Origin of the sequence: Serratia plymuthica, from assembly GCF_018336935.1 — a bacterium.
Taxonomy (GTDB): Bacteria; Pseudomonadota; Gammaproteobacteria; order Enterobacterales; family Enterobacteriaceae; genus Serratia; species Serratia plymuthica_B.
Genome location: NZ_CP068771.1, coordinates 115,343 through 173,013, shown reverse-complemented (window position 1 = coordinate 173,013; position 57,671 = coordinate 115,343). Strand labels below are relative to the sequence as shown.

At 51.4% G+C, this 57,671-nt stretch carries 54 protein-coding genes, 2 tRNA genes and 1 pseudogene (1 of these 57 cut by a window edge); 29 read left to right on the top strand and 28 right to left on the bottom strand.

The window, feature by feature from the left end; all coding sequences use genetic code 11:
* From JK621_RS00835 to orn, 3 genes are all read right to left on the bottom strand, one after another.
* A protein-coding gene (locus tag JK621_RS00835) for an autotransporter outer membrane beta-barrel domain-containing protein (RefSeq protein ID WP_212558262.1) crosses the window boundary here: on the bottom strand, positions 1-293 show its 5' end (the start). The gene continues 3,271 nt to the left of window position 1, outside the view; only the first 293 of its 3,564 coding nucleotides appear in the window; the start codon lies at positions 291-293; its stop codon lies off the left edge, out of view.
* Positions 294-966: 673 nt separating this feature from the next.
* Positions 967-1,042: transfer RNA gene (locus JK621_RS00830), tRNA-Gly, on the bottom strand.
* A 207-nt stretch (positions 1,043-1,249) separates the two neighbouring features.
* Complete coding sequence (gene orn / locus JK621_RS00825) at positions 1,250-1,795, bottom strand: oligoribonuclease (protein ID WP_212558261.1); 546 nt, start codon at positions 1,793-1,795, stop codon at positions 1,250-1,252.
* A 186-nt stretch (positions 1,796-1,981) separates the two neighbouring features.
* Between orn and rsgA the strand changes: the two genes are divergently transcribed.
* From rsgA to JK621_RS00780, 10 genes are all read left to right on the top strand, one after another.
* On the top strand, positions 1,982-3,031 hold the full coding sequence (rsgA, locus tag JK621_RS00820; protein ID WP_126479786.1) for a small ribosomal subunit biogenesis GTPase RsgA: 1,050 nt from the start codon (positions 1,982-1,984) through the stop codon (positions 3,029-3,031).
* Positions 3,032-3,107: 76 nt separating this feature from the next.
* On the top strand, positions 3,108-4,001 hold the full coding sequence (gene asd / locus JK621_RS00815) for an archaetidylserine decarboxylase (protein ID WP_212558260.1): 894 nt from the start codon (positions 3,108-3,110) through the stop codon (positions 3,999-4,001).
* Positions 4,002-4,014: 13 nt separating this feature from the next.
* The gene (gene mscM / locus JK621_RS00810; protein WP_212558259.1) at positions 4,015-7,362 is read left to right on the top strand and encodes a miniconductance mechanosensitive channel MscM; all 3,348 of its coding nucleotides are present in this window, start codon (positions 4,015-4,017) and stop codon (positions 7,360-7,362) included.
* Between the two features lie 690 nt (positions 7,363-8,052).
* Positions 8,053-8,184 carry a hypothetical protein gene (locus JK621_RS25450; protein WP_258534162.1) on the top strand — a complete coding sequence of 44 codons (132 nt, stop codon included), beginning with the start codon at positions 8,053-8,055 and terminating at the stop codon, positions 8,182-8,184.
* A 73-nt stretch (positions 8,185-8,257) separates the two neighbouring features.
* Positions 8,258-9,244 carry an iron-containing redox enzyme family protein gene (locus JK621_RS00805; protein WP_212558258.1) on the top strand — a complete coding sequence of 329 codons (987 nt, stop codon included), beginning with the start codon at positions 8,258-8,260 and terminating at the stop codon, positions 9,242-9,244.
* A 13-nt stretch (positions 9,245-9,257) separates the two neighbouring features.
* Positions 9,258-10,310, top strand: a complete 1,053-nt coding sequence (locus JK621_RS00800; protein WP_212558257.1) for a hypothetical protein — start codon at positions 9,258-9,260, stop codon at positions 10,308-10,310.
* A gap of 8 nt (positions 10,311-10,318) precedes the next feature.
* Positions 10,319-11,599, top strand: a complete 1,281-nt coding sequence (locus JK621_RS00795) for an aspartate aminotransferase family protein (protein WP_212558256.1) — start codon at positions 10,319-10,321, stop codon at positions 11,597-11,599.
* 15 nt (positions 11,600-11,614) lie between these two features.
* Positions 11,615-13,090 carry an aldehyde dehydrogenase family protein gene (locus tag JK621_RS00790; protein WP_212558255.1) on the top strand — a complete coding sequence of 492 codons (1,476 nt, stop codon included), beginning with the start codon at positions 11,615-11,617 and terminating at the stop codon, positions 13,088-13,090.
* Between the two features lie 58 nt (positions 13,091-13,148).
* Positions 13,149-14,072, top strand: a complete 924-nt coding sequence (locus tag JK621_RS00785; protein WP_212558254.1) for a phytanoyl-CoA dioxygenase family protein — start codon at positions 13,149-13,151, stop codon at positions 14,070-14,072.
* A 25-nt stretch (positions 14,073-14,097) separates the two neighbouring features.
* Complete coding sequence (locus JK621_RS00780; RefSeq protein ID WP_212558253.1) at positions 14,098-15,303, top strand: MFS transporter; 1,206 nt, start codon at positions 14,098-14,100, stop codon at positions 15,301-15,303.
* A 21-nt stretch (positions 15,304-15,324) separates the two neighbouring features.
* On the opposite strand, the gene JK621_RS00775 is transcribed toward JK621_RS00780, so the two are convergent.
* Together JK621_RS00775 and epmA are read right to left on the bottom strand one after the other, a co-directional pair.
* Positions 15,325-15,939: an FMN-binding negative transcriptional regulator gene (locus tag JK621_RS00775; protein ID WP_212558252.1), complete on the bottom strand. Its 615-nt coding sequence runs from the start codon at positions 15,937-15,939 to the stop codon at positions 15,325-15,327.
* 312 nt (positions 15,940-16,251) lie between these two features.
* Positions 16,252-17,229 carry an elongation factor P--(R)-beta-lysine ligase gene (gene epmA, locus JK621_RS00770; protein WP_006322023.1) on the bottom strand — a complete coding sequence of 326 codons (978 nt, stop codon included), beginning with the start codon at positions 17,227-17,229 and terminating at the stop codon, positions 16,252-16,254.
* Positions 17,230-17,614: 385 nt separating this feature from the next.
* Between epmA and frdA the strand changes: the two genes are divergently transcribed.
* From frdA to frdD, 4 genes are read left to right on the top strand one after another with little or no spacing between them, the layout of a single operon-like run.
* Positions 17,615-19,411 carry a fumarate reductase (quinol) flavoprotein subunit gene (frdA, locus tag JK621_RS00765; RefSeq protein ID WP_212558251.1) on the top strand — a complete coding sequence of 599 codons (1,797 nt, stop codon included), beginning with the start codon at positions 17,615-17,617 and terminating at the stop codon, positions 19,409-19,411.
* Positions 19,404-20,138 carry a succinate dehydrogenase/fumarate reductase iron-sulfur subunit gene (locus tag JK621_RS00760; RefSeq protein ID WP_006322025.1) on the top strand — a complete coding sequence of 245 codons (735 nt, stop codon included), beginning with the start codon at positions 19,404-19,406 and terminating at the stop codon, positions 20,136-20,138. Before frdA ends, JK621_RS00760 begins: the two co-directional genes overlap by 8 nt.
* A gap of 14 nt (positions 20,139-20,152) precedes the next feature.
* On the top strand, positions 20,153-20,545 hold the full coding sequence (gene frdC / locus JK621_RS00755; protein ID WP_212558250.1) for a fumarate reductase subunit FrdC: 393 nt from the start codon (positions 20,153-20,155) through the stop codon (positions 20,543-20,545).
* Between the two features lie 12 nt (positions 20,546-20,557).
* Positions 20,558-20,917 carry a fumarate reductase subunit FrdD gene (gene frdD, locus JK621_RS00750; RefSeq protein ID WP_212558249.1) on the top strand — a complete coding sequence of 120 codons (360 nt, stop codon included), beginning with the start codon at positions 20,558-20,560 and terminating at the stop codon, positions 20,915-20,917.
* A 182-nt stretch (positions 20,918-21,099) separates the two neighbouring features.
* On the opposite strand, the gene sugE is transcribed toward frdD, so the two are convergent.
* From sugE to efp, 4 genes are all read right to left on the bottom strand, one after another.
* The gene (gene sugE, locus JK621_RS00745) at positions 21,100-21,417 is read right to left on the bottom strand and encodes a quaternary ammonium compound efflux SMR transporter SugE (protein WP_212558248.1); all 318 of its coding nucleotides are present in this window, start codon (positions 21,415-21,417) and stop codon (positions 21,100-21,102) included.
* 205 nt (positions 21,418-21,622) lie between these two features.
* Positions 21,623-21,754, bottom strand: a complete 132-nt coding sequence (locus JK621_RS00740) for an entericidin A/B family lipoprotein (protein ID WP_006323187.1) — start codon at positions 21,752-21,754, stop codon at positions 21,623-21,625.
* Between the two features lie 121 nt (positions 21,755-21,875).
* A complete protein-coding gene (locus JK621_RS00735) occupies positions 21,876-22,007 on the bottom strand; it encodes an entericidin A/B family lipoprotein (RefSeq protein WP_006323186.1) in 132 nt (43 codons plus the stop codon).
* Positions 22,008-22,078: 71 nt separating this feature from the next.
* Entirely contained in the window at positions 22,079-22,645 is a 567-nt protein-coding gene (gene efp, locus JK621_RS00730; protein WP_004952647.1) for an elongation factor P, read from the bottom strand.
* A 43-nt stretch (positions 22,646-22,688) separates the two neighbouring features.
* Here efp and epmB point away from each other — a divergent pair, with 43 nt between their 5' ends.
* The gene (epmB, locus tag JK621_RS00725) at positions 22,689-23,717 is read left to right on the top strand and encodes an EF-P beta-lysylation protein EpmB (RefSeq protein WP_212558247.1); all 1,029 of its coding nucleotides are present in this window, start codon (positions 22,689-22,691) and stop codon (positions 23,715-23,717) included.
* Positions 23,718-23,796: 79 nt separating this feature from the next.
* Here epmB and JK621_RS00720 read toward each other — a convergent pair whose 3' ends face one another.
* The 4 genes from JK621_RS00720 to JK621_RS00705 form a co-directional block, all read right to left on the bottom strand.
* Complete coding sequence (locus JK621_RS00720) at positions 23,797-24,141, bottom strand: DUF4156 domain-containing protein (protein ID WP_013811225.1); 345 nt, start codon at positions 24,139-24,141, stop codon at positions 23,797-23,799.
* Between the two features lie 246 nt (positions 24,142-24,387).
* Complete coding sequence (gene groL, locus JK621_RS00715; protein ID WP_212558246.1) at positions 24,388-26,034, bottom strand: chaperonin GroEL; 1,647 nt, start codon at positions 26,032-26,034, stop codon at positions 24,388-24,390.
* Positions 26,035-26,083: 49 nt separating this feature from the next.
* Positions 26,084-26,377, bottom strand: coding sequence for a co-chaperone GroES (locus JK621_RS00710; RefSeq protein ID WP_004952634.1), 294 nt, complete (start codon positions 26,375-26,377; stop codon positions 26,084-26,086).
* A gap of 186 nt (positions 26,378-26,563) precedes the next feature.
* Positions 26,564-27,055 (bottom strand): FxsA family protein, encoded by a 492-nt coding sequence (locus JK621_RS00705; RefSeq protein WP_004952631.1) that lies wholly within the window; start codon positions 27,053-27,055, stop codon positions 26,564-26,566.
* Positions 27,056-27,401: 346 nt separating this feature from the next.
* Here JK621_RS00705 and aspA point away from each other — a divergent pair, with 346 nt between their 5' ends.
* The 6 genes from aspA to JK621_RS00675 all read left to right on the top strand — a co-directional run bounded on the left by aspA (position 27,402) and on the right by JK621_RS00675 (position 33,372).
* Positions 27,402-28,838, top strand: a complete 1,437-nt coding sequence (gene aspA / locus JK621_RS00700) for an aspartate ammonia-lyase (RefSeq protein ID WP_212558245.1) — start codon at positions 27,402-27,404, stop codon at positions 28,836-28,838.
* Between the two features lie 251 nt (positions 28,839-29,089).
* Complete coding sequence (locus JK621_RS00695; RefSeq protein WP_212558244.1) at positions 29,090-30,391, top strand: anaerobic C4-dicarboxylate transporter; 1,302 nt, start codon at positions 29,090-29,092, stop codon at positions 30,389-30,391.
* A 126-nt stretch (positions 30,392-30,517) separates the two neighbouring features.
* Positions 30,518-30,841: a divalent cation tolerance protein CutA gene (cutA, locus tag JK621_RS00690; protein WP_006322071.1), complete on the top strand. Its 324-nt coding sequence runs from the start codon at positions 30,518-30,520 to the stop codon at positions 30,839-30,841.
* A complete protein-coding gene (locus JK621_RS00685) occupies positions 30,817-32,520 on the top strand; it encodes a protein-disulfide reductase DsbD (protein ID WP_212558243.1) in 1,704 nt (567 codons plus the stop codon). Before cutA ends, JK621_RS00685 begins: the two co-directional genes overlap by 25 nt.
* Before the next feature lie 40 nt (positions 32,521-32,560).
* On the top strand, positions 32,561-33,136 hold the full coding sequence (gene dicD, locus JK621_RS00680) for a division control transcriptional repressor DicD (protein ID WP_212558242.1): 576 nt from the start codon (positions 32,561-32,563) through the stop codon (positions 33,134-33,136).
* Positions 33,137-33,296: 160 nt separating this feature from the next.
* Positions 33,297-33,372, top strand: a tRNA-Phe gene (locus JK621_RS00675).
* Positions 33,373-33,564: 192 nt separating this feature from the next.
* Here JK621_RS00675 and JK621_RS00670 read toward each other — a convergent pair.
* The 3 genes from JK621_RS00670 to JK621_RS00660 form a co-directional block, all read right to left on the bottom strand.
* Positions 33,565-34,596: a tyrosine-type recombinase/integrase gene (locus JK621_RS00670; RefSeq protein ID WP_080281299.1), complete on the bottom strand. Its 1,032-nt coding sequence runs from the start codon at positions 34,594-34,596 to the stop codon at positions 33,565-33,567.
* 86 nt (positions 34,597-34,682) lie between these two features.
* Positions 34,683-36,368: a TraI domain-containing protein gene (locus JK621_RS00665; RefSeq protein WP_212558241.1), complete on the bottom strand. Its 1,686-nt coding sequence runs from the start codon at positions 36,366-36,368 to the stop codon at positions 34,683-34,685.
* Positions 36,362-37,816: a UvrD-helicase domain-containing protein gene (locus JK621_RS00660; RefSeq protein ID WP_212558240.1), complete on the bottom strand. Its 1,455-nt coding sequence runs from the start codon at positions 37,814-37,816 to the stop codon at positions 36,362-36,364. The genes JK621_RS00665 and JK621_RS00660 overlap by 7 nt, the downstream gene beginning before the upstream one ends.
* Before the next feature lie 655 nt (positions 37,817-38,471).
* Here JK621_RS00660 and JK621_RS00655 point away from each other — a divergent pair.
* The 4 genes from JK621_RS00655 to JK621_RS00640 are packed head-to-tail and all read left to right on the top strand — an operon-like array spanning position 38,472 to position 42,518.
* On the top strand, positions 38,472-39,305 hold the full coding sequence (locus JK621_RS00655; RefSeq protein ID WP_212558239.1) for a helix-turn-helix domain-containing protein: 834 nt from the start codon (positions 38,472-38,474) through the stop codon (positions 39,303-39,305).
* Between the two features lie 6 nt (positions 39,306-39,311).
* Entirely contained in the window at positions 39,312-40,298 is a 987-nt protein-coding gene (locus JK621_RS00650) for a glycosyltransferase family 9 protein (protein WP_212558238.1), read from the top strand.
* The gene (locus tag JK621_RS00645; RefSeq protein ID WP_212558237.1) at positions 40,291-40,794 is read left to right on the top strand and encodes an oxidoreductase; all 504 of its coding nucleotides are present in this window, start codon (positions 40,291-40,293) and stop codon (positions 40,792-40,794) included. Before JK621_RS00650 ends, JK621_RS00645 begins: the two co-directional genes overlap by 8 nt.
* Positions 40,791-42,518: a hybrid sensor histidine kinase/response regulator gene (locus JK621_RS00640; RefSeq protein ID WP_212558236.1), complete on the top strand. Its 1,728-nt coding sequence runs from the start codon at positions 40,791-40,793 to the stop codon at positions 42,516-42,518. Before JK621_RS00645 ends, JK621_RS00640 begins: the two co-directional genes overlap by 4 nt.
* A gap of 64 nt (positions 42,519-42,582) precedes the next feature.
* On the opposite strand, the gene JK621_RS00635 is transcribed toward JK621_RS00640, so the two are convergent.
* From JK621_RS00635 to JK621_RS00585, 11 genes are all read right to left on the bottom strand, one after another.
* Complete coding sequence (locus JK621_RS00635) at positions 42,583-43,263, bottom strand: N-6 DNA methylase (protein WP_212558235.1); 681 nt, start codon at positions 43,261-43,263, stop codon at positions 42,583-42,585.
* A gap of 113 nt (positions 43,264-43,376) precedes the next feature.
* Entirely contained in the window at positions 43,377-44,300 is a 924-nt protein-coding gene (locus JK621_RS00630; RefSeq protein ID WP_212558234.1) for a DUF1281 domain-containing protein, read from the bottom strand.
* A 110-nt stretch (positions 44,301-44,410) separates the two neighbouring features.
* Entirely contained in the window at positions 44,411-44,683 is a 273-nt protein-coding gene (locus JK621_RS00625; protein ID WP_016260139.1) for a hypothetical protein, read from the bottom strand.
* The gene (locus tag JK621_RS00620) at positions 44,676-44,954 is read right to left on the bottom strand and encodes a TA system toxin CbtA family protein (RefSeq protein ID WP_033648727.1); all 279 of its coding nucleotides are present in this window, start codon (positions 44,952-44,954) and stop codon (positions 44,676-44,678) included. The genes JK621_RS00625 and JK621_RS00620 overlap by 8 nt, the downstream gene beginning before the upstream one ends.
* 11 nt (positions 44,955-44,965) lie before the next feature.
* The gene (locus tag JK621_RS00615) at positions 44,966-45,973 is read right to left on the bottom strand and encodes an ArdC family protein (protein WP_212558233.1); all 1,008 of its coding nucleotides are present in this window, start codon (positions 45,971-45,973) and stop codon (positions 44,966-44,968) included.
* A gap of 80 nt (positions 45,974-46,053) precedes the next feature.
* On the bottom strand, positions 46,054-46,656 hold the full coding sequence (locus tag JK621_RS00610) for a DUF3085 domain-containing protein (RefSeq protein WP_212558232.1): 603 nt from the start codon (positions 46,654-46,656) through the stop codon (positions 46,054-46,056).
* An 87-nt stretch (positions 46,657-46,743) separates the two neighbouring features.
* Positions 46,744-47,229, bottom strand: a complete 486-nt coding sequence (locus JK621_RS00605) for a hypothetical protein (RefSeq protein ID WP_212558231.1) — start codon at positions 47,227-47,229, stop codon at positions 46,744-46,746.
* Between the two features lie 121 nt (positions 47,230-47,350).
* The gene (locus JK621_RS00600) at positions 47,351-47,878 is read right to left on the bottom strand and encodes a hypothetical protein (protein ID WP_212558230.1); all 528 of its coding nucleotides are present in this window, start codon (positions 47,876-47,878) and stop codon (positions 47,351-47,353) included.
* Positions 47,879-47,974: 96 nt separating this feature from the next.
* Positions 47,975-48,349: a hypothetical protein gene (locus tag JK621_RS00595; protein WP_172906286.1), complete on the bottom strand. Its 375-nt coding sequence runs from the start codon at positions 48,347-48,349 to the stop codon at positions 47,975-47,977.
* 90 nt (positions 48,350-48,439) lie between these two features.
* Positions 48,440-48,778 (bottom strand): hypothetical protein, encoded by a 339-nt coding sequence (locus JK621_RS00590; RefSeq protein WP_212558229.1) that lies wholly within the window; start codon positions 48,776-48,778, stop codon positions 48,440-48,442.
* A gap of 560 nt (positions 48,779-49,338) precedes the next feature.
* Entirely contained in the window at positions 49,339-50,238 is a 900-nt protein-coding gene (locus tag JK621_RS00585) for an integrase domain-containing protein (RefSeq protein WP_212558228.1), read from the bottom strand.
* A 2,861-nt stretch (positions 50,239-53,099) separates the two neighbouring features.
* On the opposite strand from JK621_RS00585, the gene JK621_RS00580 reads away from it, so the two are divergent.
* Positions 53,100-53,864: a hypothetical protein gene (locus JK621_RS00580; RefSeq protein ID WP_212558227.1), complete on the top strand. Its 765-nt coding sequence runs from the start codon at positions 53,100-53,102 to the stop codon at positions 53,862-53,864.
* Between the two features lie 252 nt (positions 53,865-54,116).
* Here the strand turns inward: JK621_RS00580 and JK621_RS00575 are convergent, their stop codons facing one another.
* A complete protein-coding gene (locus tag JK621_RS00575) occupies positions 54,117-54,479 on the bottom strand; it encodes a hypothetical protein (RefSeq protein ID WP_212558226.1) in 363 nt (120 codons plus the stop codon).
* Between the two features lie 183 nt (positions 54,480-54,662).
* Here JK621_RS00575 and JK621_RS00570 point away from each other — a divergent pair.
* The 3 genes and pseudogenes from JK621_RS00570 (at position 54,663) to JK621_RS00560 (ending at position 57,520) form a co-directional block, all read left to right on the top strand.
* A protein-coding gene (locus JK621_RS00570) for an IS3 family transposase (protein WP_212558225.1) occupies positions 54,663-55,875 on the top strand; the annotation gives its coding sequence in 2 pieces (ribosomal slippage) (positions 54,663-54,979 and positions 54,978-55,875; 1,215 coding nt in all).
* 575 nt (positions 55,876-56,450) lie between these two features.
* Positions 56,451-56,613: pseudogene (locus JK621_RS25555) on the top strand (SDR family oxidoreductase); the annotation flags it as partial.
* 88 nt (positions 56,614-56,701) lie between these two features.
* Entirely contained in the window at positions 56,702-57,520 is an 819-nt protein-coding gene (locus tag JK621_RS00560) for an SDR family oxidoreductase (protein ID WP_212558224.1), read from the top strand.
* The last annotated feature ends 151 nt before the right edge of the window (positions 57,521-57,671 follow it).

The following is a 57,671-nucleotide window of genomic DNA, read 5'->3' as shown; positions in this document are numbered from 1 at the left end:
ACGGCGGCCCCGCGGCCAGTGTGATTCACCGTATCGCCGGGAGCGAGAATAAGTTGGACGTTGCCTTTGGGATCGTCCAAAACGATTTGCCCATGTTCCTCAGCAACGCTGAAACCCGAACTGAATAGCGCCAGCATAACGGCACTATAACGAAATAGAGGATAAACCTGGGGCTGAGGCAAAGAGGCGGATATCTCCTTGCCGCCATTATTACTGCGCCCTGAGGTCAATTCAGATACGGCTTGAAATACCTGTAAAGCCGAATTGAATACGCTGAGAAATATATGATTCATTATTATTTTCTCCAGCCTTCTGCACGCGCTGGCAGCGATTCAAAAGTCATTGAATCGCTTCGTAACGTGCCAAAAAGGTCATCTGACAAAAATCCATTTCATGACGCTCCGAGTGCCGAACACTATCGAAGCCCGGTCTTTAGCACGCAACCCGCCAGGCCACACCTGCCGGCAACGCACTCAAGCGGCCTGCAATGCAAAAACGAACAATGCCGTCGAGGGCAGTGAGCCTGGCTATAGGTTTCCTTATAGATATTCACTGCCATTATATTCCAGCGGCGTCATATTCCTTGCGTGGCCTCATTCAATGTAACATCCAAAATTAAAATTACAGAAACGATAGTTTCTCAAAAAACAAAAAATCAGACACTCCTTATTTTTTGAATTAAAAATATAAAAATGAAAAATGGAATAAACTAAGTCATATTAATTTTTTATTAAAAGACACACCCGTGGAAGTGAAAGCCAGACCTGGAGATGCCGGAAAAAGAACGGCACAGATACGGCATTACCCAGAAAGAAATGTCGCTGAAGGGAAACATGTAAAGGTGAGAGGCGGGCCAATCGTCATTGCTGTGGCGCTGCGATTGCACTCGACGCCAACGCAAAAACGAAGAAAGGGGCATAAGCCCCTTTCTTCGTCATCTGCAGAAGGCTCTGCAGCGTATAATTTTGGAGCGGGAAACGAGACTCGAACTCGCGACCCCGACCTTGGCAAGGTCGTGCTCTACCAACTGAGCTATTCCCGCCCGGCGTATTGATGTCGGAACTAAACGAAATTCTTCATCGGTACGGGGTGCGCATTATACGAGAAATCCTTTTTGTCGCAAGCCCCTGAAAGCAAAAAAACGCGTTTTTTGTTTGATTGCCTATTAAATCGCCAAACTGGCTAATAATTAATCGGCGGGATCGAAAGCTTTTCACGGTACGGGCCCCCAAAGGGGCCTGAGCGACCATCACAACTGGATGAAATGCTCGCGGTAATAGGCCAGTTCAGCCACAGACTCGCGGATATCATCCATCGCCTGATGGGTACCCTGCTTTTTAAAACCGCTGAGAATTTGCGGTTTCCAGCGGCGCGCCAGCTCCTTCAGCGTACTGACGTCCAGATAGCGGTAATGGAAATAGGCTTCAAGTTCGGGCATATAGCGAAACAGGAAACGGCGATCCTGACCGATGCTATTGCCGCAAATTGGCGATTTGCCCGCCGGCACCCATTGCTGGAGGAAAGCGAGGGTTTCCAGTTCGGCGGCGCGATCGTCGAAACGGCTGGCTTTTACCCGCTCCACCAGCCCGCTGCCGGTATGGGTGCGCACGTTCCAGTCGTCCATCAGACCAAGCTGTTCGTCGGATTGATGTACGGCGATTGTCGGCCCTTCAGCGAGAATGTTCAGATTGGCGTCGGTAACCAGCGTGGCGATCTCGATAATGCGATCGCGCTCCGGATCCAAGCCGGTCATCTCCAGATCGATCCAAATCAGGTTGTTTTCGTTTCCTGTCATGATATTTCCTGCGTAAAAGCCGAAAGATAAACAAAGCGTGGGCAAGGCGGCGACCGGCACCGGCTGTTTTTGCCGGCGGCGATACGCGGTGCGTAGCGGCTAACAACGGTTATTTAATATAAAATAGCGTGTATCATAGCCTTTTTGGTCGCCACGAGCGATAAAAGCCGATTCAAGTGAGGCGCAGTGACTAAGAACAAACTGTCCAAAGGTCAACAACGCCGCGTACAGGCGAACCATCAGCGTCGCCTGAAGCGCACTGATAACAAACCGGAACTGGATGATTCCCAACTGGGAGAGCCGCAAGACGGCATCGTCATCAGCCGTTTCGGCATGCACGCCGATGTTGAAGCCGCGGATGGCACCCAGCATCGCTGCAACATTCGCCGCACGTTGCGTTCGCTGGTAACCGGCGATCGCGTGGTGTGGCGTCCCGGCGTGGGTACTCATGAAGGGGTCAAGGGCATCGTCGAGGCGGTTCATGAGCGTACCTCGGTGCTGAACCGCCCCGATTTCTACGACGGCGTGAAGCCGATCGCCGCCAATATCAATCAGATCGTTATCGTTTCGGCGATCCTGCCGGAGCTTTCGCTGAATATGATCGATCGCTACCTGGTGGCGTGCGAAACGCTCGAGGTCGAACCGCTGATCGTTCTGAACAAAATCGATCTGCTGGATCCGCCGGCGCGCAAGGTAGTCGACGGCATGATGGCGATTTACCGCCATATCGGTTACCGGGTGCTGGAAGTCTCCAGCCAGACGCGCGAAGGCATGGAAGCCTTTGAACAGGCTCTGGCCGACCGTATCAGTATCTTCGCCGGCCAGTCCGGCGTGGGCAAGTCCAGCCTGCTGAACGCCCTGCTGCCGCCAAGCGATAAGCAAATTCTGGTAAATCAGGTTTCCGATGTCTCCGGCCTGGGGCAACATACCACCACCGCCGCGCGGCTGTACCATTTCCAGCACGGCGGCGATGTGATCGACTCCCCTGGAGTCCGTGAATTTGGTCTGTGGCATCTGGATCCGGAACAAATCACCCAAGCCTATGTCGAATTCCGTGACTATTTAGGCGGCTGTAAATTCCGCGACTGTCGCCACGACACCGACCCAGGTTGCGCCATCCGCGCGGCGGTGGAAAAAGGCGATATCGCAAAAGAGCGTTTCGACAACTACCACCGCATTCTGGAAAGCATGGCGCAGGTGAAGGTTCGCAAAAACCTCACGGACGCCGCAGACTGATCGTTGCGGGCGGGCGTTGACAGTGGCAGCGCCACCGTTACAATGCGCGCCCTTTACCCTGATTCAAGAGGTTAATGTGCTGGATAGCATCAAGATAAAATTGCAGTATTGGTTGCCGAAGCTGGCACTGACCCGTCTGGCCGGCTGGGGCGCAGACAAACAGGCCGGCTGGCTCACCCAGCTTGTACTGAAGGGTTTCGCACGCTATTACCGCGTGAATATGCAGGAAGCGCAACAGCCAGAGCTGACCTCCTACGCCACTTTTAACGAATTCTTCGTACGCCCGCTGCGTGATGGCGCGCGCCCCATCATCGGCGAAGCCAACTGGCTGGCGCTGCCTGCCGACGGCGCTATCAGCCAGCTCGGCCCGATCCGCGAAGATCAGATCTTCCAGGCCAAGGGCCATCACTACAGCCTGGAAGCGCTGCTGGCCGGCAACTACATGCTGGCGGAACCCTTCCGTAACGGCCTGTTCGCCACCACTTATTTGGCCCCACGTGATTATCACCGCGTCCACATGCCGTGCGCCGGCGTGCTGCGTGAAATGATTTACGTTCCGGGCGATCTGTTCTCGGTAAATCCGCTGACCGCCGCCAACGTGCCGAACCTGTTCGCGCGCAATGAGCGCGTGATCTGCGTATTTGATACCGCTATCGGGCCAATGGTGCAGATCCTGGTGGGGGCCACCATTGTCGGCAGCATTGAAACCGTTTGGGCCGGCACCGTAACGCCGCCGCGCGAAGGCGTCATCAAACGCTGGACCTATCCGGCAGAAGGCGCTGAAGGCGCAATCGTACTGGAAAAAGGCGCCGAGATGGGCCGCTTCAAGCTCGGTTCCACCGTCATCAACCTGTTTACCCCAGGCAGCGTGCAGTTCGCTCCGCAGTTGAATAACGGTACCGTCACCCGCATGGGTGAAGCCTTTGCCGAAATCCCGGCTGCGCCAGCCGCAGCAACGCCGCAGATCTAAAGGAATTGACGCCGTGCGCCTGATTATCACGCTACTGCTCGGTTGTTTACTGTCTCAACCGGTGCTGGCCGCCGCGGTGCCCACAGAGACTCAGCTCAAACAGGAGCTGAAGCAGGCAGAGAGCAGCAAAAACGCGCCTAATCAGGCGGAAACCACCGAGGCGCTGCAAAGCGCCCTCAACTGGCTGTCGGAGCGCAAGGAGTCGATGTCGCGCTCCGAACAGTATCAACGGGTGATCGACGATTTCCCGAAGATGACGCAGGAACTGCGCCGTCAGCTGACGCTGGAAGACAACAAAATCCTGCCGAATGGCGACAACCTGCCCGCCAGCGATCTGGAACAACAGATCCTGCAAACCAGCAGCCTGTTGCTGGAACAGGCGCGTCTGCTGCAGCAAGAACAGGAGCGCACGCGGGAGATCAGCGATTCGCTCGGCCAACTGCCGCAGCAGCAGACCGATGCACGCCGCTCGTTGACCGAAGTGCAGCGTCGCCTGCAAGCCCAGCCCGCCAACCCTACCACCCCGCACGCCCAGGCGACTCTGGCGCTGTTGCAGACGGAAGCCGCGGCGCGCAAAGCCAAGGTGGATGAGCTTGAGCTGGCGCAGCTGTCGGCCAACAACCGCCAGGAGTTGGCGCGGATGCGCGCCGAGGTGTACAAGAAACGCCACGAGAAGCTCGACGTCCAGTTGCAGGCCCTGCGCAACAATCTTAACGCCCAGCGCCAACGCGAAGCCGAACTGGCCTTGGAAAAAACCGAGCAGTTGGCGGAGCAAAACGGCGATCTGCCGAAAAGCATCAGCCAACAGCTGCAAATCAACCGTGAACTGTCCGCCGCCCTGAACAATCAGGCGCAGCGTATGGATCTGATCTCGTCTCAACAACGCCAGGCCGCCGCGCAAACGCTGCAGGTGCGCCAGGCGCTGAGCACCATTATCGAACAGGCTCAGTGGCTCGGCTCGTCGTCGGCGTTGGGGGAAACCCTGCGCGCCCAGGTGGCGACGCTGCCGGAAATGCCAAAACCGCAGCAGCTGGATGGCGATATGGCCCAGTTGCGTGTACAGCGCCTGCAGTTTGAAAGCCAATTGGAAAAGCTTTCCCAGCGCGAGTTCAAACGTGACGACGGCAGCGAACTGACCAGCGCGGAGCGGCGTATCGTTGAAGCCCAGTTGCGCACCCAGCGTGATTTGCTGAATTCGCTGCTTTCCGGCTGCGATACCCAGATCCTCGAACTGACCAAGCTGAAAGTGGCCAACACCCAATTGATTGAAGCGTTGAACGAGATCAAGGACGCCACCCACCGCTATCTGTTCTGGGTACCGGACGTCAACCCGATCACCCTGTCTTATCCGATTAACGTGGCGCACGACCTGACACGCCTGCTGTCGCTGGATACGCTGGCGCAGCTGGGGGGTGCCTTCATGATGATGGTGACCAGCAAAGAAACGTTGATCCCAATCTTCGGCGCCCTGCTGCTGGTGATTTTCAGCATCAGCTCACGCAAGCATTATCACGCCTTCCTGGCGCGCGCCAACAGCCGGGTCGGCAAGGTGACGCAGGACGAATTCTTCCTGACGATGCGCACCGTATTCTGGTCGATTCTGGTGGCAATGCCGCTGCCGGTACTGTGGGCGGCTCTCGGTTTTGGCCTGCAAAGCGCCTGGAACTATCCGGTAGCCGAGGCGATTGGCAAGGGCGTCACCGCGACGCTGCCGATCCTGTGGATCTGTATGATCTGCGCCGCCTTCGCCCATCCGCAGGGGCTGTTTATCGTGCACTTCCGCTGGCCGGTGAAGCAGGTTTCACGCGCCATGCGTTACTACAAGATGTCGATCTGGCTGATTGTGCCGTTGATCATGGCGTTGATCACTTTCGACAGCCTGAAAGAGCGCGAGTTTGCCAATACGCTGGGGCGGCTGTGCTTTATCCTGCTGTGCCTGGCGCTGGCCATCGTCACCAACAGCCTCAAGCGCGCCGGTATCCCGCTTTATCTCGACAAGAAAGGCTCCGGCGAGAACATGGTCAATACCGCGCTGTGGGGGTTACTGCTGTCGGCGCCGGTGCTGGCCGCGCTGGCCTCCGCCGTCGGTTACCTGACCACCTCGCAGGCGCTGCTGGCGCGGTTGGAAACCTCGGTTGCGATCTGGTTCTTCCTGTTGGTGATTTACCATATCATTCGCCGCTGGATGTTAATCCAACGGCGGCGCATCGCCTTTGACCGCGCGAAACAGCGCCGTGCCGATATCCTGGCCCAGCGCGCGCGCGGCGAAGAAGAAACGCCGCATACGCCGAACAGCACCGAAGGCTCGATGGATGTGGATGACTCGGAGATCGATCTGGACACCATCAGCGCCCAGTCTCTGCGGCTGGTGCGTTCGATCTTGACGATGATCGCGCTGGTATCGGTGATTGTGCTGTGGTCGGAGATCCATTCCGCCTTCGCCTTCCTGGAAAACATCTCCCTGTGGGACGTAACCTCGACGGTCAACGGGGTGGAAACGGCGCACCCGATCACTTTGGGCGCGGTATTGATCGCCATTTTGGTGCTGATCGTCACCATGCAGTTGGTCCGTAACCTGCCGGCGCTGCTGGAACTGGCGGTGTTGCAGCACCTTGATCTGACGCCGGGCACCGGCTACGCCATCACCACCATTACCAAGTATCTGCTGTTGCTGTTCGGCGCTATCCTCAGTTTTTCCTGGATCGGCATCGAGTGGTCGAAACTGCAGTGGGTAGTCACCGCGCTCAGCGTGGGGTTGGGCTTCGGCATGCAGGAGATTTTCTCCAACTTCATCTCCGGCTTGATCATTTTGTTCGAAAAGCCGATCCGTATCGGCGATACGGTGACGATCCGCAACCTGACCGGCACCGTCACCAAGATCAACACTCGCGCCACCACCATTTCTGACTGGGATCGCAAAGAGATCATCGTGCCGAACAAGGCGTTTATCACCGAGCAGTTCGTCAACTGGTCGCTGTCGGACAACCTGACCCGCGTGGTGCTAACCGTGCCTGCACCGGGCGATGCCAACAGCGAAGAGGTGACCAAGATCCTTCTCAACGCCGCCGAGCGCTGCTCGCTGGTGCTGGACAACCCGGCGCCGGAGGTCTATCTGGTCGATCTGCAACAGGGCATTCAGATCTTCGAGATGCGCATCTATGCGGCCGAGATGGGCCATCGCATGCCATTGCGCCACGAGATCCATCAGCTGATTCTGGCCGGCTACCGCGAACACGGCATTACCCTGCCGTACCCGCCGTTCCAGGTACGCAGCGAAACGCTGTCGCGCCTGACCAGCAATGGCCGCACCCCACCCTCCACCCCGCCACCGAACACCAAACGCGAATCGGGCGGCCTGTAAATAAAAGACCACCTCCCGAGGAGGTGGCTTTATCCTCCATGGCTCATATCAACCGGTTCGACATGCTGCAATACCCTTATTCGTTTGGAATGCTCAAGAGACACCTTCACTAACCCTTCCGCGGGCAGATGCTATTTCTGAACTATTAATGTCCTTTTAATTACCCATGATTACTTGTGTCATATTAAATAATAACTTAATGGAATTTTTTGTTATTAAATGGGGCTGGTTAATTTGTAATGAAAATAATGGCTAACCTATGGCCTCTGTATAGGCCGGATGCTGCATTCAGAAAGTAACTGAATGTTACCGCCTAATAACATTAAATTTACCGGTCATTTTTGAAAATGTAACAAAATGAATATCCCTGTAGCCCCCCCCCATTAGAGTTATATATCTTAATTGAACTTTAAGGTTTTTTTGGTTTTTTAGATGTGTCTGATTAGTTACAGATGAATAATTCCGCGTGTGCCACGCTGCGTTATTATCTTTTTATCAGAAAACAGCCTTCATTTTAACCTGTTGTTTTTAATAAAATATTTTTTATTTTAATTTAAAGTTGTAAAAACAATGCCATTTACTCCTCCTGTCGATTTATTGACAGGGCAGTTTTAACCGCCTAGATTTTATTCCCGTTACACTAAAGTAACGCTAATGTAATTTCGTTAATTAACATTAAAGGAAAATACTATGCAAAACATTCAGAACGACCAGAAAGCCGAAGCAGTTTCCTCCAAGAAACAAGAGACCAAGTTCTCACTTAATGTTAAAAAGAAAGCCAACCAAGAAGAGCGTCGTGCTCTGGGTGCCTTGGTTAAGTAACCTTTAAATAAGGTAAAGGCTGTGTGATATAGCAGCCTTTTTATTTTCTTTGTAGATTCTTGGGGCTATTTCTATGAGCTATCCCTACCTTAATTATTTCTCTGCACTTCATGAGCAGCCTACGGCAGTTAAAATTGTAGCGACTGATGCTGATATCACCATTGAAACTGAACGCCCGCGGGAACTGAAGAACTTATTACTGGATATGGACGGTGAAAGCACCATAAGTCTGCTATCGGAAAAACATTGCTACGATGAGCACGATATTCGCGAATTGTCGCGGCAATTGACCGATGTTGGCGTTGTGAAAATAGGAAAAACGCCTTCAGCAAATACGCTTGATCCGCAGGATTTCGCCAAAGCCTGCCGGGAAGTCTTCCCGAAATGGAAAAGGGACGTGTTCACGCTTGATTTCTGGCATGACTTAACCTCAGGGAAGTTATCTAAATCTGCCTTTGCCGGCTGGTTGCTGGAAAATTTCTACTTTATTGAAGGGGCGACCAAACGGCTTTCCTTAGTCACTGCATCCGCTAACGAAAATAAAAAGATTCGCGCGCTTTTTTCTCAGCATTTTATCGAAGAGTACAATCATCACCTGTTTTTCATGAAAGCGTTGAAGCGATTAGGCTTTACCAAAAAACAGGTTTTAAATCATCAGCCCTTGCCGAGTACCCTGGCGATTATCAACCACATGCGTGAATGTGGTCGTAGAGATGCGATTTCTTATGCCGCCTGCTCTGCATTTCTTGAGTCTACCGGTGGCGATCGCAAAGATGGCATGGTGTTTTATAACGCGCTTATTCAATATTACGACCCTGAAAATGTCGGTATCGTTCAACCGCTCATTGAGCATGCCTATCTGGATGAAGAATATGGTCACAATGATTGGTTGGAAAAAGTTTGCGCCTGCATATCAACGTTAGAGAAAGAGCGCGCCGATGAGGCGATTAACTCTGCGGCAACATTAGTCGAAACGCTAACGCTTTGGACGCACGATATGAAAAACCATTATAGCCATATCCCTTTCGAAGAGATTCTTAACCCTTCACGTTATCGCTGAGGCAGGAATTGCTATGAAATGTCATGTATCTTGTGAATTGACCTCCGATTCATTACCGAAATGCCTCCCTCATGCCACGCTGATGATCAATCGGCAAGATGCCACGCTTCATGTGCCGGGCAACGACTATGCCTTCAGCGGTGAAAGTGCCGAGCTGATTCAGGCTATTTTCAATGATATTAATGGAATGAATACGGTTGAAAGCCTGTCGCGCAAAAGCGGCTTCGCACAGGAAGATATCATCAGCCTGCTCGAGTATCTGCGCGGCGAGTCCATACTGATTGATATGAACAGAGACAATACGGGGCATCTCAGTGGTACTGAACTGGTAGAGTTAGTGAAAAGTGAAGTGGTTTTCTGGCGTAAGCATATTAATCAGCAACCCTTTTGGCAAAACGTTCATGACGGAAAATGCACGGAACGGCAAATATTCGGATGGGGCATTGAGTTCTACCATTACGTAGATGCTGCCAATGAATATATGGCTAACGGAGTGGCATATTGCCGTGAATCAATTGATATCAGGCAAAAGATTGCTGCACATTACGCAGAAGAAGCCGATCACGGAGAGATATTCCTCCAGGGGCTGACGGAAGATGGGCTTCCGGCAAAACAGGTTGAAAATGCAAACCCATTACCCAGTACGCGCGCTTTAATTAATTACCTCAATGAAGTGGGAATGGAAAGCTCGCTAGTCTACACCTCAATATTTTCATTGATGCAGTCAGATGGCGATAATTTCAACAAGGCAGGGTTAACCGAGTATTATTCCCGACTTATTTCACTCTATCCCTTTGCCAAGGGGATGTTTGGTGCCTTCCTAAAACATGCTTCTATCGATGCGCAACTGGGCCACCAGTCGTCAATTTTCGAAAATCTTTATTCTAATGACGAGGTTGTTTCATCGCACGATGTGAAACGCACGTTCGTAACCCTTCGCCAACTGGTTAACTATTTTATCCTCTACTATGAATATATTTTCGAATATTACGGTAATGAAAGTTCACAGCTGCCAAGGCGCGCGCCACGGATCACCGATTTTATGTCATCTGCGAACCAGAGGTAATGCCAATCATGGAAACCTGGGAACAACGTGCGAAAAGGTTTATTGCGGGTGGAGCGACTCATGACAGCTGGGCTACGGCCAATCCGTTGGTATTTGAACGCGCAGATGGAGCCTATAAGTGGGATGCCGAAGGTCAGCAATACACCGACTTTTGGATGGGACATGGCGCATTAATTGCTGGCTATAATCATCCCGCCGTGACCCGGGCAGTGGCGGCGCAACTTCATAAAGGCACGCACCTGTCAGGCAATCATACCCTCCTGGTTCAGTGGGCTGAAAAGATCACTCAATTGATACCCAGCGCTGAGCAGGTTCGATTCTGCGCCTCAGGCACCGAAGCGACGCTCTTAGCGATGAGACTGGCGCGCGCTTACACCCATCGCGCCAATATTGTGCGTGTCGATGGACATTTTCATGGTTGGCATGATGAGGCGCTTTCCGGCGTTTTTGAGGGATGGCCAACCGGATCTCATCCCGACGCGGCCAGCCATTTACATGTGGTGCCTCCGTACGATCTTGAGGCGATGGAAATGGCACTGGCCACAAGGGACGCTGCGGCGGTGATCGTGGAACCCGGGGGCGGGAGCAGCGGCACTTTGCCCTACGATCCTGATTATCTGCGAAGGTTACGCGATATTACTCGGCAATACGGCACCTTGCTGATCTTTGACGAGGTGATGAGCGGATTCCGCTATGCGCCAGGCGGCGTGCAGCAATTATCAGGAGTCCTGCCGGATATCACGACCTTGTCCAAAGTATTATGCGGCGGTTTATCGGGGGCTGCGGTTGTCGGCGGCCGGGCGATTATGGCCTGTTTTGAGGCCAGCCACACCGACAAGGTGCTGCACACCGGGACGTTTAACGGTAATCCGCTGTCCGCCGCTGCTGGGCTGGCCACGTTGGCATTGGTCTCTGACGGAGCAATTCAAAAAACGCTGGATCGCAATACTGCGCTCTTTGTTGATGCGGTTAACGACAAAGCCAGCCAGGTGGGTATTGACGTGCATTTATTTCATCAATCTTCGATCTTTCATATTTTGATTGGTGCGAAAAAGGCAGGTATTGATATCGCCCCCTCTGAGGACGCCGTCTGGTTAGCACAAAAAAACGGTGCCATATATAGCGAGCTAAAGGTATTCCTGGCTCAACAAGGCATTGATATGCACAAGTCCCATGGTTGGTTGAGCACCAGCCACACGCATGCGGTGCTGGAAGCCGCAGCGGAAAAATTCCAAAGTGCATTCAATCAGTTACTCAACCAAAACCGAACGACAGGCCTGGCGAGTTGAGCGGGGGGAGGCGTCATGATCGAGATCGTTAACTTTATCGACGGCAAACATGTCAGATCAACGGAGGACGGCAGCCTGTTTTCAGTCAATCCGGCCACGGAAAAACGTATTGCCCACATCAATATTTCCTCGCCAATGGATGTGGATGCTGCCGTGCGGGCGGCTCGGACTGCCTACGAACAAGGCCCATGGTCGCGCATGCCGGTAGAGGAACGCGCCTCTTATCTGCATATGATTGCCGATGCGCTGGAGGAAAACCTGGCCTTGTTTGCCCAATATGAGTGTGAAGATACTGGCTTTCTCTCGAAAATGTGCCTGCATGGCCATCTCCCACGCGCCGTTGAGCATTTCCGTTTTTTTGCTGAAGAAGGAAAGCGCTTTTTTGGCAATGCCATTCCCGTCGGAGATGCCTATTTCAACATTACTCATCCGGTACCGCTTGGTGTTGTCGCAATTATGACACCGTGGAACGGCCCGCTCGCCGTTTCATCGATCAATTTGGCGGCGGCCTTGATCTCGGGGAATACCGTCGTTTTGAAGCCTTCGGAACTGGCGCCGATTACGGTTTCCCTGTTAGGACAAATCTTTGAGGAAATTGACCTGCCGGCAGGCGTTGTCAATATCATCCAGGGCGCCGGGTTGCCGACAGGGCAGGCATTGATACAGCATTCTGATATTGATCTGGTTTGTTTTATCGGTGGAACGCAGGTTGGCAAAGAGGTTTTAAGGTATTCGGCCAATACGGTACGGCGATCGATACTGGAGCTGGGAGGAAAATCGCCGACGATAGTATTGGCCGATGCCGATATCGACGCGGCGCTGGACGGTGCCTTGGTTTCCGCATTCAGCAGCAACGGGCAAGTGTGTACTGCCGGTTCGCGCATTATCGTCGAGCGTCCCATCGCAGAGGCGTTTAGCCGTAAGTTTATTGAAAGAACCCGAAATATCCGCATCGGTGACCCTTTCGATGACGCGAGTGAAATCGGCCCGATGATCACTGCCGCTCACCGCGCACAAATGTTGGCCGCAATTGAACAAGCGCAGCGCCAAGGTGCCCATTTGCGCGCCGGCGGCGCGATCCCTGCGCAACATTCAAGGGGATTTTACCTTGAGCCTGCCGTTTTCACGGACGTTCATCCCCAGAGCGATCTGGCGAAAAATGAAATATTCGGTCCCGTCATCGGTATTTTTACGGCAGACGATGAAGCGGCTGCACTGGCTTTGGCAAATGGTACGCAGTTCGGTTTGGCCGGCTCGGTTTGGAGCCGGGATCACTCTCGTGCATTGTCGTTTGCCAAAAGAATGCAGGCGGGAAATGTCGGTATCAACACGCCTTTCATTCGGGATATTCGTTGCCCGTTCGGCGGTTTTAAACAAAGCGGAATCGGGGCTGTCGGGGGGCGATGGAGCCTTGAACAATATACTCAAACGCAAACCTTATGCGTGCCACTGAACGGTTACTCGCTGCCTAAATACGGAGTCCGGCAATAGTGTCGTCAGCTGCCGTGCTTGATCCTCATTCAACTTAATGACCATCGTGAGCGTGAATATGAACGAAACAATCAATAATAACTTCAGATTAACCGATTCTGACGTGGCGCAATTCAATAAGAATGGCTTCGTCGTTTTGCGATCATTTCTGTCAATTGCGCTGATTTCCCATATCAAGGATTCGATTACCGAGCATCTGCGGTTATTGGATGAAAATCAGACCGGCTTCAAGCGCGTTGGTTACGATATTTTTGAACAAGATCAGGCTATCAAATCGCTGCTCGCTGACGAGCGTTTTTCGGGAACGCTAACCCGGTTGGCCAACCGCAGTTTGTTCTACACCCAGGGGCTGGGTTTTCAGATCGAAAAAGAAAAGCACACTGGATTTCCCTGGCACATTGGCACGCAGAGCTTCGGCTATCAGCGTGGCGAAGATTTTGGCTGTTCAATGTGGGTACCGCTAGCGAAAATCGACACCGAGCGTCAGGGCGGCGGTATGAGCTATGTGCCGGAACATATTATTTCAGGCAAGTTTATGTATACGGATATTGATCCGGCTATCGATCAAATGATGCGTGAACTTGCAGAGGTGGACAGAGATTCGCTGGATTTAGAGGACTATATCGAATTGCGCCACAGCATCCTTAACTCACCCGCGCTGAGCGCATTGCTGGAGTATTACAAGCATACCGACTCATTTAACCTGGGGGATGTTTTACTTTTCAATAAAAATGTCATCCATGTGAGTGAACCGTTATTAGAAGGTGAGATTGCAACGCGTACTGCCTTCGTCATGCGTTTTGTCGACATTGATAGCCGCTATGATGAAACGCGAGCCCGCGGATTGGATTTCCCAATGACCTACTTCGGTCACCCTCCTTCTTCTGATTTTCATGCCAAAGTCAGTGAAAAAGACGGCGAATTGATCCGCGAAAGCAAGCTATTCGGGGACAATGGCGGCCGTATCTTGACGAAGCCATAAGTACAGATGTGCAAAGGAGGTTCATTTGGAAAAAGCGGCGGAGTATTCAATATGGAAAAACGGCCAATTTCGAATGCTGTTTTCCGGGGCACTGTTTTGTAATTTGGGCGGCAAGGTGTATGAGTTGGCTTTGCCGCTATTAATCTACGATATTACGCGTTCATCCGAAATGATGGGTTGGGTGAGAGCCGTCGAATTTTTGCCTTATATTGTGCTGGCGGCAGTTATCGGCGCGTGGATCGATCGGGTTGATCGAAGAGTGTGGTCGCAATGGATGATTATTGGGCAGGTGGCGTGTCTGTTATCGGGCTGGCTGGCCATCCAGTGGTTGCCTAACCCGCTGTGGGTGCTGTTTCCCTGCGCCTTTTTCATGATGGCGTTCAATTTCGGTTACCTGAATGCCAGAATGGGCATGTTGAAACATATCCTCCCCGCGCCATTGCAAAGCGCCGCCACGTCAAGCATGGGGTCCTTAAACAGTTTGTTCCAGGCTTTAGGGCCTTTACTGTCAGGCGTGGTCATTTTGTTTTCTTCCGTGCATATTATTTTCCTATGGATTGCCTTATTCCTTTTTATCGCCTGGTGTTACCTGATAAGAATGCCGTATGAAAAAGAGGTCTTCCCCGTTAACGGTTCGATAGGACAGGCGATAGTTGAAGGATGCCGGATCCTGAGAGCTAATACCCCCCTTTATCACATGGCGCTTGCTATTGCGATATTGAATACAAGCTCAGCCGTTTTCTCATTGCAGTCGATCTATTATGCCAAAAACGTGTTGACGATGAGCGCCGTTGATATTGGTTACATGGCTTCTGCGGGTGGAATTGGCGGGATACTGGGATCATTGCTGACGGTGCGTTTGCGTAACCGGCTTGGTTTAGGGAAAGTGATTATCGCCGCGATGATTATCCAGGCATTAGGCTATCTGTTTATCTTGTTTTCTCATCAGGCATTGGCATTGGTTTTTGCATTTTTCTGGGTCAGTTTTTTTGAGGTGATTACGGCAATTCTCGTTTATACCTATCGGCAGGAAAGCGTCAAAACGGAGAATCTGGGTAAAGTCATGGGGATCACGGGTACGCTGTTCAAAATTGGTCTGCCGTTTGGCCTCGCCGCATCAGGATATATTGTCTCCGGAGCAGGCATCGGCACATTATTCATCGCCTGTGCCGTCATTCAAATCGCGATGGGGGCATTATGTCTGTTGAGCCCTATGGCGAAGGTCGCCTAGCCGGGCGACAAATCGCGGCGTTTACTCGCCGGTGCCGACATGGCGAGCTTTCATATAATCGGCCAACTGCAGGTTATCGGCCCGTGGGCTGTTTTCGAGGGCCGCCAATACGCCGCGCTGGTCATCTTCGCTTCGGTGCTGACCAAGTTTCTCTTTAGCCTGAATGTCATCAAGTCTAATTTTGAAGGCAACAATCGCCTGGAGCTTTTTGCTGACAAATTCCGTCGGCATCAACCTCCGTTTCTCCATCAGGCCCGGCTCAAAGGTATTCACTAATACCTTCATAGCCTGTTCGGTCTCTTCGGCATTCAACATTTCCACCGTGCCATAACAATGTACCGCAGCATAATTCCAGGTGGGGACGGCTTCCTGTGCCTGATACCACGTCGGGGATATATAAGCGTGCGGACCCGTAAAGGCCACCAGGACATGCTGGCCATCGAGCTCTTTCCAGTGCGGGTTGGCTCGGGCAACGTGACCATACAGCATGCCCTTCGTGCCCTCATCAGAATGAAACACGAAGGGCAGATGAGTCGCCGTCAGCGAAGGGGAGACCATCAGACCAAAACCATTGCCAGCGATAAATGCCGCGATGCTTTCGCTATCAGCCATTATCATCTTTTTGGGTATATACATCGTGTGGTGGCTCCCTTCGCCGTCGGTGAGATCTTTTGCCTGACATTTCTATCAAAATAGCCGCCATCTGATTTCCGCGCAATACGGAGGGTCCCTTGTCCGATGAGGCCATTTGTCACGTTTAGCGGTTCTGACCTGCCTACAGGATGAACACGCCACGGTGTAAGCTGGAATATTCCGGTATGGGTTTCCTTTAGGCCAGAGCCTCACAGGTTCAATCGCCGCCTCCCCAGGAGGGGGTTTTAGGCTGACAATAAAAAAGGGTTCGGCAATGCCGAACCCTTTTGTTTTCACGCTAGCGCAAGTTAGCGATTACGCACGCCCAACCGGGAAGGCCAGCACTTCACTCAGGCTCTCGGCGCCCAGCGCCAGCATGACCAGCCGATCAACCCCTAACGCCACGCCGGAACACTCCGGCATGCCGTGCTGCAAAGCGTCCAGCAGGTTGTTATCGATCGGGTGCTGCGGCAAACCGCGTTCCGCACGTTTGCGGTTATCCTGATCAAAACGCTGACGCTGTTCGCGACTGTCGGTCAGTTCACGGAAGCCATTCGCCAGTTCGATCCCCTTGAAATACACCTCAAAACGCTCTGCCACGCGGTGATCTTCGGTACTGATCTCCGCCAATGCTGCCTGGCTGGCCGGGAAGTGATAAACGAACGCCGGTTTGTCACGGCCGATGTACGGCTCAACGCCGACGGTGAACAGCAGTTGCAGCAGCGTATCGCGGTCTTCTTCGGTATCGGCAATGTTGCTCAGATCGAGCTTGGCCGCCGCTTCACGCAGTTGCGCTTTCTCTGCCGACAGCGGATCGATATCCAGATGGCGCAGGAAAGCCTGCTGATAGGACAAGGTTTCCGCACTGCCGCAATCCAGCACCTGCTGGAGCAAATCATCCACCTCATTCATCAGCCGGTACATGTCGTAATGTGGGCGGTACCACTCCAGCATGGTGAATTCCGGGTTGTGATGGCGACCGGCCTCTTCATTACGGAAACTGCGCCCCATCTGATAGATCGGGCCGCTACCCGCCGCCAGCAACCGTTTCATGTGATATTCCGGGCTGGTCATCATGTACAGCGTCAGGCCATCCGCCGCCCCCGGACCGACAAAGCGCGTCTGAAACGGGAACAGGTGGATATCGGTAACCGTCGCCTGGCTCATGGTTGGCGTCTCAACTTCCAATACGCCACGATCGGCGAAGAAACGCCGGATCTCAGTCAGGATCGCTGCGCGCTTCAACAAATTGGCGATGGGTGCACTTGGCTGCCAGCTTGCCGTTTCGCTCATGGTAATTACTCCGAAATCAAACAGGGGATGCAGTCTACTCGTATCCAGGCATGCAAACAAATTCTTAACAGCCGGGCACCTTTGACGACGGTAATTCCTCACAAACGCGTAGCGAAAAGGTTAATAAAAGGTGAATTAACGTTAAATATGCCTTGAAGGCAATAATTCTTCCAGCCAATAGCTAAAAGACAAAACAATCGATCACATCAAATTTCTTCTACTTAACATTAGGTATAGTTAATCCCACATACTTGGTGGGAGATATCCACACTCAGTCTTTATGCAATATCAATCGGTTCAATGCGTTAGTGCCCAAAGCGTTTTTATAAATATTAAGCATAGATATTTAATTTGCCGTTCTTAACAAGAATATTGGAGGAATGCAGTGCAAACCTTTAACGCCGATCTTGCCATTATTGGGGCCGGGGGTGCTGGTTTACGCGCAGCAATAGCCGCAGCGGAAGCCAACCCTCAACTGAAAATCGCCCTGATTTCCAAAGTCTACCCGATGCGCAGCCATACGGTGGCCGCCGAAGGGGGCTCCGCCGCCGTCACTCAGGATCATGATAGCTTCGATTACCACTTCCACGACACCGTTGCCGGTGGCGACTGGTTGTGCGAGCAGGACGTGGTCGATCATTTCGTCCACAACTGCCCGCGTGAAATGGCGCAGCTTGAACAGTGGGGCTGCCCGTGGAGCCGTAAGCCGGACGGTTCGGTCAACGTGCGCCGCTTTGGCGGCATGAAGATTGAACGTACCTGGTTCGCCGCCGACAAGACCGGCTTCCATATGCTGCACACCCTGTTCCAGACCTCGCTCAAATACCCGCAAATCCAGCGTTTCGACGAACATTTCGTGCTGGACATTCTGGTGGATGACGGCCAGGTCCGCGGCCTGGTGGCGATGAACATGATGGAAGGCACCCGCGTGCAGATCCGCGCCAATGCGGTGGTCATGGCTACCGGCGGCGCCGGGCGCGTATACCGCTACAACACCAATGGCGGCATCGTCACCGGTGATGGCATGGGCATGGCGTTCCACCACGGCATTCCGCTGCGTGATATGGAGTTCGTTCAGTATCACCCTACCGGCCTGCCTGGCTCCGGCATCCTGATGACCGAAGGTTGCCGTGGCGAAGGCGGCATTCTGGTGAACAAGGACGGCTATCGTTACCTGCAAGATTACGGCATGGGGCCGGAAACGCCGCTGGGCGAACCGAAAAACAAATATATGGAGCTCGGTCCGCGCGACAAGGTTTCGCAGGCCTTCTGGCACGAATGGCGCGCCGGCCGCACCATCGCCACCCCGCGCGGCGACGTGGTCTATCTGGATCTGCGCCACCTGGGCGAAAAGAAACTGCTGGAACGTTTGCCGTTCATCTGTGAGCTGGCGAAGGCCTACGTCGGCGTCGATCCGGTGAAAGAGCCGATCCCGGTGCGCCCGACCGCGCACTACACCATGGGCGGCATTGAAACCGATCAGAACTGCGAAACCCGCATCAAAGGGCTGTTCGCCGTCGGCGAATGCTCTTCCGTCGGTCTGCACGGCGCCAACCGCCTCGGCTCTAACTCGTTGGCGGAACTGGTGGTGTTCGGCCGCGTAGCCGGAGAGAACGCCGCCCGCCGCGCGCTGGAAAGCAGCCCGGCCAACGGCAGCGCGCTGGATGCTCAGGGCCGTGATGTCGAAGCCCGGTTGAGCAACCTGATGAAGCAGGAAGGCAACGAAAACTGGTCAAAAATTCGCGATGAAATGGGCCTGTCGATGGAAGAAGGCTGCGGCATCTACCGCACGCCGGAGCTGATGCAAAAGACCATCGATAAGCTGGCCGAACTGAAAGAGCGCTTCAAGCGCGTCAAAATCACCGACAGATCCAGCGTGTTCAATACCGATCTGTTGTACACCATCGAATTGGGCTACGGGCTGGACGTGGCGGAATGCATGGCGCACTCCGCCTTCAACCGCAAAGAATCGCGCGGCGCGCACCAACGTCTCGACGAAGGCTGTACCGAGCGCGACGACGTAAACTTCCTGAAACATACGCTGGCGTTCCATAACCCGAATGGCGCACCGCGGCTGGAATACAGCGACGTGAAGATCACCAAACTGCCACCGGCCAAACGTGTGTACGGCGCTGAAGCCGAAGCGCAGGATAAAAAGGACAAGGAGCAGGCAAATGGCTGAGATGAACACCCTGAAAATCGAGGTCATGCGCTATAACCCGGAACGCGACGCCGAGCCGCATTTCGAGACCTTTGCGGTGCCTTATGACGAGCAAACCTCGTTGCTCGATGCGCTGGGCTACATCAAGGATAACCTGGCGCCCGACCTTTCCTACCGCTGGTCATGCCGCATGGCAATCTGCGGCTCGTGCGGCATGATGGTTAACCGGGTGCCGAAACTGGCCTGCAAAACCTTCCTGCGCGAATACACCGGCGGCATGAAAGTGGAAGCGCTGGGCAACTTCCCGATCGAGCGCGATTTGGTGGTCGATATGACCCACTTTATCGAAAGCCTGGAGGCGATTAAGCCCTATATCATCGGCAACAACCGCAAGCCGGAAGATGGCCCTAACGTGCAGACCCCGGCGCAAATGGCCAAATATCACCAGTTTTCCGGCTGCATCAACTGTGGTCTGTGCTATGCCGCCTGCCCGCAGTTCGGTCTGAACCCGGAATTTATCGGCCCGGCGGCGATCACCCTGGCGCACCGCTATAACCTGGATAACCGCGATCACGGCCAGAAGCAGCGCATGGCGCAACTCAACGGCCAGAACGGCGTCTGGAGCTGTACCTTTGTCGGTTACTGCTCTGAAGTGTGTCCGAAGCACGTCGACCCGGCCGCTGCCATCCAGCAGGGCAAGGTGGAAAGCGCCAAAGACTTCATGATCGCCATGCTGAAGCCGCAATAAGGGAGAGAACCGCAATGACAACACAACGTAAGCCTTATGTGCGCACCATGACGCCGACCTGGTGGCAAAAGCTCGGTTTCTACCGCTTCTATATGCTGCGTGAAAGCACTTCGGTGCCGGCGGTGTGGTTCAGTATCGTACTGATTTACGGCATTTTTGCGCTGAAAGGCGGTGTGGATAGCTGGGCCGGTTTCGTCGATTTTCTGCAAAACCCGCTGGTGCTGCTGATTAACGTTATCGCCCTGCTGGCGGCGCTGCTGCATACCAAAACCTGGTTCGATCTGGCGCCGAAAGCCGCCAATATCGTGGTCAACAACGAGAAAATGGGGCCAGGGCCGATAGTGAAAGCACTGTGGGCGGTGACGCTGATCGCCAGCGCAATCATTCTGGCCGTAGCCTTGGTGTAACCCGGAGGAAATATGATAAATCAAACACCTAAACGCTCCGACGAGCCGGTTTTCTGGGGGTTATTCGGCGCCGGCGGCATGTGGGGAGCCATTGTCGCGCCCGCCATCGTGCTGCTGGTCGGCATTTTGCTGCCGCTGGGCCTGTTCCCCGGCGACGCTTTGGGCTATGACCGCGTGCTGGCGTTTTGCCAAAGCCTGATCGGCCGCCTGTTCCTGCTGCTGATGATTATCCTGCCGCTGTGGTGCGGTCTGCACCGAATTCACCATGCGATGCACGATTTGAAAATTCACGTGCCGGCCAGTAAATGGGTGTTCTATGGCCTGGCGGCCATCCTCAGCGTGGTCACCGTTATCGGCGTCGTCACGCTGTAAACCGCTCAGGCGGCCGACGCCCGTTGGCCGCCTGTTATTTTTTTCAGGGCCCTGTCAGTTCATCAACATAGCCTATGGATTTCAAGTTGTCGCCAGGCACCCATCTCCAGGAGATTACTGAGGTAAGCGACTGAGGTTAGTGAGTGCAGGTCACAACGCGACAGCGTGAAAGACGACGGGTATCACTGACTGCTGAACTTCAGCCCGAGAATACCGACGACAATCAGGCACAGGCTGAGAATGCGCGCGATATTGGTCGACTCGCCGAGCAGCACCATCCCCATAATTGCCGCGCCTACCGCGCCGATACCGGTCCAGACCGCATAAGCCGTACCGGCAGGCAGCGTTTTCATGGCATGCGCCAACAGCAGCATGCTGACCACCATGGCGGCGACAGTGACAATGCTGGGCGTAAGACGGGTAAATCCCTGGGTGTATTTCAGGCCGATAGCCCACACCACCTCGAGCAAACCGGCAATAAGCAGAATAATCCAAGCCATGAACAGGCTCCGTTACGATGGGGTCGTCCCCGGAAGCTGATGCGTAAACAGGTCGTCCCGTTTAGCCTTGTGGAAATGCCCGGGAATTATACCCGCGCCAGAGAAGGATAGCAGCACAAAGGTGGCGTTTGCCAAGGGCGGAGGTGAAGCGGTATCCCACGGTGGGGCTGCTTACGTGGAATACCACAAGAGACAAAAAGGCAGGTTATTCTGCACTGCGCTGGATGGCTTCCCCGCCGGCCTGCACGTCTTTACCTACGCCTTTGGTAGTGTTGCATGCAGTCAATGAGGTCAGGATCATCAAAGAGAAAATCGCGATAATACTTTTCTTCAGCATATGAAAGTCCTTATTTGTCAGTGACGAAAAAGTACGGCTTTCTAAGTTTAGTAAATATTAACGGGAGTTGCTGTTTAAAACGCGTTTATTTTGCACAATTACATTACTGAAATTAATGCTTTTAGCTGGCCGTCCGCGAAATAGCGCCGCCGAGATGCTGAACATCCTCACCGAAACCGCGGAAAGTATTACAACCGCTAAGGGAAACAAGTAACAACAGGGAGATCACGGCCAACAGAGTTTTCTTCATCATGCTGAGTCTGCCAACGATATGCGGAAGGGGATAAAGCAAAGGAGCCACTCAGGGCTCCTTTGTTTGGAAACTTATTTTACGCGTGAAACGTATTCGCCAGAACGAGTATCAACACGGACAACTTCGCCAATCTGTACGAACAATGGCACTTTTACCACGGCGCCAGTGCTCAGGGTCGCAGGCTTGCCGCCGGTACCGGCAGTATCGCCTTTCAGACCAGGATCGGTATCAGTGATTTCTGCTTCGATAAAGTTCGGTGGCTGAACGGCGATTGGGCGGCCGTCCCACAGCGTGACGATACATTCCGCGTTATCTTGCAGCCATTTTGCCGCGTCAGAAACGGTTTTTTCTTCAACCCCGTGTTGCTCGAAAGTCTCAGGGTGCATGAAGTGGTAGAACTCACCGTCGTTGTACAGGTAGTTCATGTTGGTATCTACAACGTCCGCGCCTTCGCAAGAGTCAGTAGATTTAAAGGTTTTTTCTACGCGGCTGCCGGTCAGCAGACGGCGCATTTTAACGCGTGCAAACGCCTGGCCTTTGCCCGGCTTAACGAACTCGCTGGATTCGATGGCATAAGGCTCGCCTTCGAACATGATTTTAAGACCCGGACGGAAATCGTTGCTAGAATAAGTCGCCATGATGGCCCCTCTGAATATTTAAACTGGTAGCTTAGCCAAAAAAATGGCACACATTATAACCCAAAATACGGCATATAGAGAAGATTGGTTGCATCAACTCGCCGATGTTATTACCGATCCTGATGAATTACTGCAGCTTTTATCACTGAATACGCATCCGGACCTGCCGCAGGGCCGCGAGGCCCGTCGATTGTTCGCGCTGCGCGTCCCTCGCGCCTTCGCGGCACGCATGCGCCCCGGCGATGCCAACGACCCGCTGCTGCGCCAGGTGCTGACCGCCAGCGAAGAATTCATCAATGCGCCCGGCTTCACTACCGATCCGCTGGACGAACAGCGCAGCGTGGTACCCGGCCTGCTGCATAAATACCGCAACCGCGCTCTGCTGCTGGTCAAGGGTGGCTGTGCGGTCAACTGCCGCTACTGCTTCCGCCGCCATTTTCCGTATCAGGACAACCAGGGCAACAAGGCCAACTGGCGTCAGGCGCTGGATTATATCCGCCAACACCCGGAACTGGATGAGATTATTTTCTCCGGCGGCGATCCGCTGATGGCGAAAGATCATGAACTCGACTGGCTGATCGGCGAGTTGGAAGCCATTGCGCACCTGAAACGCCTGCGTATCCACACCCGCCTGCCGGTAGTGATCCCGGCGCGCATTACGCCGGAGCTGTGCCGGCGGCTGTCCGCTTCGCGCCTGCAGGTGCTGATGGTGACGCACATCAACCACGCCAACGAAATTGACCGCGAGCTACAGGCCAGCATGGCGCAACTGCGTCTGGCAGGCGTTACATTGCTGAATCAGAGCGTGCTGCTGCGCGGTATCAATGACAACGCAGACACGCTGGCGACGCTGAGCAACGCGCTGTTTGACGCCGGCATTCTGCCCTATTACATCCACGTACTGGATAAGGTTCAGGGCGCGGCGCACTTTATGGTCAGCGACGACGAAGCGCGCACGATCATGCAGGCGCTGCTGAGCAAGGTTTCAGGCTACATGGTGCCGCGTCTGACGCGTGAAGTCGGCGGCAAGCCAAGCAAGACCCCTCTCGATCTGCATCTGATGCAAAGCTGATCGACTGCCCGTTCCAGATACAAAAAGAGGCATGCACGGGCATGCCTCTTTTTTATGTTATACCCTGCTCGTTACTGCGTTAGGGGCACTTGTAAACCTGGCCAACCATTTTGCTGTCCAGCGGGGCAAAACTTGAAAGCAGGTTCTGCGTCGGGCTGGTTGCGCCATAGATGACATTGCCACCCATTGCCGCCGCCTTGTTACGCAGGTCGTTTGCCGCACCGCGCATAGAGCTGCCTTCGCCACCGTTACCGGACAACCAGTTGCTCTGGGTGCCCGTCACTTCGCCCACCAGCTGGCATTCAGCCGCCGGTTTGGTGTCGGTAAATTTGACCTGCTGGCCTGCGGCGGACAGTTCGTTGGTGCTGCTGCAACCTGCCAGCAGCATAGCTGCCGAAAGACCCAGTAAGGCTTTAATCCGCATCTTGTTCCCCATATGATATTGAGAATTCTGCACAAGCTTATCAGAAAGCGTTGCTATCTCTTAAGCATCCGTTGCCACGGGTACCGGGTCAACGCCTTGAGCGACAGCTGATGAAATATCAGTTTACCAGCTAAATCCCCCCGGGCTGCAAAAATATCATCAAATACAGTGCGGCAAAGAGCACAGAATAAAAAAACCCCGGCCAATTGGCCGGGGTTCTCAGCACACAGACAGTGTGGGGGATGATTACATCATGCCGCCCATGCCACCCATGCCGCCCATACCGCCAGCACCGCCTAAATCAGGCGCATCGCTTTTCGGCAGGTCAGTCACCATGCACTCGGTGGTGATCATCAGGCCAGCCACAGAAGCCGCGTACTGCAGAGCAGAACGGGTTACTTTGGTTGGATCCAGGATACCCATCGCGATCATGTCGCCGTATTCTTCAGTTGCTGCGTTGTAACCGTAGTTACCTTCGCCCGCTTTCACGGTGTTGGCAACAACAGATGGCTCTTCGCCGCAGTTCAGAACGATCTGACGCAGTGGCGATTCCATTGCGCGCAGCGCAACTTTGATACCCACGTTCTGATCTTCGTTCACGCCACGCAGTTCGCTCAGTTTGGACGCTGCGCGAATCAGCGCAACACCACCGCCGGCAACTACGCCTTCTTCTACCGCAGCACGGGTTGCGTGCAGAGCATCTTCAACGCGCGCTTTCTTCTCTTTCATTTCAACTTCGGTAGCGGCACCGACTTTGATAACCGCAACGCCGCCAGCCAGTTTAGCTACGCGCTCTTGCAGTTTTTCACGGTCGTAATCAGAAGTTGCTTCTTCGATCTGCTGACGAATCTGGGACACACGGCCCTGGATCGCAGGTTCTTCACCATTGCCATCGATGATGATAGTGGTGTCTTTGTTGATAACGATACGTTTGGCAGTACCCAGGTCTTCCAGAGTCGCTTTTTCCAGCTCCAGGCCGATCTCTTCAGAGATCACGGTACCGCCAGTCAGGGTAGCGATATCCTGCAGCATGGCTTTACGACGGTCGCCGAAACCAGGTGCTTTAACCGCAGCCACTTTCACGATGCCGCGCATGGTGTTGACCACCAGAGTCGCCAGGGCTTCGCCTTCAACGTCTTCAGCGATGATCAGCAGTGGTTTGCCGGCTTTCGCCACGGCTTCCAGTACTGGCAGCATTTCGCGGATGTTGGAGATTTTTTTGTCAGCCAGCAGGATGAACGGGCTTTCCAGTTCGATAGAGCCGGTTTCCGGTTTGTTGATGAAGTACGGAGACAGGTAACCGCGGTCGAACTGCATACCTTCAACAACGTCCAGCTCGTCTTGCAGGCCAGTGCCTTCTTCAACGGTGATAACGCCTTCTTTGCCCACTTTCTCCATGGCTTCTGCAATCAGTTTACCCACGGTTTCGTCGGAGTTTGCAGAGATGGTGCCTACCTGAGCGATAGCTTTGGAGTCAGAGCAAGGTACGGACAGTTTTTTCAGCTCTTCAACGGCTGCGACAACAGCCTTGTCGATACCGCGCTTCAGATCCATCGGGTTCATGCCGGCGGCGACTGCTTTCAGGCCTTCGGTGATGATAGATTGAGCCAGTACGGTTGCAGTGGTGGTGCCGTCGCCCGCAGCGTCGTTCGCTTTGGAGGCCACTTCTTTCACCATCTGCGCACCCATGTTTTCAAACTTGTCTTCCAGTTCGATTTCACGGGCAACGGATACGCCATCTTTAGTGATGGTAGGAGCGCCGAAGGATTTATCCAGCACTACGTTACGGCCTTTCGGGCCCAGGGTCACTTTTACTGCATCAGCGAGAACATTCACGCCGCGGAGCATTTTCACGCGAGCGTCATTGCCGAATTTTACGTCTTTAGCTGCCATTGGTATTTCCCTTCAACTCGTTTCGTTCAGTTCAGAAGATAAAGCGTAATTACGCTTCAACAATTGCCAGAATGTCGCTTTCGGACATGATCAACACTTCTTCATTGTCGATCTTCTCTGCTTTCACGCCGTAGCCGTCGTTGAAAATCACGATATCGCCAACTTTCACATCCAGCGGCTGGATGTTGCCGCTTTCCAGAACACGCCCTTTACCCACTGCCACAACTTCACCACGAGTAGATTTACCCGCTGCAGAGCCAGTCAGAACGATGCCGCCAGCAGATTTTGATTCAACTTCTTTGCGCTTGACGATAACGCGGTCATGCAATGGACGAATACTCATTGAACGCTCTCCTGTAAGAAGGTTTCTATCAGACTTAGGGTTGTCACCGGATTGTTATTACCGGCCTCGTGGGATTTGAGATGGGGGCATTCCATCCCCCTTCAAGGGCCCGGCCAAAAAAATTTTCGCTTTTGACGGCAATCCAGAGGGGACAAATGTGAAAAACGCGGCCGGGGCCGCGTTTTCTCAACGATCGTTACGCTTGTCATGATCGTCCGGCTGGTTTCCCAACGTATAACGATCGTCGTCCTTACGTTGAAATTCGCCATCGAAGGTGTTGCCGTTGGCGGCATCGCCGCCCTGGCTCCAACCGCCGGGACGATAAACCGAAAGGTGTGGCATCAGTTTCAGCGTCAGCGATTTCTGCACCGGCGGCAGCAGCAGCAACAGGCCGAGGAAGTCGGTGAAGAACCCCGGAACCAACAGCAGGAAGCCCGCCAGCACCAGCGATACGCTTTTCACCATTTCCGCCGCCGGGCTCTCACCTGCGGCCAATTTCTGTTGCATTTGCACGAAGGTTTTCATGCCCTGGTTGCGCACCAGCGAAATGCCGACGCAAGAGGTGAACACCACCAGCAGCAGAGTTATCGCCACGCCCAATACGGCGGCGACCTTGATAAAGAGAGATATTTCGATGTAAGCCAACAGAAATATCAGCAGTAACGGTAACCAGCGCACCTGGTTCTCCTATAGGTAGCGGCGCGTTCCCGCACGGTGGCGGCAACGCGAAAAGAGGGGCCGGTAAACGGCCGACATCATTACAATGGGGTCATCCCGCCGCCATTTCAACCAAAGGCCTTTTTTTATTGCTAAAGTTAACAAACGTGAATGAGATCACAGAACGGGAAAAGCGTGATTCCAGAAGGCTCAGAAGGTGATCTGGATTCAGTCATTTATTACTAACCAGCATATGATCTGGGCAGCTACAGGCGCCATGGTTAATCGTTTCGCGCCTGAAGCCTTCGGCAACATGATTTGGTTATCAGACAAATAATAACTTCGGCAGCAACTAAAGAAGGTTCTCATGTCAAACAACATTCGTATCGAAGAAGACCTGTTAGGAACACGTGAAGTCCCCGCAGAAGCCTATTACGGTGTTCATACCCTGCGTGCGATTGAAAACTTCTATATCAGCAACAGCAAAATCAGCGATGTGCCCGAGTTTGTCCGTGGCATGGTGATGGTAAAAAAAGCCGCAGCGCTGGCAAATAAAGAGCTGAAAACCATTCCGCGTAACATCGCCGATGTCATCATCCAGGCCTGTGACGAAGTGTTGGATAAAGGCAAATGCATGGACCAGTTCCCGGTCGACGTGTTCCAGGGCGGCGCGGGTACCTCGCTGAACATGAATACCAACGAAGTGCTGGCGAATATCGGTCTGGAACTGATGGGCCATCAGAAAGGCGAATATCAATACCTGAACCCTAACGATCACCTTAATAAATGCCAGTCGACCAACGACGCCTACCCTACCGGTTTCCGCATCGCGGTGTACGCCTCCAACCAGAAACTGATCGACGCCATCAACCAGCTGCGTGAAGGCTTTGATCGCAAAGCGAAAGAGTTCGAAACCATTCTGAAAATGGGCCGCACCCAGTTGCAGGATGCCGTACCTATGACCCTGGGGCAGGAATTCCATGCGTTCAGCGTGCTGCTGAAAGAAGAAACCCGTAACCTGCATCGCACGGCAGAACTGCTGCTGGAAGTGAACCTGGGCGCCACGGCGATTGGTACTGCGCTGAACACGCCGGAAGGCTACCAGCACCTGGCGGTACAAAAACTGGCGGAAGTCAGCAACCTGCCGGTATTGCCGGCCGAAGACCTGATCGAAGCCACCTCCGATTGCGGCGCCTACGTGATGGTGCACAGCGCATTGAAACGTCTGGCGGTGAAACTGTCCAAGATTTGTAACGACCTGCGCCTGCTATCTTCAGGCCCGCGCGCCGGCCTGAACGAAATCAACCTGCCGGAACTGCAGGCGGGCTCCTCCATCATGCCGGCCAAGGTGAACCCGGTGATACCGGAAGTGGTCAATCAAGTGTGTTTCAAGGTGATTGGCAACGACACTTGCGTTACCATGGCCGCCGAAGCGGGCCAGCTGCAGTTGAACGTGATGGAGCCGGTGATTGGCCAGGCGATGTTTGAGTCAATCCATATCCTGACCAACGCCTGCTATAACCTGCTGGAAAAATGCATCAACGGCATTACCGCGAACAAAGAAGTGTGCGAACACTACGTGTTCAACTCTATCGGTATCGTCACCTATCTGAACCCGTTCATTGGCCACCACAACGGTGACATCGTCGGGAAGATCTGCGCCGAAACCGGCAAGAGCGTGCGCGAAGTGGTGCTGGAACGCGGCCTGCTGACCGAAGCCGAGCTGGATGACATCTTCTCCGTGGAGAACCTGATGCACCCGGCCTATAAAGCCAAACGCTATACGGATGAAAATGAACAATAACAGATACACCCGGTAGCCCTAAAAAGGCACGCTAAATCCTCTGGATAGCGTGCCTTTTTACTTTCCGGCGCCCACAAAATTTTAACGTTTTTTTTTCAATTTATACCCCAAATCATTGGGGCTGCATCAAGGCGGCAAGAGCGCAAGTCCCCAGGAGCTTACTCAAGTAAGTGACTGGGGTGAGTGCTCGCAGCCAACACCGATGCAGTTTCAAGGATGACGGGGATATCTTATTTTAAGGAGTAGACACTATGTTAGCCGTAGAATTGGTTATCGTTCTGCTGGCCATTTTTTTAGGGGCCAGATTGGGCGGTATCGGCATCGGATTTGCAGGCGGATTGGGGGTTTTGGTCCTCGCGTTGATTGGCGTTAAGCCGGGCAGCATCCCCTTCGACGTTATTTCCATCATCATGGCGGTGATTGCCGCGATCTCGGCCATGCAGGTGGCCGGCGGTATGGATTATCTGGTTCAGCAAACGGAAAAACTGCTGCGCAAGAACCCTAAACACATCACGATTCTGGCGCCGATCGTCACCTATTTCCTGACTATCTTCGCCGGCACCGGCAATATCTCGCTCTCCGCACTGCCGGTCATCGCCGAAGTGGCGAAAGAACAGGGCATCAAGCCTTGCCGACCGCTGTCTACCGCCGTAGTGGCGGCGCAGATTGCCATCACCGCCTCGCCGATCTCCGCCGCCGTGGTGTACATGTCTTCAGTGATGGAAGGTCACGGCGTCAGTTATCTGCACATGCTGATGGTGGTGATGCCGTCCACCTTCTGCGCCGTGCTGTTGATGTCGCTGCTGGTGTCCTGGCTGTTTGACTCCAAACTGTCTGACGATCCGGTTTACCTGAAACGCCTGGAAGAAGGCCTGATCACCCTGCGCGGCAACAAGGCGATAGACATCAAACCGCGCGCCAAAGCCTCGGTGCTGCTGTTCCTGCTGGGCGTGGTCTGCGTGGTGGCCTACGCCATCATCAACAGCCCGGGCCTTGGGTTGGTGGCAAAACCCTTGATGAACACCACCAATGCCATTTTGATCATCATGCTGAGCGTCGCTACCCTGACCACCCTGCTGTGCCGGGTCGACACCGATATGGTGCTCAACTCCAGTACTTTCAAAGCCGGCATGAGCGCCTGTATCTGTATTCTGGGCGTGGCCTGGTTGGGCGATACCTTCGTGCAGGCCAACATCGACTGGATCAAAGAGACCGCAGGCGCAGTCATTCAATCCCATCCGTGGCTGCTGGCGGTGATTTTCTTCTTCTGTTCGGCGCTGCTGTACTCGCAGGCCGCCACCGCCAAGGCGCTGATGCCGATGGCGCTGGCGCTGAACGTCTCGCCGCTGACCGCCATCGCGTCCTTCGCCGCCGTTTCCGGCCTGTTCATTCTGCCGACCTACCCGACACTGGTCGCGGCGGTGCAGATGGACGATACCGGCACCACGCGCATCGGGCGTTTCGTGTTTAACCACCCGTTCTTTATCCCCGGCACCATCGGGGTGGTATTGTCGGTGCTGTTCGGCTTCCTGCTGGGCAGCGTGATGTTGTAATGTTTTTACCGGGGCTGCGGCCCCGGTTCTCTCCCGAACCTCGCCTCACTGGCGATAAACTCGCCTTCTAGCCAACTCGCCTTCAGGGTATAGTGCCTACTGATAATCTGGATGAGAGGGCTGAAAATGTCTGATTGCGAAGCTGTCGTCATACTCTGCACTGCACCCGATGAGGCTACCGCGCAAGACCTGGCGGCCCGGGTTTTGGGGGAAAAGCTGGCAGCCTGCGCCACGCTGCTGCCCGGCGCGACATCGCTCTATTACTGGGAAGGGAAACTGGAACAGGAATACGAAGTGCAGATGTTGTTCAAAAGCGACCGCCGCCATCAAGACGCCCTGCTCAATACCCTGAAACAACATCACCCGTATCAAACGCCCGAGCTGTTGGTGCTGCCGGTGATGGCTGGAGATAAAGACTACCTGTTATGGATCAACGCCTCATTAAAGTAATATTCCTGCTCTGCAGCCTGTTTTTTTTGCCGCAGGCGGCTCAGGCCTCCTTGTTCGGCCAAAGCGGCGGCAGCCAGTTCGTGCCTGTCGATCAGGCATTCGCCTTTGACTTTAAACAACAGAATCACCAGTTGGCCCTGAACTGGCAAATCCGCCCCGGTTACTACCTCTATCGTCAGCAGATCAAGCTGGTACCGCAGCAGGCAACGCTAGGCACCTTTACGTTGCCCGAAGGACTGAGCCACAAGGATGAATTCTTCGGTGACGTCGCTATTTTCAAGCAACAACTCGCGTTGAAAATTCCACTGCAACAGGCGGCCACCGGCGCCAGCCTGAGCGTAACCTATCAGGGCTGCGCGGAGGCCGGTTTCTGCTACCCGCCTGAAACGCGGGTGATCCCGCTGGATGCGGTGAGCGCCGCCGCACCGCCCGTTGACGCGCCAACGGAACCCGCGCCGGCCAGCCTGCCGTTTTCGCCGCTTTGGGCCCTGTTGATCGGTATCGGCATTGCCTTCACTCCCTGCGTGCTGCCGATGTACCCGCTGATTTCGGGCATCATTCTGGGCCGCGAAAAGCCGCACAGCAGCGGGCGCATCCTGGCGCTGGCGGTGGTTTACGTACAGGGCATGGCACTCACCTATACCCTGCTTGGCCTGGTCGTCGCGGCCGCCGGGCTGCAGTTCCAGGCGGCGTTGCAGCATCCGTACGTGTTGATCGGCCTGTCGGTGTTGTTTATCGCGCTGGCGCTGTCGATGTTTGGCCTGTATTCGCTGCAGCTCCCTTCTTCGCTGCAAACGCGGCTGGCGGGCTGGAGCAATACCCAAAAAGGCGGCTCGCTGCCCGGCGTGTTCCTGATGGGCGCGCTGGCCGGATTAATTTGTTCGCCCTGCACCACCGCGCCGCTCAGCGCCATCCTGCTTTACATCGCCCAGAGCGGCAATATGTGGGCCGGCGGCGGCACTTTGTATCTCTACGCGTTGGGGATGGGCATCCCGCTGGTGCTGGCAACCCTGTTCGGCAACCGCCTGCTGCCCCGCAGCGGGCCGTGGATGCAGTATGTAAAAGAAGCCTTCGGCTTCGTGATCCTGGCGCTGCCGGTATTCCTGTTGGAGCGGGTGCTCGGCGACCTGTGGGGGCTGCGGATGTGGAGCCTGCTGGGTCTGGCGTTCTTCGGCTGGGCCTTCGCCCTGAGTCTGAAAACCTCACGCGGCTGGGCGCGCGCATTACAGCTGCTGCTGCTGGCGGCAGCGGTGATAGCCGCAAAGCCGCTGCAAGACTGGGCCTTCGGCGCCACCAGCGCGCAGCAGGCCAACCTGCCGCACCTGAACTTCACGCGGATTGATAGCGTGGAACAACTCAATCTGGCGCTGCAGCAGGCACAGGGGAAACCGGTGATGCTGGATCTGTACGCCGACTGGTGCGTCGCCTGCAAGGAGTTCGAGAAATATACTTTCAGCAACGCGGCGGTTCAGGCTAAGCTGGCTAACGTGGTATTACTACAGGCGGACGTCACCGCCAACGACGCCGAACAGGCGGCGTTGCTCAATCACCTGAAGGTCCTTGGGCTGCCGACCATTCTGTTCTTTAACGGTGCAGGCCAAGAGCTGACGGCCCAGCGGGTAACCGGATTTATGGATGCGCCGGCGTTTAACGCGCATTTGCAGAAAGCGGTGCAATAAATAACACTGAAGTTCGGAATCGAATTTGGAGGAAGCACAAGTGCAACGTGAACACGTTCTTGATACCGCACTGGGGCTGTTGGAACAACAGGGCCTGGCGACCACCACGTTGGAAATGCTGGCGGAAAAACTTGAGGTGCAGCCCGGCGATCTCAAACGCTTTTGGCCGGACCGCGAGGCGCTGCTGTACGACAGCCTGCGCTACCACGGCCAGCAAATCGATACCTGGCGCCGCCAACTGCTGCTGGACGAAAACCTGAGCCCGCAGCAAAAGCTGCTGGCGCGCTATGACGTGCTGGCGGAATACGTGCAGCACGATCGCTATCCCGGTTGCCTGTTTATCGCCGCCTGCAGCTTCTTCCCGGAAACGGATCACCCGATACACCAATTGGCGGAGCAGCAGAAGCTGACATCGCTGGAGCTGACCCGCGACCTGTTGCGCCAAATGGACGCCGACGACGCCGATATGGTGGCGCAGCAAATGGAGCTGATTCAGGAAGGTTGTCTGAGCAAACTGCTGGTAAAACGCCAGCTCCAGGATGTATCCGTCGCCAAACGGCTGGCGGAAGATATCTTGCAGGTAGCGCAGTGCCGCAGGAACGGCGCATTAGGCTGATTGAACGGCGGAAAGCCGGGCTGCCGAGGCACTTTCGCCACCAAAACGGGCGTACTTTTGCGCTCCCTGCCTGAAAAGTCAGCAACCGAATGCTTTTTCAGGTATTTCACGCATAAAGCCGTTGACGGCCCCCGCCCAATACGGTTTAATGCTGCGCGTTGCCCGGATAGCTCAGTCGGTAGAGCAGGGGATTGAAAATCCCCGTGTCCTTGGTTCGATTCCGAGTCCGGGCACCACTAATTCTGCATCAATGCACATTGGTTAAAGGATGAGAACTTTAACGGGTGGTTAATACGGAATCGACTTGTCAAATAGGTGGTTAAGCAACCCTTTACCACTACGACGTTGTAAGTTGAATTCCTCAAGAAGGATGCCTGTGTTACAGCACAGGCGTCCTTTTCTCGATAACTGGTGATAATCACAGCAAATCATGCCTGTGTCAAGCTTTGTAAGCTTCTCGTCGCAGTGATATCCGTATGTAAAACAAGCTCCTGTTCAAGTGCTTTCCCTGCCACTTCCATATCCAATTCGATGTATTCCATTGTTGTGCTGACGTTACGGTGACCCAGCAGATCTTTCACCAGTTTTAGATTTCTGTCCGGGGATTTCATCAGTTCCGTAGCAAGCGTGTGACGGAAACGGTGTGAGGAAATATCGAAGCCACTTTCCCTGGACAACCGACGATAAAAACTACGGAACGACTGCAGAACATTTTTCTCGTCATAGATGTAATGAGCATGACGTGGGCTGGTGAATCGTTTGACATCAAAGAGCAGGTCATGCTGGCCAGCGCCTCGCTCTGTTGCACGCATAATGAGTAGCTTTATTCGCTCTCTTAGTTGACGAACTACCGGCACTTTCCACTCCCGATGGGTTTTGCTACCTTCAAGGCGGAGCTCGATCCAGCCTTGCTCAAGGTTCACATCTCTCAGTCTGATGTGGATCATCTGATTGTTACGCATACCGGTATATCGAAATGTGTCTAATACCGTCATCCAGAACCAGGTTGGATAAAGTGCGCACCTTCCACCCTTGACTGGTTTTCTCTCTTTCTCCCTTTGTTCATACTGTTGCATCACGAGATAAAGACGGGTCAATTGAGACTTCGTCAATATTCGTTTTTTCTTAGTGTCAGACCGTACAACCGTTCCATTAAAAGGATTCTCAGTGTGCTGAATCAAAGTTTTTTTAATACCCAGATTAAATATTGCCCGCAAGTGGGCCACCTTATTGTTCCAGGTATGCACCGAAAGGTTTTTCTCCTTTAACAGATGCCGGCGCCAAAGCAACACATCCCTTTGCGTCACCATGGCGGGTGTTATAGTTCCGCCAATAAAACGCGTAAACGTTAGGACTACTTTCCTATAACTCCATTCCGTTGCTGAACGAAGTTGCTTGGTAAAAAAATACTCCTCGAGCAGAAACTCCCACTCATCGTGCATCTTTTCTTCGCTTTTCATTTCATAACCTCGAATTAGTTTATTTATCCACTCAGAATTCGTCAGTTTTACCCAACATTTTATGAGATTATCCTTGCATCAAACGACTACGGGATCACGAGTAACTGGCTGTCCTCGGGTACTCTTGTTCCGCCATATAAACTATTTGCCTTAATCAGGTAACCATTGATGCGACGGTATGAACCCATCCCCTCTGGCTTTTCATAAAGATGGCCAATAAAGAATCGCTGCCCCTTACGGATCCGATGTCTTCCCAGTTTTTCAAACGCCTTTTGGATAGAGTTTCGGTCAGTACGCTCCAAATCATTTTCTTTGATATACAGATGAAAAATATCTGGCACACAGAGAAATACGAAGCCACTGACAATATGTGCTCTGGAATCTATAGTATTAATTGATATACCCCCTTTCTTTACTCCGAGGCTCAACCACTGCAGGAAAGAATCCCCAATATTATTTCCTGCAATCAAATTACCTTCCGCGTTATTCTCTTCTAACTGTGGCTTCTTTGATGAATACTGAGGCTCTGAAATAGCCCTTGTATCGATACTCTCCGATAAAAAAGGTTCGATTACGTCTGGCGAATCACAGTTATCTTCAATTACAGTAGGTATGTCATGTACCGGCTCCTGGTTATTTTCAGGGATAGGGCTCTCTTTCTGAGGGGCGTCTCCCTCTTCCTGGCTAACCTGGCAAGTCGGTGCTGACACCTCAACCGCCATTAATGACAACAGAGCCTGCATATCCTCCTCAACGCCAACCACCGCTTCAGACGCTAGGACCATCTCAGCTAAAGGCTTATCGTTAACCGGTGCATCCAGAGCAGAGCTCAGTAATTCCGCCGCCTCTGTCTCTTCGGGCTGATTTAATGTCTCCGCCTGCAACGGCTCCTCAACGAGCGGTGTATTGGTGCTGCTGACTGCACTTTGCAAATCAACAGCGGGTACTGAAGAGGTGATATTTTCAGTAGGCGGTGCCACCGACGGTAAGGCTACGGTCAATGTGTCGGAGATAGATACCGGCGAAGACGATACGAACAAACCATCACCGCGCGCCAGCTTGGCCGCGTCCAGGATAATGTCGTCTATCACAGATAATGCGCTGGGTTGTCGGGAAGCGATCGCCATCAACGAATGTGTAGCCGCCGGCAATGTTGATAGCCAATCGATGACCTCTGCAGGCAACAGCCGTGCAGCAATCATTGCACTTTGACTTGATGCCAATGTCGGGGCTGACGGAGTTGCCCTGAGGCGAAAACGGTAGGGTTCGCTCGGCACCGTCAGACCAGGTAACCAGGCACGGCCACTTTGGAACTCGCCATGAAGCTGGCTCAACAGTGGCAGGTAATGCCAAAGCGCAGCGTAAAACACCACGACATTCCACTGCACATTCTGGGCTGATTGCTCTTCGGGCGGTGCGCCTGGTGGCAGCATGTGCCCTTTGGCCAGACGCACCGCATAGGTCGTCGTCTGCAGGGTAACATCAACTAACCCCCCTTCCCTGACATACTCACCCTGCGGCGCTGCCGGCAACACCTGCATCAGCGTGACCAGCTTGTGAAGTGGTTGCAGGTAGAACTGCTCGTACAAATCCTTTGGCAGTGCACTGTTCTCCCACAGCTGCTGAAGGCACTGTTTACGGGCCGGCATGTTCAGCAGCTGCGTGGCGGACTGCGGCATAAAATACCCCGCCGGCCCCGCAGGTGATGAGGCGTTGCTCCTGGCCGGCACTTCTGGGGTGCCGACCAGCAGCGCCTTGATGGCCTTCAGCATGCTGCCGTGCCCCCTTCTCTGCCATCCACAGCTTCGTCGTCGAGAAGCGCCTGCAGCAACGCGTTCGTGACCAGGGTTTTCCGCGCGCGGGTGACAGCCACGTACAGCAAATTGGTCTCATCGGTACGTTCATCCTCAGGCAACAGCGGATCGGTGATATCAATAAAGTCTTCATTCAGGACGACTACCGGCCACTCCAGACCTTTACTGCGGTGTGCTGTAGAGACAGTAACCTGAGCCTTGGCCTCGTCGGTGACCGCATACTCACGCATCACCTGCAGCTTCTGCGGCAACGGGAAATACTGATCAAGAAGCCGTAGTTCCTGGTTCATCTCCGGGTCTTTGCTGGCTTTTGCTACCGACTCGTATTCATCAAAATCACGGTAGGCTCGCGACAAAGTCGGCGAGCGCATACGTTCAGGCATATCGGCAGAAAACCAGTATAGGTCCTCCAGCTCCTCGGTCTTGTAGCCGGTAATGTCACCGATCCAGAACACCTTTTTGCCGGCCAGACTGGCGTCAAGTGCTGTGCCAATCACGCCGGCAACGGTACGGCTTAACACCGTGACATGCTGGGCTTGCGTTTCCTCAGTAAGACATGACACCACACAGTCCTCCCCACCATCACCGATAACAGGCAGAGTTTCGCCCTGGCGGGCCAGCAGCATGTTGGCCACTCTGGCCACCGCAGGTCCAAACCGGAAGCTGTGGGTCAGGTTCAACTGTTCCGCATCAACCAGGGCCGGTGCATCAAGTGCATTCTCGGCGCCACGGAACCGATAAATTTGCTGATGACGGTCACCGACCAACACCACGCTACAGCGCTGCGACAGCACCAGGCTCTGTGTGACCGGATTTGCATCCTGAGCCTCATCAAACAGCAGCGTCTGCCAGCGCTTCGAGAGGTCTGGTTGAGAGAGTTGGTACAGCTTGAGATAGACATCGTGCGTGACAGGAAACGTGCCGTCCTGGCGCACAGATTCGCGCCAGAGCTGTTTCGCTGCGGTCAGGATTTTCTCTGCAGAGAGTCCGCTGCGAGCCTCTTCATCAGGCAGATGTTGCACCCCAAATTCGTTGTCGGCACTACACAGAAAGGCACTGAAGGTGGTGATCGCCGTTCTGGCCAGCGGCCAGTGACGGGTATTGAGTTGACGGGCGACGTCAGTGATCCGCAGATTCCCCGTTAACCGCTTCTCGTAATGCCGGCCGAAATTTGGCCAGGCCAACTGATGTGAGGTCATGCACACAACATTAAACGGGAATTTCTGAACCGCTTCATCCCTGACGGCTCGGCTATAGGCGAGATAAAGCATCTTGATGTCAGGATTGGCCAGAGCAAAGCGCACCAGGGTTGATGTTTTGCCCGTACCGGAAAAAGCCCTGACCACCAGTTTGGTTCCAGACCAACCGATGATGGCGGCCTGTTCAGGTGTATCACAATAAGACATCAGCAGAACTCCGTAAATCTTGACCGACGCTTATGCTGCGCAGGTCAGTACGGCAATCACCACAGAAAAACCTTTTCCGAGTTGAAAAGGTTTCCTGTGATTAGCCGCTTTCAGGTTGATCGTAAGTCATCAACCCCGCATTGCTGGAGTCTGTCAAAGAAATATAATAGGCAATATCAATATGTTAAGAGTTGATGCCAAAGCTAAATATTTTGATTTTTATCAGGTTTCCCTGGTGCCAAATACTACAAAGTTCAGGTGATTTTATTACGGGGTGTTTTGGCAATTCACAAAATTCGTTCACGTGTGAAAACCCACCCTCACTGTTATTGCGCATCCATCCTCAATGTATGGAGTAACCCCCCAACATTGAGTTGGCTCTTTCTCTGGTGTTGTGCGCTATAGCATCACCTGAGCGTTATGCTCATTCCGAAAGGAGATAAGCATAACGCTTAGAAGCTTCAGTTCGGCATCGCAGGCCTCCACACTCAGGGGCATATTTAGCAACTTCAGCGAGACAAAGTCAACACAAATGATACTTTTACGATAACACAAATCATAATGCGACATCTTAAAACGCTCTTTTCATTGAAAAACACAACTTTGAGTGTAAAATAATGACTGTTTTTTAAACTGAATTTGGCAAAGGTGGGAGATGGAAGACAACAATAAGACTGCCCTGGGGGAAGTCATAGCCAAAGCAATGGCGATAAAGGGTATTCCAAAGCAGAAGCATATCAGCCATACAAGCCGTGTACTGGATATCACAACAGCCGCAGCACAGAAGAAGATGACAGGGGCCTCTAACTGGGAGGTATCTCAACTGATCAGAGTGATTGACTCTATCGATATGAAGATGAGTGAATTCTTCGACATATATAGTTATTCAGTAAATGAAGTACATAACGCGATCTGGAACAATGGAAAGACAAATGTTAAATGCAAAATCTATTTAACAGAAATTAATTCAAATTTCCCAACGGAGTACTCCGCTTTAAAAATAAACGACGAGTGGGTTGTGTTCCACACTGACGACATCAAAGATGACGTATTATTTGATTCCAAGCGTAATATTGAAATGATTCAGTTCTATCCACAAAAGCAAAATATAAAAAAACATCGCATTGCAATTCTTGATGACGAAAAGAATATTGTGGATAGTCTTCTGGAAATTATAGGTAATGATGAATACATTGTCGATCCTTACTATGACATTGAATCCCTGGAAGATAGCCTGAAGCGTAGTCCTTATGACGCTTATATTCTGGACTGGGTTGTTGGCACGAAAACTGTTTTTAACACAATCAAAGAAATCAGAAAGTCAGAAAATAAAAATGCTATGATTCTGGTTCTTACCGGACAGCTATCCGGAATCGTTGACAGAGAAATAGCAAGTGCAATAAATGATTATGACATCACTGGACCCTATGAAAAGCCGATCAAAGCCAGTGTAATCAAATCACTAGTAGATAAACACTTCCCCAAGTGAATTATTATGAATAATAGTTTATTAACATATGCAGGCAGTCTCTTACTTGATGGGAGATACATTGTTTCACCCTATGGGGTAAGTAAAAGTTCACCTGGTGGTAACATATCTCCATTGAGTAACGCTATAGTTCATAATAACGCGATCAATAAAATATCGGTAGACTATTCAAATGTAAAAAGCCTGACTATCATCAACGGATTGGGGGTGACGCTGGGTGATTCTGTAGTCGGTATATCTGCACTACATGCAATAAAAAAAATAAATCCAAACATAGTCATCAAAGTCATTCGACCAGAGAGCTGTCCAAATTACGTTAATGAAATCTACACACTCACAGAAAATATAATAACTGAAATCCATTTCATGCCATTTGATATTTCCAAAGCAGCGGAGGCAGAACTAATAATAGACATAGGAAATCAACTGTATTGGGAAGATTTTAATAAGTGGGAAATGCACGATTTCTTTTTAAGGAACCTTGGTCTCGAACGTAATTTCACTCCGATTGAGATAAAAAGCAACTCATGGTTAAAAAATGCCCCTCTTAATGACATCAACCTGGGTGACTATGTACTCTTCTGCCCTCACGCAAGTACAAAAATAAGAAGCATACCGCAACAGTATCATAAAAAAATAATATCTGAATTAAGCGATAAGTTTAAGGTTAAAGTCTTTGGGTTTAGTGATGTTCACCATGAAAATTATACTAACATTTCTGAGCTATCAACGAGCACCTCTCGATTCGCATCCATAATAAAGCATGCCAGGCATCTCTATACATGTGACTCCGCAGCCTTACATATTGGTGCTGGTTTTGACATACCAACCACGTGTATATTTACCACAGTGAAGCCCGAATTTCGTAGTATATACTATACTCATTGTGAGTCTGTTTATATCGGAAATGATAAAACAGTAGGGATCCATAATAGTGAAGATGTCAATTTAATTAATTCAATATGTAAAGAATTTGAGGTTTATTATGCATAAATTAAAATCGCTATCGATATTATTCATTATTGCCGTGCTTTATTCAGCATCGTCCTTTGCAAAGATAGGCGATCTCTATATAGATGGTGACATTGCAAATAAAAATCATAATGACGGTTATCTGTTAACTGCTGATAATTTTAATAAACTTAAAAAGTCCCATATAAAAACTACAACATCCTGGACTGAGCCTGGACACGTGGTGGATTTTGAAGGGGTAAAATTCAAGGAGTTAATAACACTTGTCGGTGCCCGTGGAAAAACGTTGAGAATGAGGGCGCTGAATGACTATTGGATCGACATCCCCTTTTCTGACGTAGAGAAATACGATATCTTATTGGCAAATAAAATGGACGAAAATCCACTGAGACTGAGAAACTTTGGTCCGTACTTCGTCATTTACCCTTTAGATCAATTTTATGATCAGCTCAATAGCCCAACATATCAGGCCCGTCACATTTGGCAAGTGGCCAGCATAACGGTAATAGATAAATGAAACTAAAGCGGATCCTGATCCAGTATTTCGTCGGTTTTCTGATTCTAACCGGTGGTTTTGTGTGGATGTATGAACAGTATTTCTCCACAAGTCATAATATGAACTCTGCAGGTCCTCAAGAAAATTACGCATGGGCGATTGCTAAATTTACAATCAGGCTGGCAGGATTTAATGCAAAAATTGAGCGTCAACTGCGATTGGGTAACAATGATAAAGAGGAGTTACAAACCGAACTTGACCTTCTGTTCTCGAGTTCTAATGTGCTGTTACATAAAAGTGTGTCGACCAGATACTTATATGAAGAAGCGGGTTATGCTAAAACTGTAGAGCAAATAAATGCTAACCTGGAAAAGATCGACGTTGAATTAAATAAAACAGAACCTGATTACTCGATCATACTTAAAAGCATAGAATTAATTGGGCAAGATAATAAAAATCTAGTGGTTATTTCTGACCATGCAGAAGTCAGACAAAGAAACATTATTCAGCAGGACTACATCGACAAAGGTAACTCGATGAAGTTTCCTATTGCGACACTGTATTTTTTGTTTTTATTGATGCTTTTCATTTCATACCGGCAAGTAAAGTCCATTAATAATCAACTGGAATCAGAAAAGAAATCATTCAATAACAAAAACGCTTTCCTTGGTGTGTTGGGGCATGAATTGAGAACCTCACTCCAGGCAATAATTTCCTCGGTAGAGGTTATTATCCAGAAGTTTAGCTTGCAAGCAAAAGACGGAGCAGCATTCAATCACTTTGAACGATTGGAAAATGCCGCCATGAAAATGGAACGTCAAATGAAAGATCTTGCGGAATTTGCCAAGGTTGACAATGGCAATGTCGAAATTAAGACAGCGACATTCAACTTGCGTAAAATTGTTCATGATACTGTTGAGCAAAGCATTTCACTATTAAACAAAAGTACCGTCACTGTTAACGTAGGGGACACCTCTGACACGTACATAAAAAGCGACCCATCCAGGGTTATGCAAATTATTGAAAACATCGTTACCAATGCCATAAAATATACAGAGCATGGTAGCGTGCAGGTAAATGCGGTTGTACAGGAAAAGTCTAAACTGGTCATCAGGGTCGAAGATACGGGGCAAGGAATTCCTAAAGATAAAATTGACGCCATATTCTCACCGTTTATCCGAGTTGGAAACGACAACAAAGTACCCGGTTTTGGAATGGGATTGGCTATCGTTCATGGTGTTGTTAAGGCCATGAACGGGACTATTAATGTGAAAAGTGACATTGGTAAAGGAACTGTATTTACCGTTTCATTACCAATAGATCTGTCCACACCTGCTGAGATTGATGTTATTACCGACATCGATGACAAACCGTTCTCAGCTAAAGGTATCAGCATCTTAATTATTGATGATAATGAGATGGCATGCGAGTCCTTAGTATCAATTCTTCAGCATGATTTTTCAGTTGAGTATACAACGTCTCCAGAGAGAGCATTAGAAAAGTTATATCGGAAATCATTTGACCTTGTTTTGAGTGATCTTCAGATGCCCATCATTACTGGTGATGATCTATATAGACAGGTAAAAGAGAATGACGGCCCAAACAAAAACACACCGTTTATATTCATTAGTGCATACACCAGTGAAAGTCCAATCAAAGACGTGGATATTTTAACGAAACCAGTACGGCTAAATGACATTAAAAAATCCATAGAGTCCGTATTTTCTAACGATTCCATTATATAAATCGCGCAATATATTTTTATAGCAGAAAGATAACCGCCCCATATACAGGGCGGTTTTGGTTTGGTCAGCTCTCTGAATTATACTGCTGAATTCTAAGTGACCATTTTCCCAACCAATGCATTGGTGTATACATCACCAACCGACGTTCATTTGTCAATACATTCCCAAGTACAATTTCACCGGGTATGCCAAGTGATGATAGCTGGATATATGCCATCGACACAGCCACTGTATCGATATCAACGCAGGAAACCCACATATGCTCTGAAGGTTCATACCCCAACGCCCGCATCTCCACTGCAGCTGCAATCATCATGCCGCCGGCACCACAGCCAGGTTCACTGATGGTGACAAACGGCTGAGTTTGCAATTTTTGCTCCAGCCCGGTGAACTGCAGCTTGGCCATCATAGATGCCACGCTCCAGGGCGTGAAAAACTGTCCACGGTGTTTATCCCCGAGCTCGAGCTGCATAAACGTCATCCCCAGAAAATCACATGCCTGAGCATTCAGCGCAATTCGTACCAGGCCAAGTAAGTGCGCCAGGCGCTCGACGTCTTCACGTTCATACCCTTTGATGATGTTCAGGTACTGTTTCTCCAGTCCTTCGTCTGGATAGAAGCGATTATGCATCGCTATTGCGCCACACTGAACAAAGTCGGAGAAGACCTTATATCGATGATGGTAGCGTGCAGTTTGACCAAAGAGGCCGATGAATTGTTTTTGTGCTTCAGTAAACGTCAACATGGTGAACTCCTTTAACAAGGGAGTTCACCCACAGTGGGGGAACTCCCCCACGGGAAAAAAAAGGCCACCGAACATCGGTGGCCATAAGTTAATGCGTTAACAAAAGTCGGTGATTAGCCGGCTGCTGCATTCGGTGACAACGGTACCGAATCCTTGTCGGCGTAGGTCAGGTGGATCACTTCACCGGCCTCAACTTCAGCCGCTATTCGTCCGCCGTCGACATGCTCGCCGCGGTCGTAGCGATCGTAACCACTGCGTTCCGCATCAGGCATGTACCAGGTATGTTCCACCTGGCAACTGAACCGCTCCGACACTGTCCCGATAACCTCGCCGGCTGGCGGGTACCACGGGGAATCAAAGTGCACCGTCAGCGTGTTGATGCCGTCCCGCACACAACCGGCATTATGGCCTGATGGCCATTCGACGCCGTACTGTCGACCATAGAGATCGGTCGTGGTCGGCACATCACGTAACAAAGCGCCTGAACCATTCAGTTCGGTCGCCAGACGCGTCGGGATCAGCATCAGCATATCGCACGGTGCGGTATACTCAGGCATCATGCCCAAACGTTCCCAGCATATGCCGGCATCGATGTCAGGACTCACCCCCACCAGGCCGAACCAGTCCGCATACTGGCGAGACAGGACATCCGCCATACGCTCCTTCGCGACGTTGGGGATATTCTCCCATTTCACGGCGTCAAGACCCGACTGGCGGTAGAGACGTTCAATCAGACGGATGTTCTCGGTCGTTAACGTGACATCCGCCTTCAGCAACCCGAACCAGTGTTCAAAGGCCAGATTCTGAGGCGATGCGATCCCCGGGTGCATTAATAAATCCGGGTAAGGCACGTAAACGCCGGGTTTTGTCGTAGCCGGCTTCAGTATGCCGGCGCAGCCGGCCAGGAATAGCCGGCAGCTCTGCTGAATGGCGTGCCGGTAGTCAGGCACAACATGGCCATTGACCCATTGCTGCAGTTCATCCACAAAAACGGATTGGCCCGTGATCACTAAACGGTTTTTGCACCAGTTCGACATGGTCTTTCTCCTCTCTTAAAAAAGAGGGAGCTCTCCCCAGCGGGGGAAAGTCTCCCCCGTTGGGTCAGGTGTTACCTCATGATGGTCAGGACGATGATACTGTCCTACCCTTAGTGGCCTTGCTCGCCGTAGTGAGCCCGGTAGACCTGGTGTTCGTCGCCATCAGCGACCAATCCCAGCTGTACCAATAATCCGCGCTCCCACGAGCCCGGACGTCGGCTACCATCAGCGATACTCGCCAGAATGTAATGGATCAGGCCCTCGACATTCTCAAGCTGAACGGCCGCGCCACAGGTCTGCTGAAGCTTCAGCATGTACGCCAGCTCGCCGGCAATCTCAGGGTCAACGGTGACCTGCAGCCCCTTGTTGGTGGTTTTAGTCATCGGTTATCTCCTGTTCTGTTTCACCGATCACACCCAGCTCTTCCGCCTGGCGCAGATACGGTGATGATGGGGTAAAGGGACTGGCGCCCAAGCGTACCAGGTGGTATTTATCCACCAGGTTGTTGATCGCCTCAAACGGCCGCACTCCCGCTTCCTGTAAAGCCATCACGCACTCCGCTTCACACAGATCGGTATCGTTTAAGGCCAGGCCAAAGTATTTGGCCAGTAACCTGCCGGCAATGGTCTGCCAGTAACGTTGTTCAATCGTCATCACCAGATTCCTCATGCCGCAACGGCAGGATCGGTTGTCACCGGTTCCGCCAGGGGTTTCAGTAAAAACTCTGACGCCTCACGGGCCTGTTTTGCCGCACGAAACAGCGCGCGCTTATCTTCACGCAATACCCTGAGCCAATGTTCAAGGTAACTGTCGTGCTGGATGTCGCCAAAGACGCCAAGCTGTGCGCACATAAAAGCACTGCCCAGCTCCGCCACCAGTTCCTCGAACGCGTATACCGGGTCTCCGAACGCGCGGGAAGAAGACGTGATCCCCTCCCGGTTGAGCCTTGTTGCATGACCGGTGCTGTGCACCAGTTCATGCAATAACGTCGACCAGTAATCCTCCTCGGTTCGAAATTGCTGAACCTGTGGCAGGACAATCTGGTCGCGACCCGGCGCGTAATAGGCTCTGTCCTGGTAAACCTGTTCAACTCGAACGCCGCAGGCCTCAACGAGGATGCTGACCTGAGCCTGTGTTTTCGCATCGACCAACGCCCCCTCCTCTTCCGGCACCTCTGCCGGCGTAATGCCGACAACGGTTTCCGGGAGGGCGGCGCATTGGGCAACGTTAAACAGGTACAACGGCTTCAGCATGGGTATTCGCATTTTCAGCGGGTTCCCCTCTTCGTCAAACAGCTGCCGGCCGTCAGCATCCTCCACCTGCTTGTCCCAGGGTTTGAATACCACGGCCAGGGTCGCGGTTTCGCCGGCACGCACATGCCCACCAACGGCTTCCGCCTGCTTGTAGGTGAGCCAGCGATTGGAGTGAAAGCCCCTTTCGTCCGCGGCCATCCATAACAGCAGCACATTCACGCCGCTGTAGTGGTAACCGGTCGTGCCGTTCTGCGGCATGATGGCCGTCGACGCGCCGCGGCCCTTGTCGGTCCGCCAGGGCTTGCGCCAGGGCAAGGTTCCCGTCTCGATGGCGGCAATGATTTTGTCCGTAACCTGTTGATACAGGTCGGGACGTTCAGGCCGTTTTTTCGCTGGCCGTGATGATGATTTCTTTCTCATGGGAGGCTCCTCAGTAATAAGGCGCACTCCTCCCCTGGCGGCGAAGAATACGCCCCAGGGGACAAAGAATGGGTTAACGATTAACGTGCAGGGAAACGGATCGCCCCTTCCGCATTAACCGTGTCAGCCAGGTGATACAGACATTCGAACATCGAGAGGAATTCCTCCCTGTCGTCCGGTTTCGCCCGTTTAGCGTCGGTATGACTGGCGATCGCCAGCAGGTCGATGGCGCTGACGCGCCAGCGTTTGTACTCCGCGTTGCCCACGCATGCCCGGTAATGGACATGAGCCAGGCGCTGCATGCAGTTAATGATATGACGGTACTCGGCCACCGGCACCCAGGTGACGGGTGACTCATGCACATGGATCTGGTCGTGCAGCACGTGTATCCAGAGCTCAAAGCCGTCTGAAAATATTCGTTCTATGCTTTCGTCGGTCAGCTGCAGATGCTCACAAAAGTCGTCGCCTCCCACCAACACGCGGGAGGTTTCGTACCAGGCGTCATCCTTTTCCGGATGACAGCCATCGGCATACGCTATGTGCTTCACGCGGCCCGTATCGCCACGTTCGGCCACGGCTGATATCAGGTAAACACCGTCGTCTTTGGCCAACACCAGTTCGCACTGATTGGCCTTAACTTCGGCTACGACCAGGCGCAATGCCTCAGGGTCAAAGTGCAACATGTTAAGTCTCCTTAAAAAGCGGAGACGGCTTCCCCCGGAGAGGAAGCCCCTCCTGGGAAATAAAACGTTATGGCCAGCGCGGTGGTGTTACCACGATGCCCGGAAGTAAAGGTGATCCCGACTAAAGTCGAAGCCGGTCAGTACGCTGTTAACGTACGTCTTCAGTGAGTCGACCAGCATCCAGTACACATCGCCGTAGTCGCGGCATTCAGAAGGGAACTCCTCATGGCAGTTCGCTTCATTCAATCGTGACAACAGCATCTGCAGCATCTGGACATCGTTGCGGTCGAACGCTATCAGCTCGCCACTTTTGACGTCCCCGACACTGTTGGCCACCCAATGCATCAACGCAGTAAACCCGCGAAAATGACAGGAGTGAACCAGTTGCGGCGGATGGTAGTGGTTACACGTTTTGTGGTTGTATATTCGCGGTGCCTGCGCGCAATCACCGCCGTCCTCCAGCCACGCTGGTGAACACGGCACCCAGTCGCCAACGGGTGTCCAGTCGCCGTTAACCGGCAACATCGGATAGTCAGCCTTACGCTGACGGAAAAAGTTAATATCAAGCCCCATGGGTCACTCCTCTCGATAAACAGACAGGAGCTCCCCTGCAGGGAGGCCCTGCCGGGTAATTAAAAAGCAGTTATGCTGCTGAATGCGCCAGACTCAGGCGCTGCGTCAACACTTCGTCCATTCAGACAATAACCCGCCAGTGACACGGCAAGTCATTGGAGTAGTCGATGAGAGTGCTGTACTTCGCCAAATAGAAAAGCGTGGAGTCATCAGTCATGGTCGCTTCATCTACATCCTCCGGAGCAACAAGTTCCGGGCGTTTGAGATGATGCCGCAACCAGAGTAGTGGCAACTCCCATCCTGGATATTTGGAGAGTCTGGTGTCGTTCCGCTCTATCCGTACAGAGCCCGGACACAGGTTATGGAGCAGTATCAGGACCAGTCGGTGAAAAAAGTCGGGGCGCTGAAAGAACCCCACACGTTCTTCGACGTAAGGCAGCGGTTGCATCGGGATATTTTCCTCTGATTCCGATGATAAACGTAAACCGGCTGTTTCGAAGATCATGCCATCGAACAGCTGGCCGGCTTCCGTGACACCTTCTGGTCGTGCCTCATACGGCAACAACCAGAACACCTCGGTCACCGCCAGGGTAAAATCAATCCACGCGTCCTGGGACGGTGGTGTGACAAAATACACGTTCATACTCACGATAAATCCTCCGGTAACAAAAAAATTGGGGGGATTTATCCCCCGGACGGGAATAAATCCCCGTCAGGATGTGTGTCTGTCAGGCTGCCGTGCCGATCACCAAACCTCGAGCTCGCCAATAGCTATGTCGGCTTCGACATAACGCTTGCCTTGCTCCACGGCCTGCGCCCAATAAGACGCGTGAATATCTTTGCTCAGCGTATCCAGGCGAGCCATAAGCGCTTGCCCGTTAGCGGAAAGTGTCGATATATAGCCGTACTGCATGACCAGCAGGAAACCACCAAAGGCCTCTCCCGCATTGATAACGGCATTTTCCACATCATTCAGCTCAGTGGGGTCTTCACGTTCAATACCCAATCCCAGGCGCTGGCAAGCCCGTATACTCATGAGCTTACCTTCAACCAGGCAAAGGAAATGAAACGCATCAAGCGCGGTTTTCACGTCAAGTACGTTGGGTAACTGGGTATGCATCGATAAATCCTCCACAAAAAGAAAAGCGGGATTTATCCCCATAACGGGTGTAAATCCCCGTCAGGGTATTAAGTGGGTAAACCGACAGCTCTAAAAGCGGTAACGCAGTCTGGCCAAATGCTCAGCATGTTGGCTAGCGAGTCGGTAAGCTTTTCTGCGCTCGGTATGTTTGCAAGCCAGCACAACATGGGTGCTTGCGTAGGTATATTCGGCTTTGTACCAACCTTTGCGCAGCGTCAGCAACGCGCTGACCGAACCATCATCACTGCAGATAACATGCGCGCGAACGGCAAAATTACCTGCTGCATTGACGTACCAGTCAGTAAAACGCGGCGGCGTCATGCGAAAAGGTATTCGCTGGACAGCCGATTTGACACGGTGCAGGGTTGAGAAGAAATCAGGAACAACTGAAGAAGTAAAAACAGACATGGTGTTTCTCCTGTAAAAAAGGGAAACACCACTCCCAGGGGAAAGGTATTTCCCTTGGGATTTGATTGCGTCACGCGCAATCATCATAGGTAAGAAAGTTAAGCCTTGTTCATCAAAACTACGATGACATCTACTCTCAAAGGCGGGCAGATGTACTACACCGTAAACGGTGTGCTTCCTTTCAAGCTACGGAAGCTTTTTTTTGCCACTACCCGAAGGCGATCCTCACAAGTGACTGGATCATTGGTGGCTGTCGACTGACAGCTAGGTCACCCGAAGGCGCTCATCACAGACCCATTGAGCATTGGTGGTTGTCCGAAGACAACGAGTAAGCATGTTTATTTTCCGAGCAAATCACTGATCTGTCAAGAGGGCATGCGCCCCTGGTTTTGGAATAATATTTCCTGTTATCCTAATAACGTAACGTCTCAGTACGATTATGATTTTGAGGTCGCAGCCCTGTGAGAGCTGCGACCGTTATGTACGAACCATCATATTCACGTATACAGTTGAGAAATTTTAAATTAATAAAATTCCGCACACTGAATGCGATTAATCCGTTACTCCACATCACCTTTGAAATAGACTTGCTTAATATAACGACCTCGGCCATCACCATGGCCCAAATCCATCGATACCAATGCCTCTGCTTCTACGCGACTCATTCCATTTTTAACATGATGAGTTACCGCATCGCGTGAATACGCGTATCGCAAACTATGGGGAGCATCTTTCCCTGTCATTCCTGCCTCACGAACAATATTCCTGTACCGTTCTATTGCTGTATGCAATGAAGGCTTATCAATCAGTTTCCCATTGTGTTCATCACAATGTTTTATTGCCGCATCTAAAATAGATAAAACCTTCTCACGATTAAAAATGGTCGTATCACGAGGACGACCTCCTTTCGTGCCAAAAACAACCCGAACACGCTCGTCTCCATTAATTAAAGCCTGGCGCCATGTTTTTAAAGACTTTGCTGACTGAACAGTTTCTTCCGTTCGCAAACCTACATAGCGAGACAACTGAACACCCAATGCTACCCCTGCATCTTTTTTTAAGACGTGATTTATGACAGCAGTTAACTTTTCATCCGAAATAGGAGCTTTTGTCCCATCACGGTTAGCACCTGAAATCCCGAGAGCCTGGTTGCTCAATTTCTCATGATTGGGATCAGCCAGTTTATTCCGCCCCGCAGCTGACATGATTGAACGCACTGCTGCCATCTCGTTTTGCAATGTACGGAGCGACAGGTTTTCAGCCTGCCGGCTATGAATGTATTTTTCGATATGGGTCGTCTTGATGTGTTTTACATCACGAATTTGAATATTCAACTTTGCCAGACGTTCAGAAAAACGGTCTGCAATTCTGGAACGGTCAGCAACGGTTTTAAAACTCCCTCGTCCCTGACGAGCAAGCGTGACAAGTTGTTTTCCTAGCTGTTTACCGAATCTGGACATTTCAATATCTCCAATTGGATACACGTCCCTCTACTTTAAAAGAAGCAGACGGATCTGTACCCCAATAATTTCAACCCCGACGACACGGTTGCTTTTGCGCTTCCTGCGTCTCGACTGGTATCTGTGCATCGGGGCGGCGAAATGTTGAGTTCTTGCGAGGCACCCCAGATCTCTGATCCGTTTGCTGCTTATGCAGAGCTGACTTTCGTCAAGCTGCCTCCAACACTACTGTTCGTAGTGTCGCCATCGATACCGAGTCGATTTCCTCCTTTTAGATAGTGAAACGTTCAAAACGGATTTCCCGTCGTAATTACGTTGAAGTGAATGAGTGTTTAAGACCGTACTGACACGGACTACATGTTGGTCAGATGGTAGTAAAACGTTGAAAGCCACGTCGTGCGTGGTTTGAGACGTTATGCGCTACGCGCGTCACTTGGTAGTGTCTTCGCCTCTTCACAAGTGACGCGCGCTCCTCTGCTCCCAATGAGACTCACGTAAGCAGCCAAATGTACCCATTGGCTTTACACGTTCGTTCAAAGGTTGCATCGTCGGCAACACGTCATTTAAGCCTTTAACAGCTTTAAAGAAGTAAGCGATATCAGTCAGTTGTGACTAATTTATCCAGGCAAGGACTGCCCAATGTAGATGTGTGCCTGGCGAGATAGCACCAAGGCATTGAGATGACTTTTCAGCAGCCTTAACCGCTCCGAATACTACGTTGGATGAGCGATATCTGCTCCCAAAGGCGGGCAGATGTACCACACCATACCTGGCGTGCTCCCTCTCAGGCTACGGAAGCTTTCTTTTGCCATCACCCGAAGGCGATCCTCGCAGATGGCCAGATCATTGGTGGCCGTCTTTCGACAGCTGGGTCACCCGAAGGCGCTCATCACAGACCCACTGAGCATTGGTGGTCGTCCGGAGACGACAGTACAACACGGAAAGATTAAATGATTTGACCTAATGTCGTCAATCATAACAAGTTAATTATAAAAAAACCTCTCATATTTTACGTTGATTATTTTTTCAAAATGCCAGACAAAAACAATAAAACCTAGGGGTAACCATCACTACAAAAAAAAAAAAAAAACAGAAAACCACCAATATTATATTACAAATATATTTAACGCCCTAAAACCAACAAAGACGCCAATCTGTTTAAAGTAATCTTCACCGACCAACTGAGGGTGATAGATCATATTTTCATTAAAGGCAGAGTGATGTTGAAATGAACAACGGCCAATTATGGATGGAACATTATTTACAATGCCATATGTGGTGGAAAATGTAAGGTCGATTACTTCCATATTTGGCGTCGTCAACCACGCATGTAAATTCATCTCTCCTACATCTGACAGCAGATTGTCCAGATTACTTTTTAACTCCTCTTACTCGTATAAAAAACAGGCCAATTTTCATAATCAGCATAACCTAAAGTATAATAAAACGGAGTTTGCAAAGCTTCCTGAACGAAATAAACACATCCAAAGCATTGTTGTGAAACCTCTTATGGATTATGTTTTAACCAACACTATTAATTACTTTTAGCGCAGTTTTACTTTTATCCACAGTCAGGAATGGAGTTTTACTCAAATTGATCTCAGGCACTTCAAGATTCCATTTCTTGGAACGTTTTACAGCAGCCATAAATTCCCGACTAATAATTCACCACCTTACCAAATATATTAATTACTTCCCTACGAATAACACCCCCTATAAATTAGTGAGACTGGCCGTCTGCCACCTATCCCTGCAAATATTACTAGCAGCAGTGTATATACATTCTAAGCAGTAACCATACACTACCTTTTTCATAATGGTTCAATCTATCCAACAACACCATCAATTTAGCAAAATTTACATGTGATTGTAAATCTTGGAATAGAGTAACTTGTGACACACGGCCACTGAGAAAATCACCCGACCTATCACCGGCGAGGTGATAACGAAACGCTGGAGTAAATACGGCGTAAAATGACTTAAAAAGGTTTTTGTAATCCTGTATTGGCACCACTAATATGGTGATGGACATATAAGCAGGCTCCGCAAAAAAAATGTTATATCCTTGGCCTCTTATCAGGTCAGAAGCTTGGTGTGAGCGTGAAATCAAAGAAGGAGCAGTATGCGAAAACCAATGAAATGGACGTTAATTGCGTTCGTAATCCTGGGTCCGCTACTCATAGCCGTTTATGCCTCTTTAAGCCTGTCGAATATATCTGGTAGACCGGAGCCAGAATGTAACTCAGTCGTGTTGTGTAAGAGGGGGAGAGTAGTTCGCGGTGCATTGCATTACACAAGCTTTATTTATCCCTTGGCCGGAAAATCAGACCTTACCCAGCCCGGAGTGATTGATACCATCATTGATGTTCATCAGCTTTTCGCTACCGGCACGCGGGGCATTTGTCAAACAGATCGATCTGTCCAGGTCGGTCGCAAAAGTTATTTAGCATAATCCCACCGTCTCTCACACGCACGCATTAGTGCAGCAGTGCAGCATATAAAGTTGTCAAGATGAAACGTTTCACTCGCAGTGATTATCCGTTGCAGGATTATTGGAAAGCACTCACATTACATATTGTAATATAAATCTGCTATTATAAACATCGCCGAATGGCAATGGGGAGTCGTATGATGGGCGTCTGCGACTCCCTGATTTTTTAAGCTATATAACAGTGTGCATCCGCCATAGTAGTTCTATGATTAATGGACAACTTTTTTGGTTATCATTTAATTAAATAGGCTAGGTATCTATGAGCAGAGAAAAACGAGCGAACCTCCTTGACATTAATGAAATAACTCAACGCATTAAGGTACAAAACCCCTACTTTGCTTTCCAATAACTCTGGCAAGAGGGAGAATCGTTGGTTGGTTCATTTACCTCTGAACAGCCACTCCTATACGAAGCGGGCTGTATTACAGCAGGAGAGTTGGGGAGGCACTTGGCCATATTAGGAAGCTGTACTGCAGTCGCACTGCACAGCGGGCAAGAAGGCTACTATTTGGCAACAAAGGCGCATTTCATTCGCAAATCGGAAAAGAATGTCCTACGCCAGGAAATGTTATATGCGAGAGCTCAGGTCGTAGACATGGATAAGCGGACGCTGAAAATTTCCGCTCAGGCATGGGGGAATAGCCCCATAGCGGAATTACATTGTGAGTATGCCATTCTTTCACCTGTACTATTCCAACGTACTTTCAAAAATTATGCCAGCGAGATATTGTCTACATCACCAGACTCACCTTATCGATATCCTGTTTCATTACATAGCCTAGAGTTCCATGAAAGAGGACTTGATGCGATTGCTGGCCCTTTATCACCTCAACAATGCACCGGTCATTTTGCCAACTATCCATGTTGGCCAGTAGCCATCATTTCACAAACGGCTTTTCAGGCCACGGGTGAGTTACTCAAGAACATTTATGGCCCCGGCATTCGATTTTACGTAAATGACACGCAATTATCAGCGGAAAAGTTGATTAGTGCCGATACGGAATTAAAATTCAGTGTAATATTAAAGCAAACTCAGCCTCCCTTGATACAGTGTGACATTCTGGTTTATCGTGATGAGGAAGAGATAGCCACGCTAACAAACCAGCTCGAACTGATATTACCCACAGAGCCATAAAGAGTTTCAACTTATGCAAGGGGCTTACAGAGTGAGACAGCACTGCAGGCTCCTTGCTGCTATAACACTTAACACCCCACGCCCAACAATTAATTTAATATCAATGGGATATATAATACTCGTCAAAATTTACTGTCTTCATTTCATTTCTGAACTCTCTTGGTGAAAACGGATAAACCCGGGGTGAGTTATTCGCATCAAGATACCAGCTGGTGCATCCGCTGGCCCATAGGGTATGGGGGAGTGCAGCCTTTATTTTTTAATTGTATTTATTTTGCGCAACTTCTTTGGTGCAAATACTCCCCACCTTACCCGTTGTACCTCACCTATAAGCACCAATAAATAATCCACTTGTATTTCTGCTATTTGTGTCACGGGCAGATTGCCATATGGGCTGTGAGGACCGGCTATCATAAAAAGGTTGGGATAACCGGCGATAGAAACAGAACGATGCGCAAAGGCCCCATTAGCCCATTTCTCATTTAAGGTTTCACCCTTTTGGTTTTCAATGACAATCCCCCTCAAATAGTCCATTGCATAAAACCCGGTAGCCATAATTAAAACATCGAATTCATGAAACAGACCATCCTGAGTATAAATACCGTTTGAAGTCACTCTTTCGATTCCAGCCGTGACTAATGTCGTTCTGGGTCGTTGTATTGCGTCATAAAAAGTGTCAGAAACGATTAAACGTTTGCAGCCTATATTATAGACTAGACCCTTGAATATCCAGACACTTTGACTCGCTTAATAAGTGATAGTCTTAATGCTAGTTTTAGACTAGTCATGGAGTTGAGGATGATCGACGTTTTAGGCCCTGAGCGCCGCAGACGACGTACCCCGCAGGAAAAAATGGCTATCGTTCAGCAGAGCTTCGAGCCAGGTATGACTGTGTCGATGGTTGCCCGTCAACACGGTGTTGCTGCAAGTCAGTTGTTCCTCTGGCGTAAGCAATATCAGGACGGCAGTCTTACCGCCGTCACTTCCGGTCAACAGGTTGTTCCCGCGTCGGAACTGGTCGCAGCCATGAAGCAGATCAAAGAGCTTCAGCGTATGTTGGGTAAGAAAACGATGGAAGTTGAGTTACTGCGCGAAGCCGTTGATATCGGCCGGCAAAAAAGTGGATAGCGCACGTACCCTTGTTACCAGAGGATGGCGAATAAGCTTCGTCAGTCGCTGTTTGCGGGTCTCACGTGCGCAGCTTCATGCGATAACCCACCGCCCGGCTGACTGGCAGGATCGCCGACGCAAGCGTCAGCCCGACGATACGGAAGCACTGAACCGTATCCATGCTGTTATCGGTGAAGTTCCGACCTACGGCTACCGGCGGGTATGGGCGTTGTTGCGCAGACAGTCGGAAAATGAAGGCGTCGCGGTTATTAACGCCAAACGAGTCTATCGGATCATGCGTCAACATGCGTTATTACTTGAGCACAGGCCCGCACTGGCAGTATCAAACCGGGCGCACACGGGCAAGGTAGCGGTAAAAGAAAGCAATCGACGTTGGTGTTCCGACGGGTTCGAGTTCCGTTGCGACAATGGAGAGAAACTGCGGGTTACCTTTGCACTGGACTGCTGCGATCGTGAAGCGCTGCACTGGATGGCGAGTACCAGAGGGTACGACAGCGCTACGGTACAGGATGTGATGCTGGGTGCGGTGGAGCGTCGCTTCGGAAACCGACTACCGCCGATCTCGGTTGAATGGCTGACAGATAATGGCTCGGCCTATCGGGCTCACGAAACACGCCGGTTCGCAAAAATGGTGGGTCTGGAGCCGAAAACAACAGCAGTGCGCAGCCCGGAAAGTAACGGTATGGCAGAGAGCTTCGTAAAAACGATGAAGCGTGACTACATCAGCATCATGCCAAAACCGGATGGGCTGACAGCAGCGAGGTACCTTGCGGAGGTGTTCGAACACTATAACGAATGGCATCCGCACAGTGCGCTGGGATACCGTTCGCCACGTGAATATCTGCGGCGTCGGACCAGTAATGGGTTAAGTGATAAATAGTGTATGGAAATATAGGGGCAAATCCAAGTTATTGCTAATAACAAACAGAAAACTTTAAAATGATGCATCTAAACTCCGCACTCATCCGCACCCACGCCCCTCAAAGGCGAGTTTTCATTGATATGTTTTGTTCATTCAAAACTGTAGCCGATGAGATGAATAGAAAAAATCCAGAAATTTAACAAAACTGTCAATGACGCCCCTGTTATTAATCACAAAAGAATCACAAAAACACCATTCATATTACTTTTCAGTCACATAGCAAATACCTTCCCCCTTGTAAATGAAAAACACATTAAGAAGAGCTGGGAAAATTATGGGTTTTAATGATTGGCTTTATTTTCTGGATTGTTTATTCAGACTATCACCTCTTATCTTTGCTATCGGAAGGTCTAGACTTAAATATCTAATACCTATCCAAGGAGAGTTCCATGGCGGTCCATTCGATCAAAAGCAAAACCGCATTCATCGCCAGTGGTGCCAAAAACCTTGACGGTCTGATCACCCTCGATTTAGCCGCTCAAGATGCGAAGGCCATTGCCATTCACTATAACAACGCATCCTCAAAAGCAGATGCCTACGCCGCGGCGAATCACAAAACCGCAGCAGCGCTTTTTCAGCAAAACCGACCTGACCAATCTCCAAGACACAGCGCCTTGCATCCGCCATCTGGTGAGTGACGGTTGCTGGACCACTGGGCAGACGATCCTGATCAACGGTGGCTATACCACCAAATAACCGACAGCATCAACGCTGTATTTTCGCCCCAATCGCATCGTGCATGTGAATAACGTGCATCTATTTCTTCTTTCAAAGGAGTTTGAATATGGTTGCCATAAGTCATCAAACCATCAAGAAAACATACCCTTCAGCGACCAGTACTGGGGCACGCCGCTTTGTTGGCAAAACGGCAATGGTGATAGGTGCATCGGCTAACGTGGGTCGGGCGCTGGCCGAACTGTTAGCGCAGGAAGGCGCAGATGTGGTGATCCACTATAATTCTACGTCGAAACAGGCATTGGCGGAAGAAACTGCCGAGACCGTCCGTAAATATGGTCAGGAAGCGTTGATTTTCCAGGCCGACCTTACCCGCCCAGCACAGGCCACGGCTTTATTCGATGCGGCGCTCGAAAAATTTGGCAAAGTGGACATTCTTATTAATACTGCGGGAAAAATCATACGCAAACCGCTCGCGGAGTTTGACGAAGCGGAATTTGATTCTCTTTTCAACGTTAATACTAAAGCCGCCTTTTTCCTGCTTAAAGAAGCGTCGAAAAAAATGGCGGATGAAGGACGTATATTGAGTTTTGTCACCACCATGGTCGCCGCTTTTGCACCGACCTATGCCGGTTACGCGGGTAGCAAGGCACCTCTCGAGCATTTCAGCAAAGCACTGGCGAAAGAACTCGGCCCACGAGGGATTACAGTAAACTGCATAGCACCGGGTCCACTTGATACCTCATTCTTTTACCCTGCAGAATCTGATGAGAATATTGCTTGGCTGCAATCCATGTCGATTGATGGAGGTCTCGGCAATATCCCCGATATTACCGGTCTGGCGCTCTATCTGGTTTCACCAGAAGCACGTTGGATGACAGGGACCACTAGCTTCATCAACGGAGGCATCATCTCTCCTATTAACTAACCGCCAGTATCACAACCTGTCCGCATAGTCGGATGCATCGGGTCAGCAAGGTTTGAAGTTTGCCGACCTGACATATCACCATAAGTAACGCTATTTATTATGGCCGGGGATCAGTTTCAGACTGTATTCAGCTTTCAAAAGCAATTTTTTT

Coding starts and splice junctions, on each gene's coding strand:
- orn (WP_212558261.1), bottom strand. CDS start 1,795: ATGACAGGAAACGAAAACAACCTGATTTGGATCGATCTGGAGATGACC.
- JK621_RS25450 (WP_258534162.1), top strand. CDS start 8,053: ATGCAAAACATTCAGAACGACCAGAAAGCCGAAGCAGTTTCCTCCAAG.
- JK621_RS00805 (WP_212558258.1), top strand. CDS start 8,258: ATGAGCTATCCCTACCTTAATTATTTCTCTGCACTTCATGAGCAGCCT.
- JK621_RS00800 (WP_212558257.1), top strand. CDS start 9,258: ATGAAATGTCATGTATCTTGTGAATTGACCTCCGATTCATTACCGAAA.
- JK621_RS00795 (WP_212558256.1), top strand. CDS start 10,319: ATGGAAACCTGGGAACAACGTGCGAAAAGGTTTATTGCGGGTGGAGCG.
- JK621_RS00790 (WP_212558255.1), top strand. CDS start 11,615: ATGATCGAGATCGTTAACTTTATCGACGGCAAACATGTCAGATCAACG.
- JK621_RS00785 (WP_212558254.1), top strand. CDS start 13,149: ATGAACGAAACAATCAATAATAACTTCAGATTAACCGATTCTGACGTG.
- JK621_RS00775 (WP_212558252.1), bottom strand. CDS start 15,939: ATGTATATACCCAAAAAGATGATAATGGCTGATAGCGAAAGCATCGCG.
- epmA (WP_006322023.1), bottom strand. CDS start 17,229: ATGAGCGAAACGGCAAGCTGGCAGCCAAGTGCACCCATCGCCAATTTG.
- JK621_RS00760 (WP_006322025.1), top strand. CDS start 19,404: ATGGCTGAGATGAACACCCTGAAAATCGAGGTCATGCGCTATAACCCG.
- frdC (WP_212558250.1), top strand. CDS start 20,153: ATGACAACACAACGTAAGCCTTATGTGCGCACCATGACGCCGACCTGG.
- frdD (WP_212558249.1), top strand. CDS start 20,558: ATGATAAATCAAACACCTAAACGCTCCGACGAGCCGGTTTTCTGGGGG.
- sugE (WP_212558248.1), bottom strand. CDS start 21,417: ATGGCTTGGATTATTCTGCTTATTGCCGGTTTGCTCGAGGTGGTGTGG.
- JK621_RS00740 (WP_006323187.1), bottom strand. CDS start 21,754: ATGCTGAAGAAAAGTATTATCGCGATTTTCTCTTTGATGATCCTGACC.
- JK621_RS00735 (WP_006323186.1), bottom strand. CDS start 22,007: ATGATGAAGAAAACTCTGTTGGCCGTGATCTCCCTGTTGTTACTTGTT.
- efp (WP_004952647.1), bottom strand. CDS start 22,645: ATGGCGACTTATTCTAGCAACGATTTCCGTCCGGGTCTTAAAATCATG.
- epmB (WP_212558247.1), top strand. CDS start 22,689: ATGGCACACATTATAACCCAAAATACGGCATATAGAGAAGATTGGTTG.
- JK621_RS00720 (WP_013811225.1), bottom strand. CDS start 24,141: ATGCGGATTAAAGCCTTACTGGGTCTTTCGGCAGCTATGCTGCTGGCA.
- groL (WP_212558246.1), bottom strand. CDS start 26,034: ATGGCAGCTAAAGACGTAAAATTCGGCAATGACGCTCGCGTGAAAATG.
- JK621_RS00710 (WP_004952634.1), bottom strand. CDS start 26,377: ATGAGTATTCGTCCATTGCATGACCGCGTTATCGTCAAGCGCAAAGAA.
- aspA (WP_212558245.1), top strand. CDS start 27,402: ATGTCAAACAACATTCGTATCGAAGAAGACCTGTTAGGAACACGTGAA.
- JK621_RS00695 (WP_212558244.1), top strand. CDS start 29,090: ATGTTAGCCGTAGAATTGGTTATCGTTCTGCTGGCCATTTTTTTAGGG.
- cutA (WP_006322071.1), top strand. CDS start 30,518: ATGTCTGATTGCGAAGCTGTCGTCATACTCTGCACTGCACCCGATGAG.
- JK621_RS00685 (WP_212558243.1), top strand. CDS start 30,817: ATGGATCAACGCCTCATTAAAGTAATATTCCTGCTCTGCAGCCTGTTT.
- JK621_RS00670 (WP_080281299.1), bottom strand. CDS start 34,596: ATGAAAAGCGAAGAAAAGATGCACGATGAGTGGGAGTTTCTGCTCGAG.
- JK621_RS00665 (WP_212558241.1), bottom strand. CDS start 36,368: ATGCTGAAGGCCATCAAGGCGCTGCTGGTCGGCACCCCAGAAGTGCCG.
- JK621_RS00660 (WP_212558240.1), bottom strand. CDS start 37,816: ATGTCTTATTGTGATACACCTGAACAGGCCGCCATCATCGGTTGGTCT.
- JK621_RS00655 (WP_212558239.1), top strand. CDS start 38,472: ATGGAAGACAACAATAAGACTGCCCTGGGGGAAGTCATAGCCAAAGCA.
- JK621_RS00650 (WP_212558238.1), top strand. CDS start 39,312: ATGAATAATAGTTTATTAACATATGCAGGCAGTCTCTTACTTGATGGG.
- JK621_RS00645 (WP_212558237.1), top strand. CDS start 40,291: ATGCATAAATTAAAATCGCTATCGATATTATTCATTATTGCCGTGCTT.
- JK621_RS00640 (WP_212558236.1), top strand. CDS start 40,791: ATGAAACTAAAGCGGATCCTGATCCAGTATTTCGTCGGTTTTCTGATT.
- JK621_RS00635 (WP_212558235.1), bottom strand. CDS start 43,263: ATGTTGACGTTTACTGAAGCACAAAAACAATTCATCGGCCTCTTTGGT.
- JK621_RS00630 (WP_212558234.1), bottom strand. CDS start 44,300: ATGTCGAACTGGTGCAAAAACCGTTTAGTGATCACGGGCCAATCCGTT.
- JK621_RS00625 (WP_016260139.1), bottom strand. CDS start 44,683: ATGACTAAAACCACCAACAAGGGGCTGCAGGTCACCGTTGACCCTGAG.
- JK621_RS00620 (WP_033648727.1), bottom strand. CDS start 44,954: ATGACGATTGAACAACGTTACTGGCAGACCATTGCCGGCAGGTTACTG.
- JK621_RS00615 (WP_212558233.1), bottom strand. CDS start 45,973: ATGAGAAAGAAATCATCATCACGGCCAGCGAAAAAACGGCCTGAACGT.
- JK621_RS00610 (WP_212558232.1), bottom strand. CDS start 46,656: ATGTTGCACTTTGACCCTGAGGCATTGCGCCTGGTCGTAGCCGAAGTT.
- JK621_RS00605 (WP_212558231.1), bottom strand. CDS start 47,229: ATGGGGCTTGATATTAACTTTTTCCGTCAGCGTAAGGCTGACTATCCG.
- JK621_RS00595 (WP_172906286.1), bottom strand. CDS start 48,349: ATGCATACCCAGTTACCCAACGTACTTGACGTGAAAACCGCGCTTGAT.
- JK621_RS00590 (WP_212558229.1), bottom strand. CDS start 48,778: ATGTCTGTTTTTACTTCTTCAGTTGTTCCTGATTTCTTCTCAACCCTG.
- JK621_RS00585 (WP_212558228.1), bottom strand. CDS start 50,238: ATGTCCAGATTCGGTAAACAGCTAGGAAAACAACTTGTCACGCTTGCT.
- JK621_RS00560 (WP_212558224.1), top strand. CDS start 56,702: ATGGTTGCCATAAGTCATCAAACCATCAAGAAAACATACCCTTCAGCG.